Below are 56238 nucleotides of genomic sequence, written 5' to 3'. Positions count from 1 at the left end.
GCCAGCGCGTCGGCGATATAGGCACGACCGTCGGCCAGATCGCCGGGATAGGCCAGGAACACGTCGCCCGGACGCACTTGCCGGCTGTCGTCGGCAATGCCGGTCGGCTCGATGCCGAGACTTTCCAGACGATCGAGAATTTCACGCGGCGTCATCACATCCGCCCCTTGTCTTCATTCAATGCAGCCACCTGGACCGGCGCATCGGGCGCGACGCCGAGCGTACGCAAGGCCCCACCCATCACGCTGGAAAACACCGGACCAGCGATCTGGCCACCGTAGTACTGCCCCGCCGACGGCTCGTCGATCATCACGGCGACCACCAGGCGGGGATTGGAAATCGGCGCGATGCCGACAAACGAGGCGATGTACTTGTTGGCGTACACGCCACCTTCGAGCTTGTGCGCGGTGCCGGTCTTGCCACCGACCCGGTAGCCCGGCACAGCAGCCTTCAGCGCGGTACCGCCCGGCATCACGACCAGTTCCAGCATGGCCCGCAATTCCCGTGCGGTCTGCGCGGAAAACACCGGCTGACCGCGAACCACCGGCGCATCGACGCGCAGCAACGAGGCCGGCACGATGTCGCCGTCACGCGCAAACACGGTATAAGCGCGCGCCAACTGGATCAGGCTCATCGAAATGCCATGACCGTAGGACATGGTCGCCTGCTCGATCGGCCGCCAGTTCTTCCACGCCCGCAGACGACCGCCGACCTCGCCCGGGAAACCCAGTTGCGGCGACTTGCCGAAGCCAAGATTGTCGAACATCTCCCACATCGCCTCGGGCGGCATGCTCAGGGCCATCTTGGTGGTGCCGACGTTCGAGGACTTCTGGACGATCTGCGCCACCGTCAATTCCTTGTGCGGATGGATGTCGCTGATCACCGCACGGCCGACGGTAATCCGCCCCGGCGACACATCGACCACGCTGTCGTAGCGGTATTTGCCCTTTTCCAGACCGAGGGCCACGGTGAACGGCTTCAACGTCGACCCCGGCTCGAAGGTATCGGTCACCGCGCGGTTGCGCAGTTGTTCGCCGGACAGGCGGGCACGGTTGTTCGGGTTGTAGGTCGGCCAGTTGACCAGCGCCAGGATTTCGCCGGTGCGAGTATCGAGCACCACGACCCCGCCGCCCTTGGCCTTGCTCTCGGTCACCGTCGCCTTCAGGTGGCTGTAGGCCAGATACTGGATCTTGGAATCGATGGCCAGCACGACATCGCTGCCGTCGCGCGGCGGGCGAGTCGCGCCGACATCCTCGATGATGTTGCCGCGCCGGTCACGGATCACCGTGCGCGCCCCGGCACGGCCCAGCAAGGCTTGCTGGAAGGCCAGCTCGACGCCTTCCAGACCCTTGTCGTCCACGCCGGTAAAGCCGACCAGATGGGCGGTCATCTCGCCGGCCGGATAGAAGCGGCGGTATTCCTTTTCCTGGTGGACGCCGGGCAGCTTGAGCGCCGCGATCTGCTCGGCGACCTGCGGCGGCACCTGGCGTTTGACGAAGACGAAATTCTTTTCCGACGCTAGGCGCGCATCGAGTTCGCGCGGTTTCAGTTCGACCAGTTCGGCTAACTGGCGCTTCTGCTCGCCGCTCATGGTCCGCGCGTCGGACGGAATCGCCCAGATCGAGCGCATCGGCGTGGACACCGCGAGCATGTCGCCATTGCGGTCAGTCACCTTGCCGCGCGAAGCGGAAATCTCGATGTCGCGCAGATAGCGGGAATCGCCTTTTTCCTGGAGGAAATCGTTGTTGATTACCTGCAGATAGAAGGCGCGCATCAGCAGTACCAGGAAGGCTGCCATCAGCAACAGGCCGACCATGCGCGAACGCCAGCCCTGCAGGGCCAGCGCCAGGATCGGGCTTTCCGTGTAACGATGCCCGCGCTGCGGACGGCGGCGCACGACCATCAGCGCACCTCCCCGACCGGCACTGGCCGCGACACCTGGTGCAGCGGCGGCACCACCATGCGCAGCCGCTCGCGGGCAATCTTCTCGACCCGCGGGTGCGTCGCCCAGGTGGACATCTCGATCTGCAGCTGGCCAAACTCGATATCGAGCTGGCGCACTTTCTCCTGTTCCGCCTCGAGGGCCTGGAACAGCTTGCGACCGCGATGCTGCGAGGTGACCACGGCCAGCGCACAGAACACGACGATCAACAGGAGAAAGAGATTGAGACGGAACATCAGACCTTCTCCGCGACCCGCATCACCGCGCTACGCGCGCGCGGGTTTGCCGCGACCTCGGCGGCACCCGGCTTGATTGCCTTGCCGATCAGGCGCAGCTTGGGCTGCGGCAACTGGTCGGCGCGCAACGGCAGCCCCTTGGGCAGGGAATCTGCAGTCGACTGGGCGCGCATGAAGTTTTTCACGATGCGGTCTTCGAGCGAATGGAAGGAAATGATGACCAGCCGGCCACCGGGCTTGAGCAGTTCAAGCGCCTGCGGCAGGACTACCTCCAGCTGGCGGAGCTCTTGATTGATATGAATCCGTAGAGCTTGAAAGCTGCGCGTCGCCGGGTCCTGCCCTGGCTCACGGGTGCGCACGGTCTCGCGTACGAGGGCCGCGAACTGAGCTGTTGTGACAATTGGTTGTTCGCCCCGAGCAGCCACAACCTTCTTTGCAATCTGGAAAGCAAACCGTTCTTCGCCATAATTTTTGATGACCTCCGTAATTTCCCTCAATTCGGCCCGCGCCAGCCATTCGGCCGCCGTCTCGCCCTGCGTCGTATCCATACGCATGTCGAGCGGCGCGTCATAGCGGAAGCTGAAACCGCGCTCCCCGTCGTCGATTTGCGGCGACGACACCCCTACGTCCAACAGAATTCCATCGACCGACGCCACGCCGGCCTCGACCGCCGCCTCGGCCAGTTCGCCGAAAGCTCGGTGCACCAGTTGAAAACGCCGGTCAGCCACGGCTGCACCGGCAGCAATCGCCTGCGGGTCACGATCAAGCGCAACCAGACGACCGTTGTCGCCAAGCGCCGACAGAATGCGCCGGCTGTGGCCGCCCCGCCCGAAGGTGGCGTCCACGTAAACACCGTCTTGTTTGATTGCCAGGGAATCCACCGCCTCGTCGAGCAGCACCGTGACATGGGCGCCGCCGGAACTCACAGCACAAGATCCCCGAGACCGGCCGGCAGGTCGCCCGTCAGCGCCTCGGCCGCGAGATCGTTCTGTTGCTGCCAGCCCGTCTCGCTCCAGATTTCGAAATGACTGCCCATACCGACCAGGTACACGGTCTTCTCGAACTGGGCATAAGTGCGCAACTCCGGCGCAATCAGCAGACGACCGGCGGAATCAGGCGCTTCGGTACGAGCATTACCGACCATCACGCGCTTGATCGCTGCCGCCCGCGGATCGAGGCTGGACGCCTTCAGGATCTGGTCGCGGATCGGCTGCCAGGCGGGCGCGGGGTAGAGCAACAGGCAGCGATGCGGGTGCGCGGTCAGTACCAGCGAGCCCTCACCGGCCGCGAGCAGGACGTCACGATGCCTTGCCGGTATGGCAAGCCGTCCTTTCGCATCCAGATTGAGTGCCGCAGCCCCCTCGAACATCCCCGTTTACCCACTTTTCAACACGTTTACCCACTTTAGAACAACAAAGCAGGCGCGTCAATAGAAAAACCGGGAATTTTTTCTTACACAACAATGACTTAGCGGGGTTTCCGGAGAGATTTTTGTAATCAAAAAACCCTTAAAAATCAATACAAGGAAAACACTAGTTAAAGTGAAACATCAGGAGTTTTGCACAGCCGACCGCAACCCGCATGACATGGCGGCCAGTGGTTTTTTGTGGGGAAAAAGAAACGGCATGCGCCGTTCCCGAGGAACGGACACATGCCGTCGATGCGAACCCCGAAGGGTCGGAAAAAACTTACTTCTGCTGCTTCAGCTTCTGCTCCAGCACATTGAGCGGTACCGCACCGGGCACCCGCTCGCCGTCGGCGAAGAACAGGGTTGGCGTACCGGTGATGTTCAGACGCCGCGCGTACTCCTGATTGCGCGTGATCGCCGTGGTATCGCAATTATCCCGGCCGCCCGGTGTCTTGCCGTCGAGAATCCAGTCATTCCAGGCCTTGAGACGATCGGCAGAACACCAGATCTGACGCGACTTCTTCAGCGAATCCTCGGACAGGATGGGCAGCAGGAAGGTGTAAATGGTCACGTTCTCGAGCTTCTGCAGATCCTTGGCCAGACGCTTGCAGTAACCACAATTGGGGTCCTCGAAGGTGGCCAGCACGCGCTTGCCGTCGCCCTTGACCTGCTTGATCGCCTGCTCCAGCGGCAGATCGGAGAACTTGATCGCGGTCAGTTGACGCAAACGTTCATCGGTCACATTGCGATTGTTCTTCAGATCGATCAGGTTCATCGCATGCGGCGAACGGATCACATCGCCACCGATCAGCATCGCCGTCACCTTGTCGTCGGTATAGAACAGGTTACCGTCGGCGTAGATCTCGTACAGGCCGAAATAGCCGGAACGGGTGACGCTTTCAACCTTGATTCCCAGCTTGGCTTCCACCGCCTTGCGGATCTCGGCTTCGTTGGCATTGGCCGAGCAGCCGATGGCCAGCAGCGACAAGAGGAAGGCAGACAGGGTTTTGACCAGCATTCGATTCTCCTAAATGGCCCCAAGGGCATAACGGACCAGAAAACTCTTGGCCACGGGCAGACGGTCAGTCAATCCCAGGCCCAGGTTGCGCAAGGGGCGCAGTACCGGCGACCGACTGGCGAACAGCCGGCGCAACGTGTCGGTTGTCGTCTGCAACAGATGGATTTCCTCGCGCCGGGCGCGCTGATATCCCTGCAGGAAACGCAACTGACCGATATCTTCCCAGGGCCCCGCAGCCAGCAAGCGATCAGCCAACTCGCGGGCATCCTGGAAACCCAGGTTGATGCCGTGGCCGGACAAGGGATGAATTCCGTGCCCGGCGTCGCCGACCAGGGCCAGCCTCGGCGCGACGATTTCCGGCACCCGCATCAGGCGTAACGGGAAAGCTGCCGGCGGCGTGATCAGTTCCAGCGCCCCGAGCACATGACCGCCGGCTTCGGCAACACGCTGCGCAAAAGCCTCGGCAGGCAGGGCACACAAGGCATCCGCCGCTTCGTCCGGGGTAGACCAGACGATGGAAATACGGTTCCCGGGCAGCGGCAGCCAGGCCAGCACGCCGTCGTCCCGGAACCACTGCCAGGCGATGTTTCGGTGCATTTTTTCGGTCGAAAAATTGGCGACCACGCCTTTTTCGCCGTAATGACTATTGATCGCCGACAACCCGGCGCTTTCACGCACCCAGGAGTCGCGACCATCGGCGCCGACGAGCAGCGGCGCGGCAAGAACCTGGCCGTCCTCAAGGCGCAGCAGCGCCGCTTCCTCGCGAAACTCGAGCGCCGCCGGACGCTGCCCGACGAACAATTGCAGATTGGCCTGGCGCTTGAGGTTCTCCCACAGCTCACAAGCCATCAACGACGACTCGAGGATGGTGCCGAGATCGGGAACTCCGGTCTGGAATGCCGAAAACTCGAGCGAGCCCCCGGCATCGCCGCGTATCTGCATGGCGCTGATCGGCGCCACGCGTGCCGGATCGAGGTGTTTCCAGACGCCGATTCCATCCAGGAATTCGGCATTGGCCGGGCTGATCGCGTAGATGCGCGCATCCCAGCCCTCTGGACGCTGCGGCGGCCGCGTCTCGACCAGGGCAATGCGCAAGCGACTGTTGCGCAAGGCAACGGCGAGGCTGGCACCGGCCAGACCACCGCCGACGATGATCAGATCAAAGTGTTGCATGCCGTACCCGGCCGAGGCGTATTCGCGGCTCAGGCCGCTTCGCCGGCACCACCGCCGGGCTTGCCACCCTGACGCGGACGACGATTGTTCTTGGTCCGCGGACGATGCTTCTTCTGCTGCGCGCCGGCTGCCGGACCGGCATTGCCGCCACCGACGTGGCCACCACCGGGCTTGTTGCCATGCCGCGGCTGGTTGTGACGCGGCTGCCCACCGCCGCCAGACTGCGATTCACCGCCGGAAATGCGGTTCCCCGGGGCCAGCTGGATTTCCAGCTCGATGATTTCGTCCCACACTTCGTCGCTGCGGTCCCGTTCCGGAACCGAAAGCAGTTCGCGGAGCCGGCGGCGCATGTCCAGCGGCTGGAATTCCGGCTGCTGCACCTCGACGGGCGGGTTTTCGGTCGACTCGGCCTCAGCCGGCGTGTCTTCGATCTGGATGTCGCTGTTCGGATTGTTCATTGCAAAGTAAAAAGCGGAGTCCGTCGATGACGGCCCCCGCATTGGTTAAAACTGCGATTATTTCTTCTTGGCAGCGCTTTTCTTGGGTGCGACGGCTGCTTTGAATGCCGTCCCTGCCGTGAACTTCGGCACTGTCGTGGCCGGAATCTTCAACGTTGCCCCCGTCTTCGGGTTCTTGCCGGTGCGGGCAGCGCGCGGTGCGGACTTGAAAGTACCGAAACCGACGAGCGTCACCGACTCGCCCTTGGACACGGCCTTGACGACCGCGCCGATGATGGCCGACAGCGCTTTGTCTGCGGCGGCCTTGGTAATACCAGCTTCTTGTGCAGCAACTTCGACCAGCTCGGATTTATTCATCTAAGTGCCTCCTGTTACTTCAATCAAGTTAAGAAAACTGGCCGTTCTAACGGCAGCGGGATAAAAGTAGCACACCTTTTCGGGTTCGTGTTGGCCCTTCTGCCCCTATCCACGCCATTCAGCGGGTTTTTTTGCGTCCCGGACAATCCGCAGTTGCCTTAACGATTGACAAAAATAGCCCTCAACTATGTACCATATTTAAGCAATCAATTGGATCAATAAGGTTTGCCATCCTAATATTGCTTCCGTTGCAAAACCCAACCCACACAGGAGAAACCGAATGTCGCTCATCAACACGCAAGTTCAACCGTTCAAGGCCCAGGCTTTCCACAATGGCAAGTTCATCGAAGTGACCGAAGCCAGCCTGCAGGGCAAGTGGTCCGTCCTGATTTTCATGCCGGCAGCCTTCACCTTCAACTGCCCGACCGAAATCGAAGACGCTGCCAACAACTACGCCGAGTTCCAGAAGGCCGGCGCTGAAGTCTACATCGTCACCACCGATACGCATTTCTCGCACAAGGTCTGGCACGAAACCTCGCCGGCCGTCGGCAAGGCCCAGTTCCCGCTCGTCGGCGACCCGACGCACCAGCTGACCAACGCTTTCGGCGTGCACATCCCGGAAGCCGGCCTGGCCCTGCGCGGCACCTTCGTGATCAACCCGGACGGCGTGATCAAGACCATGGAAGTGCACGACAACGCCATCGCTCGCGATGTTGCCGAAACCCTGCGCAAGCTGAAGGCTGCCCAGTACGTCGCCGCCCACCCGGCTGAAGTCTGCCCGGCCAAGTGGAAGGAAGGCGAGAAGACCCTGGCTCCGTCCCTGGACCTGGTCGGCAAGATCTAAGCCAAGCCCCACGAAAACCCGCCGCGCCTCCGGGCGCGGCGCGGATTTCACCGCAAAGCAGCCACCCGGCTGCTTTCCAGTGCAGTCCATAAAATACGAATCAGGGAGAACACCATGCTCGACGCCGCCATCAAGGGCCAGTTGAAGGCCTACCTCGAACGCCTGCAACGCCCGATCGAGCTGGTCGCCACGCTGGACGACAGCGCCAAGAGCGCCGAAATGCGCGCCCTGCTCAACGACATCCTCGACTGCTCGGCCAAGGTCAGCCTGCGCGAAGACAACGGCAGTCAGCTGTGCCCGTCCTTCGCCGTCGGCATTCCCGGCGAAGCGCCGCGGATCCGCTTCGCCGGCCTGCCGATGGGCCACGAATTCACCTCGCTGGTGCTGGCCCTGCTGCAGACCGGCGGTCATCCGCCCAAGGTCGAGCAGGCGGTCATCGACCAGATCAAGGGCCTGGAAGGCCATTTCAATTTCGAGACCTTCATCTCGCTGTCCTGCCACAACTGCCCGGACGTCGTTCAGGCGCTCAACCTGATGGCCGTGCTCAACCCGAACGTCACCAGCACGATGATCGATGGCGCACTGTTCCAGGACCGGGTCAATGAACTGCAAATCATGGCCGTGCCGACGACCTACCTGAACGGCGAGGAGTTCGGTGCCGGGCGCATGCTGATCGAGGAAATCCTGGCCAAGGTCGATACCGGTGCCGCCGCCCGCGCCGCCGAAGAACTGGCCGCCAAGGCAGCCTTCGACGTGCTCGTCGTCGGTGGTGGTCCGGCTGGTTCGGCCGCGGCCATCTACGCCGCCCGTAAGGGCATCCGCACCGGCGTGCTGGCCGAGCGTTTCGGCGGGCAGGTGATGGATACGCTGGGCATCGAAAACTTCATCTCGGTCAAGGAAACCGAAGGACCGAAGCTGGTCGCCGCGCTGGAGCAGCACGTCAAGGCCTACGAGGTCGACGTGATGAACCTGCAGCGCGCCGCCAAGCTGATCCCGGCGGCCGAAGAAGGCGGTCTGGTCGAAGTGCAACTGGAGAACGGCGCGTCGCTCAAGTCGAAGTCGGTGATCCTGGCCACCGGCGCCCGCTGGCGCGAAATGAACGTGCCCGGCGAGAAGGAATACAAGGCCAAGGGCGTATGCTTCTGCCCGCACTGCGACGGCCCGTTGTTCAAGGGCAAGCGTGTGGCGGTGATCGGCGGCGGCAACTCCGGCGTTGAAGCGGCGATCGATCTGGCCGGCATCGTCGGCCACGTCACCCTGCTCGAATTCGGCGACGCGCTGCGCGCCGACGCCGTGCTGCAGAAGAAGCTGTACAGCCTGGCCAACGTCACCGTGATCAAGTCGGCGCAAACCACCGAAGTCACCGGCGACGGCCAGAAGGTCAACGGGCTGGTGTACAAGGATCGCGTCAGCGGTGAGGAAAAGCGCGTCGAACTCGAAGGCATCTTCGTCCAGATCGGCCTGTTGCCGAATACTGACTGGCTCAAGGAGACGGTCGAGTTGTCGAAGTTCGGCGAGATCGTCATCGACGCCAAGGGTCACACCTCGGTCCCCGGCGTATTCGCCGCCGGCGACTGCACGACGGTGCCGTACAAGCAGATCATCATCGCCATGGGCGCGGGGGCGACGGCTTCGCTCAGCGCCTTCGATCACCTGATCCGTAGCTGACCGGCTGCCTGCCCGAAGCGAACGGCCGACTGCTCAGTCGGCCGTTTTTCATTGCGCGGCGAGCCGCCACAGGGAAGTGATTTCCCGCGCCCGCGCGGCGTGCAGCGGATCGCTGCGGTCCTGCGCCTTACCATGCGTCGGCCGGGTATCGATGCGGCCGAGCACGCACAGGCCGGCCTGATCGATCCAGTGCAGCAAGTCCTCGCGACTGCGCAGACCGAGGTGTTCGGCAAGATCCGACATGATCAGCCAGCCCTCGCCGCCTGGCGCCAGGTGTGCCGGCAGTCCGTCGAGGAAGCCGCGCAGCATGTGCGAATCGGGATCGTAGACCGCGTATTCAACCGGCGAGCTCGGCTGTGCCGGCAACCACGGCGGATTGCAGACAACCAGCGGCGCCCGGCCATCGGGAAAGAGATCGGCTTCGACGACGCTGACTTTCTCAGTCAGGCCGAGTCTTTCGATATTTTCCGTGGCGCAGACCAGCGCCCGCGGCGCCATGTCGGTGGCGACGACATTGAGGCCACGACGGGCGAGCACGGCGGCGAGGACGCCGGAACCCGTGCCGATGTCAAAAGCCAGATCGCAACCCGGCGGCAGCGGCGCCTGCGCAACCAGATCAACGTACTCGCCGCGCACCGGCGAGAAAACCCCGTAATGCGGGTGGATGCTGCCGCCGACGGCGGCCACTGGCACGCCTTTCTTGCGCCATTCATGGGCGCTGATCACCGCCAGCAGTTCGCGCAGCGCAAGCACGCTGTTGCTGCCGTCGGGCTTGCCCCAGGCTTCGCGGCAGGCCGGCCGAACATCCTGGGCACGACGCAGCGGCAGCTTGTAATCGGGGCCAAGCGGCACCAGCAGACGGGCGAGCAAAGCGGCACGCTGCCCCTGACGCTGGCGGTGCGCAGCAAAACTGCGCTCGTCACCCGCCTTGAAAGCGAAATGGCGGTCGGCGCGGCGAGTCAGTTCCTGTATCAGTCGCCGGCCATTCATCCAGTCGCCGCGCCAGAGCAAGGCACAACCGTCACGCAGGGCAGCAAACGCCGCATCGGCGGTCAGGCTGTCGTCGACAACTTCCAGCAACTGCGGCGGCGCCAGGCCGGCTTCTGAGCGCCAGCGGGCGCGGCGGGTCTGGCCGTTCTCCGGCCATTCGATGAGGGGATTCATGGACAGCATTGTAAGTGGTGGAAAGCCGGCCGATAAGCCGGGTTCTGTTCCCCTCTTGCGAGGTTCGGCAATCATTCCTCTAGGCCTGCCGTCACCGACAGGCTCAAGCAACCTACCCGGAAGCAGCGCGGGCCACGCCTCAGCTTCCCTATTTGGTCTTGCTCCGGATGGGGTTTACCAAGCCGCTGAACGTTACCGTCAGCGCGGTGAGCTCTTACCTCGCCGTTTCACCCTTACCTGTGCCCATGGTGCGGGTTTCCCCGCCCCATTTAAGGACTTTGCCGCCGCAAGCGGCGTCAAAGCCCAGGGGCCATCGGCGGTCTGTTCTCTGTTGCACTTTCCGTTGCCTTCGTCTTGCGACTTATAGCACCCAGCCGTTAGCTGGCATCCTGCCCAATGGAGCCCGGACTTTCCTCCCGACACTTGCGTGTCCAGCGATTGCCTGGCCGACTTTCCGGGGCGGATTATACGCGCCGCAGAGCGTTCAATACGGCAGCAGGCGATAAAGGCGTAATTCTATGCATTGCGGTGGATTGCCGTCGGCCTCGCGCCGGGTTTCCAGGCGGCGCTCCGAATGCGCCAGATCAATGGCAAAGCGGGCGCGGTACAACTGGGTGATCTCGCTGGAGATTTCAGGAAAGCGGTCGTCGGTTTCGCCTTCTTCCGGGTCTTCTGCGGTCAGCAGGAAAACCGGGCAATTTTCCGGCGTCAGCCGGCGCAGGTGTTCGACATAGTCGCAGCGCGCGCTTTCCGGCAGCGCAGTCAGTGCGGCGCGGTCGTAGACGGCGGCGATGGTACCGAGATGTTCTGGCGTCAGCGCAAAAAAATCGCCGCAGTAGATGCGGATGGCGCCGTGCTGCCACAGCGTCAGCGGCCCGAGCGCTGTCTGCGTCGGCGTCAGGCCCAGTTGGCCGAAGAAATCTCTGACGGCAACCGGGCTCAATTCGCAGCCGATCACCTGGTGCCCCTGTTCGGCCAGCCAGACCAGATCGAGACTGCGCCCGCACAGTGGCACGAAAACCGTACCCCCTGGCGGCAGGCCGAGGCTGGACCAGTAATGCGCGAGCAGCGGATTGACTGCCGCCTGGTGAAAAGCCATCCGGCCATCGCGCCAGGATTGCTGCCAGAGTTCGTTGTCGGGGCTGCTCATGGCGGTCCTTGGCGGGAAACCCTGAGACTAACACCGTTTCACGGGTCACCCGACCCGATCAGGCGAAGTCGAGCGGCAGCGCGGTGCGGTCGACCACCTTGCGCAGCACGAAACTGGTGTGCACGCCGGTGACGCCCTGGATGCGGGTGATCTTGTTGAGCAGCAGATCCTGGTAGGCGTCCATGTCGCGAACCACCACCTTCAACTGGTAGTCCGACTGCTGGCCGGTGATCAGCAGGCATTCGAGCACTTCCGGGATTTCACTGATCGCCGCTTCGAGGTTGGCGAAGCGCTCCGGCGTGTGCTGGTCCATCGAGATGCCGATCAGCGCCATCAGCGTCAGGCCGAGCTTCTTTGCGTCGAGCAGGGCGCGGTAGCCGGCGATCAACCCGGCCTCTTCCAGCGTACGCACCCGGCGCAGGCAGGGCGACGGCGACAGGCCGATGCGGTCGGCCAATTCCTGGTTGCTGATCCGCCCATCCTGCTGCAGGACGGCGAGAATTTGCCGGTCGTAACGATCGATCGTTAATTGATTGCCCATGATTTTTGATTCGCGCAATTTTCTGCCAATTTGGTTGCAAATCATGCCACAAAACGCAAGCACCTGCCGGGCGCTTTTGCTTAATATTTCGCCATCGCAACAGTTTTCCGGAGCCGCTCCATGTCGCAGCAGAAATCGTCCAAATACACGTCCTTCCCGCCGGTCGGCCTCATCGACCGCCAGTGGCCGAGCCGTGTCATTGACCAAGCACCAATCTGGATGAGCACCGATCTGCGCGACGGCAACCAGGCCTTGTTCGAGCCGATGAACGCCGACAAAAAGATGCAGATGTTCAAGACGCTCTGCCAGATCGGCTTCAAGCAGATCGAGATCGCCTTCCCGTCGGCCTCGGAAACCGAGTTCGGTTTCGTCCGCCGGCTCATCGAGGAAAAGCACATCCCGGACGACGTCACCATCGAAGTCCTCACCCAGGCGCGCGAACACCTCATCCGCCGCACCTTCGAATCCTTGAAAGGCGCCAAGCAGGCCATCGTCCATGTCTACAACGCGACCTGCCCGAGCTTCCGCGACTTCGTCTTCGGCATGAGCAAGGCCGAGGTGGTGACCATGGCGGTCGATGCGGTCAAGTTGATCAAGTCGCTCGCCGAGCAGATGCCGGAAACCAAGATCACCCTCGAATACAGCCCGGAATTGTTCACCGCCACCGAACTCGACTTCGCCAAGGAAGTCTGCGACGCGGTCACCGCCGCCTGGGGCGCGACGCCGGACAACAAGGTCATCCTCAACCTCCCGACCACGGTCGAGATCGCCACGCCCAACATCTACGCCGACCAGATCGAGTGGATGCACCGCAACCTCGAACGCCGCGACAGCGTGATCATCAGCCTGCATCCGCACAACGACCGCGGCACCGCCGTCGCCGCCGCCGAATTGGGGCTCATGGCCGGCGCCGACCGCGTCGAGGGCTGCCTCTTCGGCAATGGCGAGCGCACCGGCAACGTCGATCTCGTGACGCTCGCACTCAACATGCACACCCAGGGCGTCGATCCGCAGCTCGACTTTTCCGACATCAACGCCGTCGCCCGCACTTACGAACACTGCACCCAGCTCCCGATCCATCCGCGCCACCCATACGTCGGGGATCTCGTTTTCACGGCCTTCTCCGGCTCCCACCAGGATGCCATCAAGAAGGGGTTTGCCGCTCAAAAGGCGGATGAGACCTGGTCAGTGCCCTATCTCCCGATCGACCCGGCCGACGTCGGCCGTTCCTACGACTCGGTCATCCGCGTCAACAGCCAGTCGGGCAAGGGCGGCATCGCCTACCTGATGGAAACCGAGCACGGCATCGTCATGCCGCGCCGCCTCCAGGTCGAGTTCTCCGGCGTCGTCCAGAAGCACACCGACACGCATGGCGGCGAAGTGAGCGCCGACGACATCTGGAATCTTTTCAGCCAGGCCTACCTCGACGCCGGCGACAGCATCCGCTACCGCGAGCACCACCTGTTCGAGCACGGCCCGCAACAGGGCATCCGCCTCACTGTCGACATCGGCGGCACCACGCACGTGCTCAGCGGCGAGGGCAACGGCCCGATCAACGCGGCGATGCACGCCCTGGCAAGCGCTGGCATCCAGGCCCAGGTGCGCAGCTACGAGGAGCGCTCGATGGTGCCGATGGGCGAGGACGGCAACGCCCGCGCCTGCGCCTTCATCGAAATGGCCGCCAGCGGCCGCGGCGAATGCTACGGTGCCGGCATCGACGGCAACATCGTCACCGCGTCGATCAAGGCCTTGATCAGCGGCATCAACCGGCTTGGCGTCAGCGCCCTCGACGCCGCCGCCTGAAGCCCCCGGGCGCTTGCCGAGGCTTCGGCAAGCGCCTGAATTACCGGGTTTTTCTTGCCAAAGCCCGGCTCAGCGCGTAAGATACGGCCACTTTACGACGCCACGCTGGCGTCAACGTCATCGTTCTGCTGCGCCAAATGCTGTCCCCCTGCCGCCCTCGCCTAGCGCGATCCCGGTAAGCCGAACCGCCCATTTCTCCGTTGCATAGCGCCGTCCCACCGCCCGTTTCCGTAGCCTGACCCGGCCTGCGCGACGCGCTGCACATTCTGGAATTGCATGGTTCGCATACAGTTTGCGATCGACCTCAACTACGCACTGAACTCCCCCGGCGCCGATTTCGTTTTCAACATCCACGCCGCCCAGACCGCCAGTCAGCACATCGTCAGCGAAGACCTGCAGATCAATCCGCAGCTCATCCCGGCGATCCAGACCGAGCCGCAGACCTGCGCCCGCTTTCTGCGCCTCAACGTCGCCACCGGCCCGCTCCATGTCGCCTACCGGGCCATCCTCGACATTGACCAACACATCGGCAACCCCGACGAAATTCCCGAAACGCCGGTCGACCGCCTGCCACTGTCGGCGCTGACCTACATTTACCCCAGCCGCTACTGCCAGTCGGACCGCCTGGCGACGCTGGCCATGACCGAATTCGGCCACCTGCCCAAGGGCTATCGTCGGGTCGAAGCCATCTGTGCCTGGGTCAATCGCCAGGTTGCCTTCCGCCCCGCCAGCACCAGTTCGACGACGTCGGCGATCGACACGATGGTCGACCGCGTCGGCGTCTGCCGCGACTTCGCCCATCTGATGATCGCCATCTGCCGCGCGCTCAGCATCCCGGCGCGGTTCACCACCGGCATCGACTACGGCGCCGACCCGGCGCTCGGACCGACCGACTTTCACGCCTACGTTGAAGTCTTTCTCGATGGCCACTGGTACATCTTCGACCCGTCGGGCACCGCGATTCCGATGGGTTTCGTGCGTATCGGCACCGGCCGCGATGCCGCCGACGTGTCCTACGCCACCATTTTTGGCAGCGTCAGCTCGCCGCCGCCGCTGATCTCGATCAGCGCCATCACCGAAAACGGACGTCCGTGGGAAATACCGCGCCGCCGCCCCGAAGCCCTATCCACCGATGCCACGGTCGACCGGCAAGCGAAATCCCCAATCAATCTCTGAAGGAGCAGCACACATGGCCAAAGAAGAACTACTCGAAATGATGGGCGTCGTCGAAGACGTCCTGCCCGATGGACGCTTTCGCGTCACGCTGGAAAATGGACACCAGATGATCGCTTACACCGCCGGCAAGATGAAGAAGCACCACATCCGCATCCTGCTCGGCGACAAGGTCAGCCTGGAGCTGTCGCCTTACGATCTGACCAAGGGCCGGATCACCTTCCGTCACCTGGAAACGCGCAGCGGCAGCACGCCGCCCCCGCCGCGCCGCCGTCACTGAGCGACATCACTCGTCCTTGTCGGCCGACGCTTCGGGCGTTTCGGCAGCAAAGACGAGTTCGCCGTTGCGCACGCGGAAAACGCCGCGCAATTCGCCCATGCCCTCTGCCGGTTCCTCGTCCAGCCGGGCCCAGGCGGTACAGGTCTGCGATTCGGTCGCGTACATGCGCTTGCCGACCTTGGCGATGAACGCCCCCGACGGCACCTGCCAGATTTCCACGCGCGTGTTCTCGGTCCCGGCCCCCAGGCTGTGCCGGCGCAGGCAGGCCGGCATGCGCGAGACGACCAGCCAGAGATTGACCTTCTTGTCCCAGAACAGCGGCTGCTCGCGAACCAGCGCCAGGTAATGCTCACGCGTGCCGTCGATGTCCATCGCCGCGCGGTCATCCACACAGGCATTCAGCAGGGGGATGGCCAGCAGCAGGGTGAGCAGGGCACGCAGACGCATGATCTTTTTCCTCAGCGCATTTTCCAGGTCAGCGACTCGCCCGCACGCAGCGGGACGATGTCGTCGGTCGAAACATAAGGATAGCTCGCCGGCACCGTCCATGTCTCCTTGATCAAGGTGATCGTGTCGGTATTGCGCGGCAGGCCGTACCAGTCCGGACCGTTGAAGCTGGCAAAAGCTTCCAGCTTGTCGAGCGCCCCGGCATTCTCGAAGGCTTCGGCATACAACTCGATCGCCGCATAGGCCGTGTAGCAGCCGGCACAACCGCAGGCAGCTTCCTTGGCGCCCTTGGCGTGAGGTGCCGAATCGGTGCCGAGGAAGAATTTCGGATTGCCGGAAATCGCCGCCGCCACCAGTGCCTCGCGGTGCGTCTCACGCTTGAGTACCGGCAGGCAGTACCAGTGCGGGCGCACGCCGCCCTGGAAGATGGCGTTGCGGTTGTAGAGCAGGTGGTGGGCGGTGATCGTCGCCGCAACGTTGGCGGCGGACGACGCCACGAACTCGGCGGCGTCCTTGGTGGTGATGTGCTCCATCACCACCTTCAGCTTCGGGAAACGCTGCGTCAGCGGCAGCAGCACGGTGTCGATGAAGACCTTCTCGCGGTCGAACAGGTCGACCGCCGGATCGGTGACTTCGCCATGCACCAGCAGCGGCAGGCCGACCCGCTCCATTTCGGCGAGCGTTGCGTCGGCTTTGCGGATATCGGTCAGACCGGCATCGGAATTGGTCGTCGCACCGGCCGGATACAGCTTGACCGCCTTGACGAAGCCGGACGCCGCCGCCTTGGTGATCTCCGCCGGCTGCATGTTGTCGGTGAGGTAGAGCGTCATCAGCGGTTCGAAAGCCATGCCGGCCGGCAGTGCGGCCAGGATGCGGTCACGGTAGGCGGCGGCCAGCTCGACCGTGGTCACCGGCGGCTTGAGGTTGGGCATGACGATGGCCCGGCCGAACTGGCGGGCGGTATGTGGCAGCACGGCGGCCAGCGCTTCGCCGTCGCGCAGGTGGAGGTGCCAGTCGTCGGGGCGGGTCAGGGTCAGTTGTTGCATGGAGGTCTCTCTCGTGAATTTCCGTAATTCTAGCTTTTCAGCGCCAGGGCACGCTCGTACAGCGCATTCTTCGCTTCGCCGCTGATCGCCGCCGCCAGCTTGGCCGCCTGTTTGGTGCCCAGGCCTTCGTCGAGCAGCAGCTTGAGTACGCGCTCACCTTCGCCGCTGGCGGCATCGGCGGGCGCGCCGGAAACAATCAGGACGAACTCGCCGCGCTGGCGGTTGGGGTCGGCCTTGAACCATTCGAGCGCGCCGTTCAGCGGCAGGGCGTCGATGTTTTCAAACAGTTTGGTCAGTTCGCGGGCGACCACCAGCGTGCGTTCGCCAAACACTTCCGCCATCTCGGCGACAGTGTCGAGCACGCGGTGCGGCGCCTCGTAGAAGACCAGCGCGTAGGCATGCCCGACCAGCGCTTCGAGCGCCTGCCGGCGCTGCCCGGCCTTGCTCGGCAGGAAACCGTAGAACAGGAAGTGCTCGTCGGTGAGGCCGGCGGCGGACAGCGCAGTGGTCGCCGCGCAGGCGCCGGGCAGCGGCACGACCTGGCAACCGGCAGCACGGACGGCGGCGACGATGCGCGCGCCGGGGTCGGAGATCCCCGGCGTACCGGCGTCGGAAATCAGCGCAACGGCTTCGCCGGCCTGCAGCTTGTCGACGATGCGGGCAGCCGCTTCGTGTTCGTTGTGCTGGTGCGCCGGCAAGGTTCTGGCGCGGGCGCCGAGCTGCTTGAGCAGTGGCGCACTGTGTCGGGTGTCCTCGCAGGCGACCCAGGGCACGGCGCGCAGGACGTCCTCAGCCCGGCGGGTCAGATCGGCGAGGTTCCCCAGCGGCGTCGGCACGACGTACAATGCCGCAATCAATTCATTTGTCATTTTTGGCGATGCGGACAAAAACCAACGATACCACCGTGGCGCGCGGTCGCGAAGCCGAAACACTGGCCGCGACGTATCTCGAAGGCTGCGGCCTGCGCCTCGTTGCGCGCAATTTCCGGGTGCGCGGCGGCGAGATCGACCTGATCATGCGCGACCGCACTACGCTGGTCTTCGTCGAAGTCCGCCAGCGCAGCCGCAGCGATTTCGGCGGCGCCGGCGCCAGCATCACCGCCGCCAAGCGGCGCCGCATCGTGCTCGCCGCCCGCCACTGGCTGGCCTGGCGGGGCGATTGCGCCTGCCGCTTCGACTGCGTGCTGATCGACGGCGAACGTCTGGAATGGCTACGCGATGCGTTTACTGGCGACGCTTAGTCTCGCGCTCTGGCTAACTGTCGCCGAAGCGCAGTCCATCCGCCTGCTGATCCAGGCCTCGCCGCTGGCCGGCAGCCAGTACTATGCGCTCGGCACCTTCTGGTCGCAGATCCGCGTCGGTGACGAACTGGACCTGGTCCGCGAAGCCGACAACCGTCACGATGCCCGCGCCATCCGCGTCGACTGGCAGGGCCACCAGCTTGGCTATCTGCCCCGGGTCCAGAACCGGGCGCTGTCGGCAGCGATGGACAAGGGCGAGCGCCTGCGCGGGCGTGTCGCCACCCTGACCGAACATCCCGACCCGTGGCGGCGCGTCATCGTCGAGGTCTATCTCGAGCTGTGATGTAGAATCATGCACTCCCCATCACGAAGACCCCGTTCCATGGATTTGATTGCCCGCGTCGCCCAGCATTTCGAAGACAGCGCCCAGACCAAGCTCAATGCCGTCGATGCGATGTCGGCACCGATTGCCGCCGCCATCGAGACGATGACCGCCTGCCTGCTCAACGGCAGCAAGATCCTGGCTTGCGGCAATGGCGGCTCGGCCGCCGACGCCCAGCATTTCGCCGCTGAACTGGTCGGCCGTTTCGAGGCCGAGCGCCAGGAACTGGCGGCCATCGCCCTGACCACCGACTCGTCCATCCTGACCGCAGTCGGCAACGATTACGGCTTCGCCCACGTCTTTTCCCGCCAGGTCCGCGCCCTCGGCCACGCCGGCGACGTGCTGCTGGCCATCTCGACCTCCGGCAATTCCGGCAACGTCATCGAAGCGATCAAGGCCGCCCACGAACACGACATGCGCATCATCGCGCTGACCGGCAAGGGCGGCGGCGAGATCGGCGACATGCTGCGCGACGACGACATCCATCTGTGCGTCCCCGCCGACCGCACCGCGCGCATCCAGGAAACGCATCTTCTGATCATCCACTGCCTGTGCGACGGTATCGACGCACTGCTACTTGGAGTCGAATGACATGAAAAACCGCCTCAGCCTTTCCCTGATCCTCCTTGCCCTGGCCGTCCCGACCCTGCAGGGCTGCTTCCCGGCCGTCGTCGCCGGCGCCGCCGTGGGCGTGATGAGCATCCATGATCGCCGCTCGACCGGCACCCAGGCCGACGACGAAACCACCGAATGGCGGGCCCGTGCACGTATTCCCGCGCAATACAAAGAGACATCACGGGTCAATTTCACCTCCTACAACCGTCGGCTGCTGATCACCGGCGAAGTTCCCAACGAGGACGCAAAATCGACCATCGAAGCAGAAGCGCGCAGGCTCGAGGGCGTCCGCGAGGTATACAACGAACTGGTGGTTGGCCCGATCTCGACCTTGGGGCAACGCAGCAACGACTCCTTCATCGACTCCAAGGTCAAGGCCCGCCTGGTCGACAGCAACCAGATTTCGGCCAATCACATCAAGGTTGTCACCGAGCGTGGCGCTACCTACCTGATGGGCGTGGTCAACGAGCGTGAGGCCAAGGTGGCGATTTCCGTCGCCCGCACCACAGCCGGCGTGCGCAAGGTGGTCAACATCCTGGAAGTACTGTCGGACGAAGACATTCGCCGCCTCGACGAACAGGCACTCGGCGCCCGCAAGACGGCCCCGCTGACTGCACCAGTCGAAGCCCGCTGATCTGGAGCGATCGCCAGCATGAATCTGGAAAAAGTCGTTTTCGGTTTCTTCATCGTCCTCGCGGCGACCCTGAACTTCGGCTTTTTCCTTGGCGACATCGACCGCCCGGAACTGCACCATGTCTATGAGCTGGCGGCGGCACTGGTCGTCAGCCTGATTGCCACCGCGCTCAAGTTTGGCGACCGCACCCAGATCGGCGCCATCCACCTGGCCACCAGCCTGGTCGCCGACCTGCAGCTGATCGCCGCCGCCGTCACCTGGGGCGTTGCCGTGCATATCACCGGCGAGGGCATGACCGCCTCGGTCACCTCCAGCGTCGTTTCGCTGTCCGGCGGCGCGCTGTTCGCCAATGTCGTGTCGGTCATCATCCTGATCGTCGAAACCGTGATGCTGCGCCGCTGACGCGGAGCCGACGGTGGTCAACAGCACCTTCTTCCTGGTCCTGCGGCGCATGCGAGCGCCGATCATCCTGCTGATCGTTCTCTATGCGATCTCGGTCTTCGGCCTGACGCTGGTCCCCGGCATCGACGCCGACGGCAATCCGGCGCCACCGCTGTCCTTCTTCCACGCTTTCTACTTCATCAGCTACACGGCGACGACCATCGGCTTCGGTGAAATCCCGAATGCCTTCTCCGACGCCCAGCGACTGTGGGTCATCGTCTGCATCTACCTGTCTGTGGTCGGCTGGTCGTATTCGGTGATCACGCTGATCGCCCTGCTCCAGGACAAAGGTTTCCAGAACACGCTGACCGCTAGCCGCTTCCAGCGCCGCGTGCGCCGGCTCAAGGAGCCGTTCTACCTGGTCTGTGGTTGCGGCGAAACCGGCGGCCTGATCTGCCGCAACTTCGACCGCCTCGGCCAGGCTTTCGTGGTGCTGGAAAAGGACGAACTACGTGTCGAGGAACTCGACCTGCTCGACTTCAAGACCGACACCCCGGCGCTGGCCGCCGATGCCAGCCTACCCGACAACCTGCTGCTGGCCGGGCTGCAACACCCGAAATGCCGTGGCGTACTGGCCGTCACCAATGACGAACACGCCAACCTGGCAATTGCCATCGCCGTCCACCTGCTCGCGCCCAAGCTGCCGATCATCGCCCGCGCGCGCAGCCCGTCGGTGACCGCCAACATGGCCTCGTTCAACACCGACCACATCATCAACCCCTTCGAGCGTTTCGCCGAGCACCTGGCGCTGGCGGTCACCGCGCCCGAACGTTTCCGCCTGATCGAACTGCTGACCAGCCTGCCCGACTCGCCGATCCCGGCCCCGCACCGGCCGCCGCACGGCCACTGGATACTCTGTGGCTACGGGCGCTTCGGCCAGGCCGTCGGCGAGCGCCTGCAGGCCGCCGGCATCCGCCTGAGCATCATCGATCCGACCGCGCCCGGCGGCGACGAACGCATCGTCGGCGACGGCACCGAAGCCAGAACCCTGATCGCCGCCGGCATTGCCGACGCCTCCGGCATCATCGCCGGCAGCGACAACGACGTGAACAACCTGTCGATCGCCGTCACCGCCACCGAACTCAAGCCTGACCTGTTCGTCGTCACGCGCCAGAACCAGGCCGCCAACAGCGCGCTGTTCCAGGCCTACGGCCCGGAATTCGCGATGGTGCCGAGCCACATCGTCGCCCATGAGTGCATTGCCATCCTGACCACCCCGCTGCTCGCCCGCTTCCTAAGTGAACTGGGCGCGCGCGACGAAGCCTGGTGCCACGCCCTGGTCGAACGCCTGCAAACCCTGTGCGACGGACTGACACCGACGGTCTGGAGCATCCGCCTGAACGCCTCGGAAGCCCCGGCCGCCCGGCTCTCATTGATGCGCGGCCGGGCCTTCAGCCTGGCCGAAATCCTGCGCGACGACAGCGACCGCAGCCGGCAATTGCCGGCGATCCCGCTACTGGTCGAGCGCAGCGACCGGATTCATCTACTGCCGGACAGTGATTTTGAACTGGCCGCCGGCGACCAGTTGCTGTTCGCCAGTTCGCTGAATACCCTAGACCGCCTCAAGCTGACGCTGCAAAATGCCAACGAAATCGACTACGTGCTCGACGGCAAGACCCATTCAGGCAGCTGGCTATGGGAGAAGGTCGAGTCCTGGCTTGCGCCTCAGAAGCCGGCCACCGAAGGTAGCCAGGTCGCCAGGAAAGGCAGCAGCGAGATGGTCAACACCCCAAGGAAAATCGCCAGCGCTGCCGGCAGCACCGACACCGCCACCTCGCGCAGCGACTTGCCGAACATCGCCGACGAGAAGTAGAGGTTCATGCCCGACGGCGGCGTCAGGTAGGCGAGTTCCAGATTGGCCAGGAAGATGATGCCGAAATGCACCGGGTCGATGCCGTAAGCCAGCGCAATCGGCAGCAGCAGCGGCACCAGGACGACGATGGCCGCGTAGATTTCCATCAGCGCACCGGCCAGCAGCAGAAAGAGGTTGAGCGCGATCAGGAAGGTCCATTTATTGGGCAGTACCGACTGCACCCAGTCGATGGCGCGGTCCGGGATGCCGGCGTCGACCAGGAAATTGGTCAGCCCCAGCGCCATGCCGAGGATCAGCATGATCCCACCGATCACCTGGGCGCAATCGACCAGCGCGCGCAGCACGCCGCGAAAATCGATCTCGCGGTGCAGCAGCGATTGGGTCAGCAAGGCATAGGCCGCCGTCAGCGCCGCGCTCTCGGTCGGCGTGGCAAAGCCGCCGACCAGCGAACCCACCGCCACCACCGGCGCCAGGATTTCCCACTTGGCCGCCCAGGCGGCGCGACGGGCGGCGGCGAAATCGGGGCGCGAGGGCGGCGCCACCACCGTCTGTTCGCCACGTCGCAGGAAACCACCGACGACCAGCAGGAAGAAGATCATCACCAGCGCCGGCAGGATGCCGGCCAGGAACATGGTATTGATCGGCACGCGGGCGATGATCGCGTACATGATCAGCGGCACCGACGGCGCCAGCAGCACGCCCAGCGCGCTGGCGCTGGTCACCAGGCCGATGCCACGGCGCTCCGGAAAGCCGGCTTTCATCAGCAACGGCAGCAACAGGCCGCCGAGCGCCAGGATGGTCACGCCGCTGCCACCGGTCAGCGCGGTGAAGCAGGAACAGAGTACGGCAGCGGCCAGCGCCGTACCGAGCACGCCACCGCCGAACAGCGCGGTGAACAGCGTGCCGAGGCGGGCGGCGGCACCGGTGCGGGCAAACACCAGGCCGGCCAGGGTGAACAGCGGCAAGGCCGGCAGCGAGGGATTCACCGTGATCTGGTAATGGCTGAGCGGCACCGCCGCCAGCGGCTGGCCCTCGCTCCAGAACAGGGCCAGCGCCAGCCCGCCGAGCACGGTGAACACCGGCGCGCCGCACAGCAACAGGAGCAGCAGACCGACGGCGAATGGCCACAGCGCCAACATCTGGCCGTCGTACTGCTGGGCAAACAGCCAGCCGAGGGCTGGCAGCGCCAGCAAGGCGGCGATCCGCCACGGCAGGCCAGCTTCCAGCCGCCAGCCGAAGCGCGCACCGAGCAGCAGAAAACCCAGCGGCATGGCGAGCATGAACCACCAGCCGGCAATACCGTGAGCGATGTCGCGCGGCATTTCCATCTCGGCGACGACGAAGGTCGCGCTGGCCTGCGCCAGCATGCCGCAGAGCACGGCCGAGCCGGCGCGGGCGTAACGCCCGGCCCAGCGGCGCAGGCGGGGGTCGTGGGCGGCGGCGAAACCGGCGCCGAGCGAAGTCAGGTGATTGCCGCGCTCGGCGACCAGGGCACCGAACATGGCCAGCACCAAGCCGGCGTGCTGGACGAAGGACGGCGCGTTGGCGATGCCGACGCCGAACAACGGCCGCAGGACGATCTCGATCAGCGGCAGGAGCAGCATCAGCGCCAGCGCGGTGGCCGCGAGAACGGCGTCAAACGACGCCAGACGAGCGAGCGCCTTCATCGCTCAGCGCTTGCCGGCACGGAAATCCTTGAGATGACCGACGACTTCGTCGAAGGTCGCTGCCGGCACCAGGCGACCGCGAATCTGCGGGTAGAGGCGTTCGGCCAGCGCGTTCCAGGCCTGCATCTGGGCGGCGTCGGGCGTATTCACGGTCAGCCCGCGTTTCTGCATCGCCGCCACCGCCTCGTCGACTTCCTTGCGCGCCTGGGCGCGGATTTCGGCACCGGCCTTGGCGCCGGCTTCGCGCACCGCCTGCTGGGTGGCCGGGCTCATCGCGTCCCACGACTTCTTGGTGACGATCAGGGCGCCGACGATGGGCGCCCAGTTGAGGTCGAGCATGTTGTCGGCGGTGTTGTAGATCTGTGTCGCCAGCGCGAAATAGGGCGTGGACGGGACGGCGTCGATCATCCCGGTCTGGATCGCCGGCAGGATGTCGGCGGTTTCCAGCGGCACCGGCGTGTAGCCGAGGCGCTTCATGATTTCCTGCTGTTCGGATTCACCGCCCCAGGCGAAGAACTTCATCGACTTGTAGTCGTCGGGATGGCGCGCCGGCTTCTTCGAGAAGAAGCGCACCCAGCCGGCGTCGCCCCAGGCGAGCACGACGAAGCCCTGATCGAGGAATTTCTTCTCCATTGCCGGGCGCATCTTCTCGCGCACGTAATCGACCTCTTCCCAGCTGCGGAACATCAACGGCATCGCCTGCAGTGCGGCAATCGACGGCTCGATCTCGCGCAGGCCGACCACCGACATCAGCGCTCCCTGCAACTGGCCGATGCGCATGCGCCGCACCATGTCAGTCTCGCCGCCCTGGCTGCCGTCGGGATAGACCAGGTAGCGACCACCGCCCTGGGCCTTGCGCCAGGCTTCGCCCAGGCCCATCAACTGGCGGTGGTAGAGCGAATTCTTCGGCGCCAGCGTGCCGATGCGCAGTTGCTGTTCCTGGGCGGAAGCGACAGGCGCCAGCAGCGACAACAGGCTCCCCAGGCAGAGGACGGAAAACAGTTTCTTCATGATTTCTCCGGATCAGAACAGGTCGGGCGCCTGTTCGAGCAGCCAGGCCGCGCGGCGGCGCATGACTTCGTTTTGTAGCGTCAGCGGGCTGCCGGCGGTGTCGCGTACGGCCAGCGCCTGGCGCAATAGCTGTTCAAAGCTTTCGCGCTGGCCCGCCGGCAGGGCAATGCTCTCCGCCTTGGCGACGAACACGGCGGCGCTGCCACCGGCCGCCCGCGCGATGGCGGCGTCGAACCAGCGCGCCGCCAGCACGCGGTCGCCGCCGGGGCGCGCCGCTTCCAGCGTCGCCCGCAGGCTGATCAGGGCGCCGTTGCCCCAGTCGGGATCGGCGGTCTCGGCCACGGCGGCGAGACGGACGACCAGCGGCAGGTCGGCAACGATTTCGGGATTGTCCTTGGCCAGGGCGATCCAGCTGCCCCAGGCGGCAGCAGCCCAGTAGGCGAGACCGGCATCGCTGGCCGGCAGCAGCACGTTAGCCGACGGATCGGCCAGCGCTACAGCGAAACCGGGATGGCGAATTTCCAGCGCGCGCAACGCGTGCCGACTGGCCCGCTGGTAGAGGCCGGCAGCCCGGCGGCGCAGATGCTCGGCAGCAGCCAGGTCGTCGCGCTCGACGCGGTCGGCCTCGAAAGCGACGAAGGCGTAGGCGTATTCGGTCATGCGCGCGGCCAGGCCTTCGGCCAGTGCGGCATGGCCGGGCTGTTGCGCGAGTACGGCTTCGGACAGCTTGAGGTAGAAGGGTGCGGCATCGCGCGCCAGTTCGGGATCGTTTTCCGCCCCCTGGCTTTGCCCGGCGAGTTCGTCGGCCAGACTGTTGATGACCAGCGCGCGCGGCGAACAGGCGCTCAGGGCAATCGCCGCCAGCAGGCACAGGCAGGTCAGCGGCAGGGAACGGGCGGCGATGATCATCCCGGCAGCTTAGCCGGGCGATGTTACGGCGCCGTTACCACTGTAACAATGCGTACCCATCCGGCAATTCGCTGCCGATCCGGGGCACAATGAAGGCCTTGCCTCACCCCCGGCCGCGATGACCCAGATTCTCCCCCTCACCGCCCTGCTCCTCGGTGTCGCCCTGCTGCTGCTCGGCAGCGGCCTGCTCGGCACGCTGCTCGCCGTGCGCGGCGGCATCGAAGGTTTCGACAGCCAGACGCTGGGCAGCATCGGTGCCATGTACTTCGTCGGCTTCCTGGCCGGCACTTATCTCGGGCCGATGATGATCCGCCGCGTCGGCCATGTCCGCGCCTTCGCCTTCTTCACCGCCGCCATCGCCTGCGCCGCGCTGCTCCACGAACTGGTTGCCAATCCCTGGGTGTGGGGGCTGCTGCGCCTGATCACCGGGATGGGCATGGTCGGCCTGTACACGACCATCGAAAGCTGGCTCAACAGCCACGCGGCACCGGCCCAGCGCAGCCGCATCTTCGCCACCTACATGGCGGTCAATCTCGGTTCGCTGGCGCTGGCGCAGCAGTTGCTGCACTGGAGCGACCCGGCCGGGCACGTGCTGTTCGCGCTGGCGGCGCTGTCGATCTGCGCCGCCGTGATGCCGGTCGCGGCAACGCGACTGGCCCAGCCGGTGGTCGAGGAAGTTCATGGTATCGCCCTGCGCACACTCTTTCAACGGGCGCCGGTCGCCTGCGCCGCCGGCCTGCTCTCCGGTTTCGCCCAGGGCGCCTTCTGGGGCCTGGCGCCGGTCTGGGCCGATACCAGCGGCCTCGGCCACAACGGCGTGGCCTGGTTCATGACCGTCGCCATCATCGGCGGCGCGGCTTTCCAATGGCCGATCGGCATCGTCACCAACCACCTGGATCGCGGCCACGTGATCAGCATCATCGCGCTGATCGCCGCCCTGCTCGCCGGTGGCCTCCTGCTGGCGTCGCCCCACGGCCTGGGCTGGATACTGCTGGCGGTTTTTGTCTACGGCGGCTTCGCCTTTGCCATGTACCCGCTGGCCGTCGCCCGCATGATGGACCGTCTGGAAAAACCCGAGATCATCGCCGGCTGCGCCAGCCTGTTGCTGCTGCACGGCGTCGGCGCCAGCATCAGCCCCTTCCTCGCCGGGACGCTGATGCATCACTTCGGCCCGTCGGCGCTGCCGGCCTGGTTCATCGCCACCCAGTGCCTGCTGGCCGGCACCGCCTGGTGGCTATCGGCCAGGGCCCCGGCCGATGTCGAACATCAGACGCCGATGACGCCGATGGTGCGAACCACGCCGGCCGTCATCGAGATGCTGGAACCGGAAGCTCACTGAACGCTGCCGACCGCCTCAAGGAACTCCCGCCCCCAGCGGTCGATGTCGTTGTGGCAGACGATTTCGTTCAGACCGCGCAGGCGCGAATCGCGTTCGACCGGGTCCATTTCGATGGCCTGGCGCAGGCGCTCGCGCAAGTCGGCCGGGTCGTGCGGATTGGTCAGCAGAGCGCCGTGCAGTTCGGCGGCGGCCCCGGCGAACTCCGACAGTACAAGCACACCGCGCCCGTCGGTCTGGCCCTGGGTGGCGACATATTCCTTGCACACCAGGTTGAGGCCGTCGCGTAGCGGGGTGATCCACATCACGTCGCTTTCCGCGTACCAGGCGACCACTTCCTCGAAGGGCAGCGGCCGGAAGAAGAAACGGATCGGCGACCAGCCGACTTCAGCGTACTGGCCGTTGACGCGGCCGACCGCCTGTTCGATCTGCACCTGTAGTTCGTCGTAGATCGTCATTTCCTTGGCCGCCGGCACGCAGACCACGACCAGCGAGACCTTGCCACGCATTTCCGGATTGCGTTCGAGCAGGTCGCCGAACGCCCGGATCTTCTCCAGCGTGCCCTTGGTGTAGTCAAGCCGCTCGACCGACAGCACCAGACGCTTGCCGGCGAATTCGTTGCGGATCGCCGCCCGCCGCCCCGGCGTCTTGGGATGTTGCAGCGACTGCCGGATGCGATTGAGATCAAGCCCGACCGGATGCGCGCCCAGGCCAATCTGCCGGCCATGCACCTCGATCCGCGTGGTCATCGTCTCCAGCCCGACGGCGCAGCCGTAGGTCAGGTAGCGCGGCGCGCAGGCGCGGCGTTCGATGATCTGCAGCGAGGCGACGCCGGATGCGACATCGACGAAGTTTTCCGCCTGACGCGGAATGTGGAAACCGATGTAGTCGCACTGCAGCAAGCTGCCGACGATTTCGCGGCGCCAGGGCAGGACGTTGAAGGCATCGGCCGACGGGAAATAGGTGTGGTGGAAGAAGGCGATTTTCACATCCGGGCGCAGCTCGCGCAGTACCGCCGGCACCATCCACAGGTTGTAGTCGTGCAGCCAGATGGTCGCGCCCTCGGCCGCTTCGGCCGCCGCCCGCTCGGCAAACTTGCGGTTCACGGCGAGGAAGACCTGCCAGTCTTCCTCGCGGAACACGGCCCGCTCCCAGAAGGTATGCAGCGTCGGCCAGAAGGCTTCCTTGGAAAAACGCTTGTAGAAGACGTCGACCTCATCCTTGCTCAAGGCCACCCGCGCCGCCAGCAGGCCCGGGTAGGCTTTGGCGTCGACGGTGGTATGCACCTCGAACGGCGGATCGTTTGCCTCGTCGTGGATGCTCCAGGCAACCCAGGAGCCGCGCCGGCCCGCCCCGAAAAAGGACAGCAGGGTGGGAATGATGCCGTTCGGCGATTTCGGCCGGCGCTGCACGATGCGCCCGTTGATCCGGTGCTCCTCGTAGGGCAGGCGGTGATAGACCATGACCAGTTCGGCCGGACCGCGCTCGGCGCTGACCGTCGCCGCGTCGAGATAGCCCGGCTGGAGCAGCGAGAAATGGACAATCGCTTCCAGGATGCCGCCACACCCCGGCTCGCTGGCGTGCAGCGTCTTCGGCAGATCGGCGGTAGCCGCCAGCAGGGCCGGCTCCGAATCACCGACACAGACACCCTGGAACCCGGCTTCGTACATTGCCAGATCGTTGAGCGTGTCACCGGCCACCAGCACCTGATCATCGGCAACGCCGAGCTGGGCGACCAGCGCGCGCAGGCTGCTGCCCTTGTTCACGCCGGCCGGCAACAGGTCGAGATAGCGGCTGGCCGAATAGAGGACTTCGCAATCGAGCACGCGCGCCGCTTCGACCAGTTGCGGCGTCACCGCATCCTGGTGACAGAAATAGGAACAGCGCCGCTGCTGCGGTACTTCCTGGCGCTCCAGCTCGGGAAACCGCGCCATCGCCTCGGCGACCGCCCGTTCACCGGGCCAGCGCAGATCGATATCGGCCTGCAACGGCTGCACCGGCTGCAGCGAAGCGCCTTCGACAATGGTGCCGCCGACATCGCAGATGATGTAGTCGGGTGTCGGCACCAGCGGGTCGGCGAGCAGCGGCATCACCGCCTCCAGCCCGCGTCCGGTGACAAACACCAGCTGGATATCCTGGCTGCCGGCAATCAGTTGATAAAGGGTCTGGCGGTGTTCCGCCGAACCGCCGAGAAAGGTTCCGTCAAGGTCGGTGGCCAATAGCATTGCGTCACTCCCGGACGCCCCCCGGAGCGGCGAAACCACAGGACATCAACAGCAAAAAAACCGTCGCACCCCAGGGTACGACACGAACAAATTACATTGACAATCAATGCAATTTGCCGCCGCGTCAAACATTGTAACAAGCCATCTATATGATTCCAAATATAATTTAAACAACAGCCTATTTATACAACGCAAACTTGATTTGAAAATCAACCAATAAACCAAGCAAACTGGAGAACAACATGCTGCCAAGCGACCCGGGGTCACTACACAATCTGCTCCAGCAATTCGCCACCCCGCTGCGGATTGCCACCATCTTCACGCTGGCCCTGTTCTTTCAATATCTGATCAATCGCACAGCGCCAAAATTCCGCGAACTGATCGCCAGCCGCCAGGAAAATTTCGAGGGCGCACAACGGGTTCGTACGTTATCGCGCGTACTCCGTTACGCCCTGACGGTGATCCTGACCGTGGTCACCGGTCTGCTGATGCTCGGCGAACTCGGCATCTCGGTCGCGCCGCTGCTTGGTGCCGCCGGGGTCGCCGGCATTGCCGTCGGTTTCGGCGCGCAAAGCCTGGTCAAGGACTACTTCACCGGCTTCTTCCTGCTACTGGAAAACCAGATCCGCATCGGCGACGTCATCGAAGCCGGCGGCAAGATCGGCGCCGTCGAGGAATTGACCCTGCGTTACCTGCGCCTGCGCGACTACGGCGGCAACGTGCATTTCATCCCCAACGGACAAATCACCGTTGTCACCAACATGTGCCAGGGCTTCGCCCATGCGGTGATCGATCTTGGCGTCGGCTACGGTGAAGATGTGGATCAGGTCATCTCTGCCATGCGAGAGATTGGCGAGGAATTGAGCAACGACCCGGATTACACCAGCAAGATACTGGCGCCACTGGAAATCGCCGGCGTCGACCAATGGGCTGCTTCGTCCATCGTCATCCGCGGCCGCTTCCGGGTCGCCCCCGGCGAGCAATGGGGGGTGCGCCGCGAATACCTGCGCCGGGCCAAACTGGCTTTCGACCGACTGGGCATCGAGATACCCTTCCCGCACGTCAAGGTGGTCGACGGCGGCAAACCTGCCGTCGCCTGAATCAGGCCGCCAACATCCGGCGCAGCCCGCGCCACAGGCCGCCCATCAGCGGCAGCTTCATGTACAACTCCTCGCCGGTGTCCCAGTAATCGCGATGGTGGCTGACCTTGCCGGCGGCGTCGAACTTAAGGTGGGAGACGCCGCGCATCAGTTGCGTCTCGCCTTTGCCCCAGAGCCGCACGCGGAAACTGAATTCCCACACCAGCATGGCACCACCGGCATCGCTGACAGTTTCAGTGACGACGAAGCGCGGCTCGCCGACCTGGGTGAACATGTGGCGGAAGATGCGCTCGATGGCCGGCAGGCCGCGCACCTCGTTGAACGGGTCCTTGAACCAGGCGTCGTCGGCGTAGAACTCGGCGAAGCGGCCGACGGTCTCCGGGGTCAGCGTATGGTAGAAGTCGATCAGGGCATCCAGCTTCATGTCAGCCTCCGGTGAAACGACGGATGAGGGGAAAATACCAGCGGTCGGGCAGCAGCGAGAGCAGCTTGAGGACGCGGGTGAAGCGCTTCGGGTAGTGAATTTCGAAAGCGCCGCCAGCCAGGCCATCAAGCGTTGCCCGCGCCGCCGCCTCCGGCGTCAGCAGCGCCGGCATGGCGAAATCGTTCTGCGCCGTCAGGCGGGTGGCGACGAAGCCCGGGTTGATCGCCCAGACGCCGATGCCGCGCGGCGCCAGGTCGAGGTACAGGCATTCGGCGAAGTGGATCAGCGCCGCCTTGCCCGGACCGTAAGCCAGCGCCTTGGGCAGGCCGCGGTAGCCAGCGACGCTGGCGACGAAGGCGATACCACCGCCCGGGCGCAGCTCGGGCAGGACGGCGGCGGTCAGGCGCATGGCACCGCTGAAATTGACCGCGAGCAGGCGCTCGGCGGCGGCCAGGTCGAAGTTGTCAGCGCCCATAGGCACGTAGTCGCCGGCCAGATACACGACCAGGTCGATTCCGCCCCACTCGCTGCGCAGCTCGGCGGAGGCGGCGACCAGGGCGGCGGAGTCGGTGACGTCGCAAGGCAGGCAGCGGGCACCGGGAATGGCCAACGCTGCCAGTGCCTCGGCGCGCCGGCCGCTGAGCGCCAGGCGGGCGCCGCGCGCCGCCAGCAACTTCGCCAGCGCGGCACCAATGCCGGTCGAGGCGCCGAGCAACCAGACCCGCTTGCCCTGCCAGTCGCGAATACGCGGATTGAGCGCCATGCTGCCGCTCAGCGCTTGGTGAAACTCAGGGTGACTTCGCCGAGGTGGAAGCCCCACTTCGACATGCGCGAGCGGTTGAGCATCACCTTGTCGTCGATCAGGAACATCCAGTCGTCGAAATCGACGTGGTACACCTTGCCGTCGACCGGCAATGCCAACACGTAGCGCCAGCGCAGCGCATTGCCCGAGACTTCGCCGATGGCCTCGCCGACGACATCGTCGGCGGTGCCGATGTAGCGGCCGTCGGGCTGCCGGCGCAGCGTCCACACCCGGCGCGAAGTGCTGCCGTCGGACCAGGTGAAATGCTCGTCGAGCACACCGGTATCACCCTGCCAGCTGGCGTCGATGACGACATGCAAATGCTTCTGCACGGCGCCGTCGCGGCCCTGGAACATGCCCCAGGCGTCGAGCTTGCCGGAGAAATACTGTTCGAGGACCAGGCGCGGTTGCTCGGCCCGGTAGTGTTCGACGCCGGGCGTGGCGCAGGCGGCCAGTCCGAGCGACAACAAGGCAGCAGCCAGTAGTTTCATGATTCGACCTCCAGTGAATTGCGCCAGCGCCACAACAGGATGGCGGCCAGCGCTTTGAACAGCAGCGGCAGCAAGGCATAGGCCAAGACCAGGGCGGTTTGCCCCTGATCGCTGCCCGGCCGGTAATCGAAGACACCGAGCAGCGGCAGGGCGATGCCGGCGGCCAGCGCCAGGTTGAGCTTGGCGAAGAAGTTCCACACCCCGAAACAGGCACCCGAACGTCCCTGGCGCTCGCCGAGGTCGGCCGCCAGCGCCGCCGGCAGGGCCAGGTCGGCGCCGAGCGCCAGCCCCGACGCCAAACAGACGACGGCGAACAGCGCGATATCGCCCGGCCCGAGCAGGCCGGCGCCGGCAAAGGCGAGCATGGCCACGCCCATCGCCAGCAACCAGGCGCGCGGCCGGCCGATGCGCACGGACAGCTTCAGCCACAGTGGCAGCGACGCCGCCCCGGCCAGGAAGTAGGCAGCGAGCAGCGGCCCGCTTGCAGCTTCCGCCTGCAGGATGTCGGCGACGAAGAACAGGAACAGCGTCGCCGGAATCGCCGCAGCGAAGCCGTTGCAGATGAAGACCAGCAACAGCCGGCGGAAGGCGGTATCGCGCAGCACCGCGCGCAGTGCCGGCAGCAAGGCGCTGCTGACCGCCACCCGAGCATCACCCTCACCAACCCGGGCCAGGGTGACGCCACCGGCGAGCACCAGCAGCACCGGCAGGACCCAGGCCAGACGGGCGATGCCGTCGTTGAGCGCGACCGCCAGCAGGGCCGGCAGGGCGGCGGCGACGAGCACGCCGAGCAGGCCGAAAGCCTCGCGTGAAGCGACCAGCCGGGTGCGCTCCGGCGCGTCATTACCGACTGCCGCGCCCCAGGCCTGATAGGCGACGGTGGCGGCGGAGAAACCGGCGTAAGTCAGCAGCAGGCTGGCCAGCAGCCAGGGCGCGGCGTGTTCTACCGGCGGGTTGAGCAGGGCAACGAAACCGACAGCGAAGGGCAACAGCGAGACGGCCACCATGCGCCGGCGCGACACCCGGTCGGCCAGCCAGCCCAGCCAGGGATCGATGCCGGCGTCGAGCAGGCGGGCGAGCAGCAGGATGGCGCCAAGCAGACCGAGGTCGAGACCGGTGACGTTGGCGTAGAAGGCCGGCACATGGACATACAGCGGCAACGCGGCGAATGCCAGGGGCAGTGCCAGCAGACCGTAGGCCAGGGTCGGCAGCGGACGCATCTCAGCCCCGGCCGAGCAAGGCGGCACGCAGGGCCGGCGCGCTGCTGCGCGGATCGAGCCAGATGCCGAAGAAGGCTCGGGCGAAGGCCGGATCGCGCACGGCGCCGATCAGGGCATCGTTCTGATAGAAATAGGCGCCATCGTCGCGCCACACGCCGAGCAGGTGATCACCATCGCGCACATCGGGAAAGATGCGGCGCATGGCCTGGTCCCAGGCAGCCAGTTGCGCCACGTCGCCGACCAGGCGGCGCATCTCGGTCGTACTGGCGTCGGCGATGGCCTGGCCGGACAGCTTGCGCCGGTAATCCAGGCGCAGTGCCAGCGGCGGGCCGTCGGGAACCTCGCCGGTCCACAAGGTGGCGTCGTAGACGTGAAAACCGAAGCGGCGGAAGCTGCCCTGACCGCGCGGACGCAGCCCCTGCATCGGGCTGGCAGTGCCGAGCAGCGGCCAGCACAGTGCTGCCAGCCCGGCCAACAGCAGGCTACGCCGGCGCATGAGCGAGCTCGAACTGGACCACGTCGATGTTGCCGGCCAGGAAACCGGCCTCGCAATAGGCCAGGTAGAAACGCCACAGACGACGGAAACGTTCGTCGAAACCCTGCTGGCGGATGGCCGGCCAGTTATGCTCAAAAGCCTGCCGCCACTCGGCCAGGGTACGCGCATAGTCGCGACCGAAGGCAAATTCGTCGTTCACCAACAGGCCCTGCCGCGCTGCGGCGGCACGGAAGGCGGTGCGCGACGGCAGCATGCCGCCGGGGAAGATGTACTGCTGGATGAAGTCCGTCCCCTTGCGGTAGTCGGCGAACAGGTCGTCGGCAATGGTGATGCTCTGGACCACCGCCTTGCCGCCGGGCTTGAGTGCGCCGGCCACTTTGACGAAATAGGTCGGCCACCAGCGCTCGCCGACCGCCTCGAACATCTCGATCGAGACGACGTGATCGAAGCGCTCGTTCAGATCGCGGTAATCCTGCAGGCGCAGGTCGGCTTCCGGCACCCGGTTCTGCGCCCAGGCCAGTTGCGCCGGCGACAAGGTCAAGCCGGTGAGTGCCAGCCCGTCGTCGCAGGCCATGCGGGCGAAGCCGCCCCAGCCGCAGCCGATTTCCAGAATCTGCTGGCCCGGTTGCGCCTGCAGGCGGTCGAGGATGCGCCGGTACTTGGCCTGCTGGGCACTTTCCAGGCTGCCGTCGTCGGCGTCGCGATAAATTGCCGACGAATAGCTCATCGTGCGATCCAGCCACAGGCGGTAGAAGTCGTTGCCCAGGTCGTAGTGGGCGAGGATGTTGCGCCGGCTGCCGCTGCGGCTGTTGCGGTTGAGCAGGTGGCGAAGGCGCGCCAGCAGCAAGGCACCCCAGGAGCCGTACACGGCCTGGCGCAGCGTCTCCCGGTTGCCGGCCAGCAATGCCAGCACGCCGCTCAGGTCGGGGCTGTCCCAGTGGCCGTCGAGGTAGGCTTCGGCCAGGCCGATGTCGCCCCGGGCGAGTACCCGGCTGAACATCGCTTCGTCGTGCACCTGCAGGCTGACGCCGCTGTCGCCTTCGCCGAACAGGGTATTGCTGCCGTCCGGCAGGCGGATCTCGAGCAGGCCGCCGCGCAGACCGGCGAGCAGTTCGAACAGTGTCCGCGTGTCGCGGGCCGGCCGGCGGCCGCCCCGCAGGGTCAGGGTTTCGTTCATTTGCTTGTCTCCTGAAGTAGCGGGCCCTTGTTGCCCGGGTTGGCGCCGACGAAGGGCACGCCCTTCAGCCACAATTTGAGCGCCTGCCAGTGAATGCGGAAAATGACGCCAGCCGTGAGCAGCGGCATGCGCAGGAAGTTGCGCAACAGGCTGCCCACTCGCCAGCCCTGCGGGCGGCCGGAAATCGAGGTGAGCAGCAGGTCGCCGTCGGCGTCGGCGTAGTCGATGCGGGCCACCTGGGTATCCCGCTCCAGGCGGAAGCGGAAGCGGTAGCCACCTTCCACCTCGCAGAACGGCGAGACGTGGAATATCTTGGCGGCTTGGAGTTCGGCACCGTCAGCCAGCGGCCGGCCGTGGTCGTGCAGCAGGTAGCTGTGATGACCGCCGAAGGTGTTGTTCACTTCGGCGAGGACGGCGATCAGCGCGCCGGCGCGGTCGCGGCAGTACCAGAAGCTGACCGGATTGAAGACGTAACCGAAAACGCGCGGGAAGGTCTGCAGCACGATCTCGCCGTCGTCGGGCAGGCCGTGCTCGCGTAACACGCCGGTGATCCACGGCAACAGCGGCGAACCGTCGCGGGGACCGTAGTCCGCGCTGCGCAGCGAGAGGATGTTGCGGCGGTCGACCGAGAAGATGCCGCAGTCGCACTCGCCCAGTCGGCGCACCGGCAGCTGGAGGTAGAACACCGGATAGACGAAGGCGTTCACCGCCGGCCGCAGGCGCCGGTGCATGACGTGGCCGAGGAAAAGTTCGGGCGTGCCGCGCATGATGACCTCAGGCCGTCTCCGTTTCGGCCAGCAGTTCGGCGACGCTACCCTGCCAGGGCGCCTGGACGCCGAGCGCATTGGCCACGCGCAAGGCCGACTTGAGGCCGTCCTCGTGGAAGCCGTAGCTGCCCCAGGCACCGGCCAGCCAGATGCCGTTCTCGCCCTGGACCTCAGGCAGCCTTTCCTGGGCGGCGATGGCGGCGGCGTCGAACACCGGGTGGGCATAGTCGAACTCGGCCAGAATCTTGTCCGGCGCCGGCTCGCTGACCGGGTTGAGGGTCACCACCACCGGCGTCGAGAAAGGCAGCGGCTGCAGCTTGTTGATCAGGTAGGAAACGCCGACCGGCTGCTCGCCCGGCGCGCCTTCGCCGGCAAAGTAGTTCCACGCCGACCACAGCGAACGCTGGCGTGGCAGCAGGGCCGGATCGGTATGCAGGATGGCCCGGTTCGGCTGGTAGCGGATCGCCGCCAGCACCTCGCGCTGGGCGTCGCTGGCGGTGTAGCCGAGAATGGCCAGCGACTGGTCGCTGTGGCAGGCCATCACCACCTGGTCGTAGTGGTCGCTACCGTGCTCATGCGTCACCCTCAGGCCGGCGGCTTCTCGCGTCACGGCGCTGACCGGGCAGGCGACACGGACGTCGGCGAGCTGTTCGGCGAGCTTGCGCACATAGGTCCGGGCGCCGCCGCTGACGGTGCGCCAGGCCGGCCGGTCGAAAATCTGCAGCAGGCCGTGGTTGTTGCAGAAACGGACGAAGGGCCCGAGCGGCATGGCGCGCATCTGGCCGGTCGGACAGGACCAGATGGCGGCCGCCATCGGCAGCAGGTACCAGTCGGCGAATTCGCGCGAATAGCCGCCGGCGTCGAGAAACTCGCCCAGGCTGCGCGAATCGCCGGGATGCGACAACAGCCAGGCGGTGCTCTCGCGGTTGAAGCGCAGGATGTCGCCGAGCATGCGCCAGAAGGCCGGGCGCAGCAGATTGCGCTTCTGGCCGAAGACCGTGGCCAGGTTGCTGCCCGCCCATTCGAGTTCGGGCTTGCGCAGGCTGACCGCGAACGACATCTCGGTCGCCACCGAATCGACCCCGAGCAGGGCAAACATGGCGATCAGGTTGGGATAGGTAAGCTCGTTGAAAACCAGGAAACCGGTATCGACCGGATGCGTGAAACCATCCACGGTGACGTCTACGGTATTGGTGTGACCGCCGAGGTAATCACCCGCCTCGAACAGGGTCACGTCGTAGCGGCGCGACAGCAGCCAGGCACTGGCCAGACCCGAGATGCCGGCGCCGACGACGGCGATACGCTGACGGTTCATCCTGTCCATGATCGCTCCTCAGGCATTGCTGCCGTGCAGTTCCGCGTAAGCGGAGTGGTTGTGGATCGACTCGAAATTCTCGGAAATCACGCGCCAGGATGCGACCCGCGGTTCCTTCATCAGGCGCAGGGCGATGTCGCGCACCAGATCCTCGACGAACTTCGGATTGTCGTAGGCGCGTTCGGTCACCCACTTCTCGTCCGGCCGCTTGAGCAGACCGAACACCTCGCAGGACGCCTCTTCCTCGGCGATGCGCACCAGTTCGTCCAGCGACATCAGGGCGCGTAAATTGACCGACAGGGTGATGTGCGAGCGCTGGTTGTGCGCACCGTAATCGGAAATCTTCTTCGAGCAGGGGCAGAGGCTGGTCACCGGCGCGGTGATTTCCATGCTCAGGGTCGGGTAACGCCCTTCCTGCTTGTCGACGATGAAAGTCGCGTCGTAGTCGAGCAGGCTCTCGGCGCCGGAAACCGGTGCCGCCTTGCGGATGAACCAGGGGAAACGCATTTCGATGCGGCCGCTGCTGGCCTCCAGGCGCATCAGCATTTCTTCGAGCATGCGGAACAGGCCGTCCTGGCTGACCACGCCACGCCCGGCTTCGAGCAGCTCGACGAAGCGCGACATGTGGGTTCCCTTGACGTCGGCAGCCAGACCGACGGTCATGGCTATGGTCGCCACGGTGGCCAGCACCGAACCATCGGCCGACTGGAACTGGATCGGATAGCGCAAGCCCTTGACGCCGACGTTCTGGATCGCCAGAAAACGGGTATCCGGGCTGGACTGGACATCGGGCAGGAAGATTTTTTCCGGGGCGTTCATGCGTTTTCTCCAAGTGGGTCGCAAGGGTGAACAAAAACTGGGGCTGGCCGCTATTTTGTCCTGGACAAAAATTATCTTTGTTCGTAAGATAGTCAGCAAATCGATCAATGTCAACTGTTTGTCTAACATTTGTTCAGGACAAAACAATGAGCTCCCCGAATTTCAATATTGCCGCCGTCGAACGCGAAACCGGTCTTTCCAAGGATGTCCTGCGCGTCTGGGAACGCCGTTACGGGTTTCCGTCACCCGAACGCGACAGCACCGGCGAACGCCAGTACAGCGCCGAGCAGGTGGACCGCCTGTGCCAGATAAAACGCCTGATGGACCGCGGCCACCGGCCCGGCAAGCTGATTGCGCTGCCGACCGAGGAACTCGCCGTCCTCGCCCCGCGCCACGCGAATGTTGCCGGCGAACCGGCGGAGAACGCCGACGCCGACGACCTGGCCGCGCTGATTGAGCTGATCCGCCGCCACGACGCGACCGGCTTCACCCAGGCCATGCAACAGCGCGTAGCCCGCCAGGGCCTGCAGCGTTTTGTCCAGGACACCATTGCCCCGCTGTCCTGGCAGATCGGCCAGGCCTGGGAAAGCGGTCGCATCGAAGTTTTCGAGGAACACCTGTTCACCGAACTGAGCAAGCGCCTGCTGCGCCAGAACATCGCCGCGCTGCCGGCCGGCCGGGGCCATCCCCGCATCCTGCTGACCACGGTGCCCGAGGAACAGCATGTGCTCGGCCTGCTGATGGCCGAGGCCCTGTTCTGCCTCGAAGGCGCGGAATGCATCCCGCTGGGCACGCAGATGCCGCTGATGGAGATCGTCCGCGCCAGCGAGGCGCACGCCGCCGACATCGTTGCCCTGTCCTTCTCCAGCGCCTTCCCCGCCCGCCAGGTCGCTCCGTTGCTGCAACAACTGCGTGCCCTGCTGCCCAGCGAAATCTGTTTGTGGGCCGGCGGCGCCGGGGTACAACGGACCGCCGCCATCCCCGGCGTCAGTCTGCTGCTCAGCCTGGAAGACGCGCTGCAAGCCCTGCACAGCCGACAGCAAATGGGCGTTTGAAACCCGACATCGTGTCGCATCGCCCACGGAGAAAATCCGACAAATAGACTGCCACAGTCGCCGAATCCCGCACCCGGCAAGGCATTGAATTATCGGTACATTCTTTGCTTATTCATGCTTCCGTAAAAAAATGCGCCCAGCCCGGGCGCAAAAAACGAGGAGGCAATCCGGATGGCGCTTTACAAGGGAATCGAGATCGACCCGTCGCTAAGTGGCTGCGTGCGTCACATGCAGGGGGTCGAGGACTATCGCGAAGTACTCGGTGGCCTGCAGGCGACCTGGGACACGCTTGGCCTGCTCGGCCAGCTGACCGGCGCCGCCACCGAAATGGCCGGCACCCGCGAAGCCTTCCAGCAATTGACCGGTGACCTGCTCAACCACCTCGGCCGCGAGACCCTGCGCAAATCGGTGGCCGAACTGCGGGCCAAGGCCCAGACCAGCATCGACATCCTGGTCCGCAACCTGTTCGAGCGCACCGCCGACATCGGCTTCCTGTCAGCCGACGACGACATCCGCAATTTCCTGCTCGGCGAAGACGCCAGCCCCGCCCTGCTGCAGGCGCGCTTTCGCGAATATGTCGAGAAATACTCGGTCTATGCCGACATTGTCCTGTTCGCCCCCGATGGCCGCATCCGCGCCCGGCTCCACGAACATCCGGGCGAAACTTCCTGCCATCCGCTGATCAGCGAAGCACGATCGACACCGGCCAGTTATGTCGAATATTTCGGCGAGACCGATTTCCTGCCGGCCGGCAAGCAACTAATCTACGCCTACCGGGTCGAGGACGACGGCGGCAACTGCCTCGGCGTGCTGGCGCTTGCCTTCCGGCTCGCCGACGAAATGCAGGGTATTTTTGCCAACCTGCTCGACGACGGCGACCTGAGCCTGCTGGCGACGGTGGACACCAGTGGCGAAGTGGTCGCCAGTTCATCGCCGATCCAGTTGCCGCCGGGCACCCGCCTCGAACAACGTCTGCTCGACGCCGGAGGCGAAATCATCCGCCTGGCTGGCCGCGAATACCTGGCCTTCGCCCGCCCGGCGCACGCCTACCAGGGCTACCCCGGCCCGGGCTGGCTAGGCCTGGCGCTGATTCCGCTGGAGTTCGCCTTCGAGCGCAATGAAACCAAATTGCTGCAGCACATTGACAGCCAGACGCTGGCCAACGTCACCCGCCACCCCAGCCTGTTTTCCGAAGCCTTGCAGACCATACCGGCCCGCGCCGAGCGCATCCAGGAAGACCTCAACCGCTCGGTCTGGAACGGTTCGGTCCGCCAGGTCGACGCCAGCCAGGGCAATGCCGCTTTCGCCAAGACCCTGCTCTGGGAAATTTCCAATACCGGGCGCAAAACCCAGTCCATCTTCGAGCAATCGATCGGCAACCTGCACCAGACGGTGGTTGCCGCGCTGCTGCAGAACGGCGTGTCGCGGGCGGCGTTTGCCATCGACGTGATGGACCGCAATCTCTACGAGCGCGCCAACGACTGTCGCTGGTGGGCGCTCAACGCCAGCTTCCGCCAGATGCTGTCCGAACCCGCACTGAGCCCGGCGCAGAGTGCGCAATGCGCGGAGATACTGCGTTACATCAATGGCTTGTACACCGTGTACACCAACCTCATCCTGTTCAACACGCAGGGCCAGGTGGTTGCCAGTTCGGCCGACGACAGCGAGTCCCTGGTCGGCAGCCGGCTGCACGAGGAATGGGTCGGCCGCTGCCTGGCCATCGACAACTCGCGCGCCTACGTCTTCTCGCATTTCGCGCCGAGCGCGCTTTACGCCAACCGGCCGACCTACATCTACGCCGCTGCCATCCGCGATCCCGGCAACAGCAAGGTGGTCGGCGGCATCGGCATCGTTTTCGACGGCGCCCCGCAGTTTTCCGCGATGCTCCACGATGCCCTGCCCCGCGACGCCAGCGGCCAGATCGTCGACGGGGCCTTCTCGGCCTTCGTCCGCGAGGATGGGCGCGTGATTTCCTGCACCGATCCGCGTTACCCGGCGAACAGCCTGTTCCCGCTCTCCCCGATGCAGCGCAAGCTCGGCCGGGGCGGCCGCTGCGCCGACATCGTCAACATCGACGCGCAGTATTACGCCGTCGGCACCGCCCAATCGGCCGGCTACCGCGAGTACAAGACCAGCGACGGGCAGGTGGACGACATCCTGGCCATTTCGGCTTTCCCGCTCGGCAGCGTCGCTGTCGGTGAGGCCGCCCCCACCCGGAGCAGTCGCAACAGTACCCAGGGCCGCACACGGCGCGTCGGCAACGGCAACGACCTGCTCGAAATCGCCACTTTCTACATCGGCAAGCAATGGCTCGGCATCCCGACCAACGATGTGGTCGAGGCCATCGACACCGAGGAACTGACACCGGTCTTCGGCGGCAAGAGCGACCTGGTCGCTGGCGTCCGCATGTACCGCGGCAACCTGATCTCGGTGCTACACCTCGAACGCCTGCTGACACCCGGCGCCGACATCCCCGAGCGGGCGCGCCAGATCATCGTGGTCCGTACCCATGGCAAGAGCTGCCTCGGCCTGCTGGTCGACGAACTGGGCGAAATTCCCGAAGTGGCCCGCGAGGAAATCCAGCCGGTCAGCCACATGGCAGCCGCCGGAGACACCCTGACCATCGGCGTGGTCGAAGGCATGCGCCGGGCCGGCGACCGTCACGGCATGCTGTCGATCATCGGCGTCGACCGACTCTGTCGGCGCATCGGCTGCCACTGCCCGGAACAGGAACCGGCCCGCCTGGTTGCGCTGCCGGGCGGCTGAGCGGGGGTACAATGCCGGCCTCAGCCGAACATTGTCCGCCATGAACTACTCGTCCCCCGCCTTCGAAAACAAGATCTGCCCGCCCGATGAACTGGCGCAGCGCTGCGCCGGGCTGGCCCGGCCGCTGGTATTCACCAACGGCTGCTTCGACATCCTGCACCGCGGCCACGTCACTTACCTGGCGCAGGCCGCAGCCTTGGGAACGAGCATGGTGGTGGCGCTCAATACCGACGCCTCGGTCAAGCGACTGGGCAAAGGCGACGACCGCCCGGTGAATGCGCTGGCCGACCGGCTGGCAGTCATGGCGGCGCTCGAATGTGTCAGCCTGGTCACCTGGTTCGACGAGGACACGCCCTTGCAGCGCATCCTCGACTGTCGCCCCGACATCCTGGTCAAGGGCGGCGACTGGCCGGTGGACAAGATCGTTGGCTGCAACGAAGTGCGCGACTGGGGCGGGACGGTGCATTCCATCCCGTTCATCCATCAGAAATCGACGACGGCGCTGCTCGAGAAGATCCGCCGCCTGTAGCCGGCGTCTTACTGAACGACCTGGCCGCCACGGCCAAGCATGGCGAAGTCGACGTAGGTCGAGCCAGTGCGGTCGCTGGCCGAAAAATCGAGGCTGTAACCGCCGAGATCAAGCTTGCGGATCGCCGCCACCGCCTTGCCGGCTTCGGCTCCGCTGGCGGCCCCCTTGCGCAACGCAGCAACCAGCACCTTGGCGGCGATGAAGCCCTCCATCGAACGGGCGCCGAGGTCGGCGTGCTTGCCCTGCCCCTTCAGCTTGGCATACTCGCGCACCAGCGGCAGTACCGACTTGCTTTCCGGCGGCACCACCTGCGAGAAGGCAAAGCCGCGAGCAACTTCTGGCCCGAGCTTGTCGAGCAGGACTTTCGAATCGATGATGGAAAGACCGTAGATCGTCGCAATACCACCGCGCTCGCGGTACTGACGCACAAATTCGACCGCCGCCAGCGTCGTCGCCCCGAGGAAAATCGACGCCGGATTGGCCTTCAGCATCGACTCGACAGCGCCCTCGACCTGGGTCGTATTGCGCTCGTAACCGGCACGCGCAACCAGTTCGATGCCCCACTTGCCCGCCTCGGCTTCGGCGCCAGCGAGCACGTCGTCACCCAGTGCATCCTTCTGGAAAACCAGACCGACACGCTTCTGGCCGACCTGGCCAAGCTGCTGGAAGAGACGTGAAATCTCGGCCCGATAACCGGCCTTAACGATGAAAATTGACGGTTTCCCGGTCACCGAGCTGGCGCCGGACACCGCACCGACCAGGGGCGTGCCACTACGTGCCAGCGCGCCGTCACGTACCAGGGCTTCAACGTTATTGGTACCGACACTGCCGATGAAGGCGACCGGCGCCTCGCGCTCCAGACTTTCGCGGACCAGGCGAACCGTGGTTTCGGGATTCTGGCCATCATCGCGGCTGACAAAGCGCAGCTTGGCGCCGTTGATACCGCCAGTGGCATTGACGTGATCGAAATAGAGCCGGGCGCCAGCGCCAATGGCGCGGCCGGTGACCCCCTGTGGGCCGCTCAGCGGCGCAACCTGGACCACCAGAAGATCCTTGGCGGCTGCAACCTGAGCACCTGACAGCAGAAAGAATTGTGCAGCGACAAGCCGCACGAGGAAGACGAAGGCACGCATGGAGTTTTCTCGGGCAACTCACCGCGATTGCGGCGAGCTATCCCGATGACGGGAAAAATGACCCGGTGATTATCCACGCCAAGAGTTACCAGCCAATTACGGAAACCACCTAGGACGCCCAGCCATTGCGCGTAGGCTTGAACAGTTTCCCAACGGCGACCGGCTGCAGACTTATGCGCCCAACGCCTTCTTCAGCGAAGCGACTTCCTCTTCGGATTCCTCGACGATGGAAGCCAGCGTCTCGGCATCGAACAGGGTATCGAGCATCGAGGTGTCGACCGGCGCGTCGTAGGCCGGATCGCGCCAGCAGGATGTCCGGTTGGCGATCTTGTTGGCCACGTAGAGGACGTCGGACAAGGTCCGGATGTCCTTGATCTCGCGATCGTTTTCGTGCTCCTGCACGGCCAGCAGTACCGACTCCGGCGAGCCTAGCGCCGACAGCAGGGCATGGCCGATGTTGTCGTGCCAGCCGACCAGCAGGGCGTGCAGTTCGGCCTTGTCGGCGATCAGTTCCGGGAAGCCGGCGGCGCGCGACATCAGGTAGAAGACACCGATGTCGTGCACCAGGCCGGTGAACATCGCCTCGTCGCCGTTGATCTTGGCCATCTTGCGAGCCAGCACCCGGGACAGCGCGGCCACATGCGCGGTGTGTTCCCACAGGCGCTTCGAGATTTCCTCGAACGGCTGCATCTGCTTGGACTTGAGCAACTGCTCCATGGCCACGGCAAACGACACCGTACGCACCGCCTCCATGCCGACCCGGATGATGCCGTTCTTGACGTCGGCGATCTCGCGTCCGGACGGATTGAGCGCCACCGAATTGGCCATGCGGATGATCTTGGTACTCATCAGCGGCTCGGCACCGACCAGCTTGGCCAGCTGGTCGACGTTCAGGTTCGGATCCTTCAGTGCGGTACGCACCTGGAAGGTGATGTCGAGGAAGGTCGGGAAGGTGATCTCGTCGCCAGACAAATCCTTGGCGATGTCTTCGAGAACCTTGAAGGTGATGGCTTTGCTCATGGAGAGGCCTCGTTACTGGGGCTCAGAACGGGATGTCGTCACCCAGATCGTCGAAGGAGGGTTTCGGCTTGTTCTTCGGCGGCGCCGGGGAATAATCGGTCGGCTCGTCGTAACCGCCGCCACCGCCCTGCGAAGCCGGCGCGCCCATGCCCTGGCGCGAGCCCAGCATCTGCATTTCGGTACATTCGATTTCGGTGGTGTAACGGTCCTGGCCGTCCTTGTCCTGCCACTTGCGGGTCTTGATGCGGCCTTCCAGATACACCTGCGAGCCCTTGCGCAGGTACTGACCGGCGATTTCGGCGAGCTTGCGGTAGAAGACCACGCGATGCCATTCAGTGATTTCGCGCTTCTCGCCGCTGTTCTTGTCCTTCCAGCTTTCCGTCGTCGCCAGGCGGATGTTGCAGACGGCGTCGCCGCTGGCCGTGTAGCGGGTTTCGGGATCGGCACCGAGATTGCCGACGAGAATCACCTTGTTGACCGAGGCCATGTTCCTGTCTCCTAAGCAGTTTGTCCCGCCGGCGCCGGGCGCCGCTGCGGAAAATTCATCGTACCGGCAACGACCAGCCAGATCAGGGCGAGGACGGTGCAGGCGGAAAACACCGCATTATCACCGAAATGCTGCGCAATGGTGCCCCCGGCTGCTCCGCCGATGAACAGGCCGATCGCCTGGGTGGTGTTGTACACGCCCAGCGCCGCGCCTTTGGCGGCCGGCGGCGCGGTACGCGAGACCAGCGACGGCAGCGTGGCTTCGAGGATGTTGAAGGCGACGAAGAACAGCAGCAGCCACAGGCCCAGCGTCCACAAGCTGGCGCTGAACAGGAACAGGCCGAGCTGGACGCAGGCGGTCAGGGCAATGGCGGCGAGGAAGATCGGCCGCATCTTGTCCTTCTTTTCGGCGGCGATGATCGCCGGCACCATGATCGCGAACGAGGCCAGCACGGCCGGCAGGTAAACCTTCCAGTGTTCCGGCGCCGCCAGGCCGCCCCGGCTGAGCAGCGCGTGCGGCAGGACGACGAACATGGCCATCTGGATCATGTGCAGCGTGCCGATGCCGAGATTGAGCTTGAGCAGGTCCGGATTGGTCAGCACGGTGCGCAGCGGCAGCTTCTGCTGGCCGACCGGTTTCGCGACCGCCGGCACGGCCTTGAGCAGCAGGACGATGGCGGCCAGCGCCAGCACGCCGGTCAGCGTGAACAACCCGCCCATGCCGACCCAGCCGTAGAGCAGCGGCGCGCCGACCAGTGACAGCGCGAAGACCAGGCCGATCGACGAACCGATCATCGCCATCACCTTGGTCCGGTGTTCCTCGCGCGTCAGATCGGCGGCCAGCGCCGTCACCGCCGCCGAGATCGCGCCCATGCCCTGCAGCACGCGGCCGGCGATCATCCAGTGCATGTCCGGCGCCCAGGCGGCAATGAAGCTGCCCAGGGCGAATATCAGCAGACCGGCGATGATCACCGGCTTGCGCCCGACGCGATCCGAGGCCATGCCGAAGGGAATCTGGAATACCGCCTGGGTCAGGCCGTAGGCGCCGAGCGCCAGACCGACCAGCATCAGGTTTTCGCCGCCGGGCATGGTCGCCGCGTGCACGGAAAACACCGGCAGGATGAGGAACAGGCCGAGCATGCGCAAGGCGAAGATGGAAGCCAGCGAGGCGCCGACACGGCGTTCCTGCGGACTCATGCGATCGGAAGGGGAAGACATCGTTATAGGTGTTGTTGCATCGCAGCGAAGCGGCAATATTAGCAGGTTTGCCGAAGCCACCCCGAGCGGCAGCCGGGTTATAGTTGCGCCTATCGTTTCGTCATTTCCCCGTTTTGAACAAGGAGTGCATATGGCAGACAACAACGACGCCTTCCGTCAGGGCATGGCCGCCGGCCTGGTCGCCCTGAGTCTGGGCACCGCCGGCTGCAGCCACACGATGTCGGCGATTTTCGATGCCCCGGAACCGCCGCCGATGGTCGAGGAAGCAAGCGCACCGGCAGCGCCGGCACCTTCCGTCGCCCCGTCACCAGTGGAAGCGACGCCCGCCGCCCCAGCCCCCGCGCCGGTCGCAGAGCCGGCGCCACCGCCCGACAACAGCCTGGCGCTTTTCCTCACCGGCTGGCGCGATGCCTGGGCCGGCCGCGATGTCGCCGCCTACCTGGCGTACTACCACCCCGATTTCAAAGGCAACATGGTCAGCCCGGCGCAGTGGCGCAGCGCCCGCCAGCGCATCATCGGCCGCGCCGGCCAGATCGAACTCGAACTCGGCCAGCCGGAAATCCGCCGCGAGGGCGCCGACCGTGCCTGGCTGACCTTCGACCAGCGCTATCGCTCGCAGGCGCTGAGCGACCAGGGAATCAAGCAGTTGCAACTGCGTCGGATCGACGGTCGCTGGCTGATCGAGCAGGAAGTGTTCACCCCACGCCAGCGCTGAGCCCAACGGAAGGCTGTACATCCATACAGCCTTCCGTGCAAAACACGCCGCTTTTGCGTATAGTTGGCGCTCCCCAACCCACGCAAAAAAGACGGCGATGGAAACCCTGCGCATCCGCGGCGCCCGCACCCACAATCTCAAGAACATCAACCTCGACCTGCCGCGCGATCAACTGATCGTGATCACCGGCCTGTCCGGTTCCGGCAAGTCCTCGCTGGCTTTCGACACGCTTTACGCCGAAGGCCAGCGGCGCTATGTCGAATCGCTGTCGGCCTACGCCCGGCAGTTCCTGCAGTTGATGGAAAAGCCCGACGTCGACCTGATCGAAGGCTTGAGCCCGGCGATCTCCATCGAGCAGAAGGCGACCAGCCACAACCCGCGCTCGACCGTCGGCACGGTCACCGAAATCCACGACTATCTGCGCCTGCTCTACGCGCGCGCCGGCACGCCCTACTGCCCGGACCACGACAAGCCGCTGGAAGCGCAGACGGTGTCGCAGATGGTCGATCACGTGCTGGCGCTAACGGCCGAGACCAAGTTGATGATCCTGGCGCCGGTCGTTGCCAACCGCAAGGGCGAGCAGCTCGACCTGTTCGCCGAACTGCGCGCCCAGGGCTTTGCCCGCGTCCGCGTCGACGGCACCGTGTACGAACTCGACGCCGTGCCCAAGCTGGCCAAGTCGCAGAAGCACAACGTCGATGTCGTCGTCGACCGCCTGAAGGTGCGCGACGACATGCGCCAGCGCCTGGCCGAATCCTTCGAGACCGCGCTGCGCCACGCCGAAGGCCGGGCCATCGCGCTGGAGATGGATTCCGGCCAGGAACACCTGTTCTCGGCCAAGTTCGCTTGCCCGGTCTGCTCATACGCGCTGCAGGAACTGGAACCGCGCCTGTTCTCGTTCAACAACCCGATGGGCGCCTGCCCGAAGTGCGACGGTCTCGGTGTCATCCAGTTCTTCGACCCCAAGCGCGTGGTCACGGCGCCGCACCTGTCGCTGGCCGCCGGCGCGATTCGCGGCTGGGACAAGAAGAACCAGTTCTACTTCCAGATCATCGAATCGCTGGCCGAGCACTACGATTTCACGGTCGACACGCCGTTCGAGCAACTTTCCGACGACGTCCGCCAGATCATCCTCTACGGTTCCGGCAGTACCGCGATCAACTTCCGTTACGCCAACGAAAAGGGCACGCGCTTCGATCGCAGCCACAGCTTCGAGGGCATCATCCCCAACCTCGAACGGCGTTACCGGGCGAGCGACTCCAACGCCGTGCGCGAGGAGTTGTCGAAGTACATCAGCAACTCAACCTGCCCGACCTGCAACGGCACCCGCCTGCGCGTCGAGGCCCGCCACGTGCGCGTCGGCGACAAGACGCTGCACGAGATCAGCCGCCTGCCGCTGGGCGAGGCGCGCAATTACTTCAACTGCCTGCAGCTGCCCGGCCATAAAGCGCAGATCGCCGACAAGATCCTCAAGGAAATCACTGCCCGGCTGACTTTCCTGATCGACGTCGGCCTCGACTACCTGTGCCTCGAACGCTCGGCCGAAACCCTGTCCGGCGGCGAAGCGCAGCGCATCCGCCTGGCCTCGCAGATCGGTTCCGGCCTGACCGGCGTCATGTACGTGCTCGACGAGCCGTCGATCGGCCTGCACCAGCGCGACAACGACCGCCTGCTGCAGACGCTGCGCAACCTGCGCGACATGGGCAACACCGTGCTCGTCGTCGAGCACGACGAGGACGCCATCCGCACTGCCGACTACGTCATCGACATCGGCCCCGGCGCCGGCGTGCACGGCGGCTCGGTGGTCGCCGAAGGCACACCGGCCCAGGTCGCCGCCAACCCCGCCTCGCTGACCGGCGCCTACCTGTCCGGCGTGCGCGAAATCGCCGTGCCGCAGAAACGCCGGCCACCAAACCCGGACAAGCAACTGCAGGTGGTCGGCGCCTACGGCCACAACCTGCGCGACGTCACGCTGGAGATTCCCGGCGGGCTGTTTACCTGCGTCACCGGCGTCTCCGGCTCGGGCAAATCGACGCTGATCAACGACACGCTCTACGCCGCTGCTGCCAGGCACCTCTACGGCTCGACCACCGAACCCGCACCGCACAAGGAAATCCTCGGTCTCGACCTGTTCGACAAGGTGATCAACGTCGACCAGTCGCCGATCGGCCGCACGCCGCGCTCCAACCCGGCCACCTACACCGGCCTGCTGACGCCGATCCGCGAACTGTTCTCGCAAGTACCGGAGTCGCGCGCCCGCGGCTACGGCCCCGGCCGCTTCAGCTTCAACGTCAAGGGTGGCCGCTGCGAAGCCTGCCAGGGCGACGGCATGATCAAGGTCGAGATGCACTTCCTGCCCGACATCTACGTCCCCTGTGACGTCTGCCACGGCAAGCGCTACAACCGCGAGACGCTGGAAATCCAGTACAAGGGCAAGAACATCCACGACATCCTCGGCATGACCGTCGAGCAGGCGCGCGAATTCTTCGACCCGGTGCCGGTCGTCGCCCGCAAGCTGCAAACGCTGGTCGATGTCGGCCTCTCCTACATCACCCTCGGCCAGGCGGCGACCACGCTGTCCGGCGGCGAAGCGCAGCGGGTGAAACTGGCGCTCGAACTCTCGAAGCGCGACACCGGGCGGACGCTGTACATCCTCGATGAACCGACCACCGGCCTGCATTTCGCCGACATCGAACTGTTGTTGAAAGTGCTGCACCGCCTGGCCGACCACGGCAACACCATCGTCGTCATCGAACACAACCTCGACGTGATCAAGACCGCCGACTGGATCGTCGACCTCGGCCCCGAAGGCGGCGGCGGCGGCGGTCGCATCCTGGTCGCCGGCACGCCGGAACAGGTCGCGAAGTGCAAGGCCAGCCATACCGGGCGCTTCCTAAAACCCCTGCTGGAAAAGAAAAAGTGAGCGAATACAAGGAATTCAAAGGCAAGCAGGGCCTCGTCCGCCTGTTCAACGCGCTGGGCTACTCGCGCGACGGCCTGACCGCCGCCTGGAAGAACGAAGCCGCCTTCCGCGAGGAAGTCCTGCTCGCCATCGTCGCCATCCCGCTCGCCATTTTTCTCGGCGAAACCGGCGTCGACCGGGCGCTGATGATCGGCAGCGTCCTGCTCATCCTGATCGTCGAAATCCTCAACTCCGGCCTCGAAGCCGTGGTCGACAAGGCCTCGCCGGAAAAGCACGAACTCGCCAAGCGCGCCAAGGACATGGGCAGCGCTGCGGTGCTGCTGTCGCTGGTCAATGCAGCGACAGTCTGGGCCTGTGTGCTGTGGCCTTAACCCTCACCTGACGCCGCGTCGTCGCCTGGCTCGGCAGCGGCAAGCAGCCGGGCCACGACGACTTTTGCGTCGGCGTAGATGTCCTGCGGGCCGAAGCGTTTTTCCAACCGCTCGATTCCCCGGCTCAGCGACGGCGCCAGTCGAACGCCAATCTCTTCCAGGCTCAAGCCGGAGCGATCCAGCGACAACAGCAGATCGCGGGACGAAACGTCCCGGACGCCATTTTCCAGCAGCGCGTAAAAGACACTGCGCGAGATGCCGAAATGCGCCGCCACCCGGTTGCCGACGGCGTGACCCGACGTCGGTCCAAATTGCCGCCAGAAGAAGACGATCAAGCCAATCACGGCCACTAGGCCAAGCACACCGGGAAAGTAACCCAAAGTCAGACTCCTTGTGAATCACGCAGATTGGCAATCTGCTGCTGGGGAAAGTATATGTCAGGAGATGCGGCGCGCCTAAGCGGTGGGAGACAGCACCACCAACCGCCCCTGCAGCACGAACCACACCGCCAGCTTGAGCGGCTGCGGCTCGTCGGCGAACAGCGCGGCGTAACGTTCGAGCTGCGGGCGGAAGCTTTCGGCACGGTCAGCGAGTTCTTCCGGCGCGGCGCGCACGGTCTTGTAGTCGACGATCCAGCGCACGCCGTCAGCGATGAATACGCGGTCGATCACGTGCTTGACGGTCAGTTCGCCATCGCGGCTGGTCCATGCCTGTTCGGCGGCGCCGCCGGGATGGTCGGCGAGCAGCCAGCGGCCGGTGGCGGAGGTCAGCGTCGTTTGCAGCGCGCTCAGCGCTTCGTCGGCGCCGGCTTTGGCCTGGCTGGCGTCCAGGCCCTGGGCGCTTAGCCAGCGCTGCCAGCCGTCGACCAATCCGGGCAAACGCTCGGGGGGCCAGGCGGCGAGGCCTTGGCGGACGATCAGTTCGAGGCAGCGATGCACCAGCGTGCCGACTGCTGCTTCCGGCGTGGCGGCGGTTGCGGCGTCGGCCGTGTCGATGCGGTTGGCAGCCGGGCGTGACGGGGGTCGCGCCAGTTCGGCCGGTATCGCCGGCTCGGCCAGGCGCAACAGCGGCGGAACGAAGGTCGAGCCATCCTCGGCCGGGACGATGTCGGCCGGCGCATCGCCGGCCAGCGCTGCGGCGAAAACGGCCTGGCCGACGACCGGCCAGAGCAGGCGCAAGAAGCTGCCGGACGGCGGCTGACGCAGGCCGTCGTCGCTCTTGTCGCTGAGTTCGGCGACGCCAACCAGATGCAGGCGGCGGATCGCCCGGGTGGCGGCGACGTAGAGCAGGCGCTCGGTTTCGTGCGCGGCGCGGGCGTTTTCCAGGCGGCGCAGGGTGTCGTAGACGGTCGGCTCGTCGGCGCGTTCGCCGCGCGCGCGCAGCGGCGCGACCAGCAGGCGCTCGCGGCCGTCGGCGCCGAGCACTTCGTCCCAGAGCAGCAGCGGGCTGTCGTTGTTGCCGGTGTCGCGATGCAGGCCGGGCACGATCACCGTTTCGAACTCCAGCCCCTTGGCCTTGTGGATGGTCATCATCTGCACCGCGTCGCCGAGCGGGTCGGCCGGCGCGTAGAGTTCGCCGACACGCGCGGCGAGCGTCTCGGGGTCAAGGCGGTGGGCGGCGGCAAGCTGTTCGACCAGGGCGAAGAAGGCCTCCACATCGGCCAGCGCCGCCGGCGCTTCCAGGCAGCGCGGGCCGCCGAGCATCAGCCAGACGCCTTCGAGCCAGCGCCGCGGCGGCTGGCGGTCACGCTCGGCCAACGCCAGGCCGACGACCTCGCGCAGATGCTGCAGGCGTTGGCGACCGTCGGCGCTGAGCGCGGCCAGCCGCGCCTCGTCGTTGATCAATTGCCAGACGGTGCGCTGTCGGTCGTTGCCGGCGAGCGCGTGCAGGTCGGCCAGGGTCAGCCCACACCACGGCGCGCGCAGGATCGCCAGCCAGTGCACGCGGTCGGCGCGGTGGCTGAGCGCACGGTAGAGGCTGAGCAGGTCCTGGATGTGCTGGCGCTCGGCCAGGCCTTCAATCTCGACCGCCTGGAAGCGCAGTTCCGGCGACTGACGGCGGATCGCCTCGACCAGGCCGTCGAGGTGGCGGCGGGCGCGCACCAGCACGGCGATGCGGCCCTGCGGGTCGGCCGCCCGGGCGGCGCGGATCAGTTCGAGCGTCAGCGCCGCCTCGGCGGCAGCGCCGTCGCCGCGCTCGAACACCGGGTGCAGGACGACGCCGCTGTCGGCAACCGCCGTCTTGGTCGCCGTCGATTCGGCGTAGCAGACGGCGCCGGCGGCCGGGTCGTCGGCCGGCGGAAAAATCGCCGGGAAGGCGCCATTGACCCAATCGACGATGGCCGGGTGGGAGCGGTTGTTGCGGTACAGGCGCAGGTGTTCGAGGCGCAGGTCGCCGATGCCGCGGGCGCGGACGTTGAGGAAGAGCCCGACGTCGGCCTTGCGGAAACGGTAGATCGACTGCATCGGGTCGCCGACGACGAACAGCGTGCGTCCGTCGTCCGGCGTCCAGCCGCGCATCAGCCGGGCGATCAGGGCGACCTGGCCGGGGCTGGTGTCCTGGAACTCGTCGACCAGCAGGTGACGGATGCGGTAGTCGAGCGCCTGGGCGAGGTCGGTCGGCGCCTCGTCGTCGCCAAGCGCCAGCCCGGCGCGGGCGGCAATCTCGATGAAATCGACTTCGCCGGCTTCCTGGAAGGCCAGCCACAACTGGCCGGCGGCGAGCCGGAGCAGGCGCGAGAAGTCTTCGACGGTCGACCACTCGGCGTCGCTCAGCACCGGTGCCGGCAGCCCGCCGATACCAGCGAGCGCGGCTTCCAGCCCGGGCACGTCGGCCAGTTCGGCGAGCAGGCCGGCCATCGCCGTTTTCTGCTCGGCGAATTCCTTGCCGGCCGGGAAACCGACGTTCTTGTTCAACGCCTTGCGGAAACCGCCGTCGGCGGTCAGCAGCAGGCCGGCCAGCGCGCGCCAGGCGGCGAGGTCGGCACTGTGCGGGCATAAAGGCTGCTGCCAGTCGAGCAGCGGCGCCAGCACTTCCGGCGCGTTGGCGGCGGCGAAGCGGGCCAGCGGCGCCAGCCGCGCCTGCCAGGCGGCGTCGAGCAAGGCGGCGGCGCGCGCCAGCTCGCGCTCGACCAGCGCGGCGAAACCAGCTTCGACCTCGTCGCGCAGGACGCCGCCGTCGACGCGGGCGGCGTGCTGCAGCCACTGGTCACGCCGGCCGAGCATGCTCACCAGCAGGCGTTCGAGACGACCGGCGTCGTTGTCCATGAAGGCCAGCGCTGCGGCGACGACGGCGGCGTCGGGCGTGTCGGCCTCGACCATGGCCAGCGTCCGCCGCGCCGCCGTCGCGTAGTGCGCCTCGGCATCGTCGGTAACCGCCGGCTGAGCGCCGAAGCGGGAGAGGAAAGGCATCTGCCGGGCCAGCCCGGCGCACAGCGCGTCGAGCGTGGTGACGCGCAGCCGACCGGGATGCGCGAGCAGGTTCCAGCCCAGCTCGCGGTCGCGGGCCAGGACAGCGAGCGCCCACTTGCGTGTTTCGAGCTTGTGCGGCGCCAGTTCGCCGGCGTCGCGGGTGGCCGCTTCGAGGCTGCCGAGGATGCGGTCGCGCATCTCGGTCGCCGCCTTGTTGGTGAAGGTCAGCGCCAGCACCTCTTCCGGCGCATCGACGATGGCCAGCAGGCGCAGCGTGCGCTGGGTCAGCAACTCGGTCTTGCCGGCGCCGGCCGGCGCTTCGACGATGAAGGAAGCAAGCTCGAGCGCGCGCCGGCGGGCTGCGGCGTCCTCTTGCAGGCGATCAGCGATCAGGTCGCTGCTCATCTCAGCGCTTTCCCGGCAGCGCCTGCAGCGTCATCTGCGTTTGCGCACGAACGTCGCCGAGCCGGCGCGACCAGGGTTTGCCGGCGCGCAGGGCCGCCGGCAATTCCGGCATCGCCCGGCGGGCCGCAGCGACATCGGCAAAGCGCCCGTAAAGCAGCGCGTACCAGCGCTGACCGTCGCGTTCGAAGCTCAGCAAGGCCAGCTCACGCTGCCAGGGATGACGCCGAGCGACAGCCCGCGTTTCGGCCTGGCTGATCGAGGCAAAAACCTGGATCGTTGCCGCGTCGACGGGTGCTGCCAACCAGGCGGCGGTGGCCGGATCGCCGGCCGATGGCACCGACTGGGCCGAGATCCGTTCGGGTTCGGGCAGTGGGGTCACCGGTGCTTCGACGATAGGCGGAGGCGCGCTGACTACTGCCCTTGTCGGTTCTGCCGGCGGCACCTTGAGCTCGGCAACCGGCGCCGGCGCGTCGGCGACAAACCCCAACGCGGTCGCCCGTTGGTAGTAAGCTGCCGCACTTTCACCGGCCTGCGCCGGAACCAGTTCGGCGGCCAGCAGTTCGGCGAGGTTGAACAGGGCCGCCGGATGATCCTGGCGACCGGCCAGTCGCCACCAGTGGGCAGCGCCGGCGTAATCGGCCTGGAACATGTTGAGGTAGTTGCCCAGGTTGAACTGCGCCTCGGCATGGCCGGCCTCGGCCGCCTTGCGCAGGTATTCGAGTCCGCGCGCATTGTCGGGCGCAACGCCCTCGCCGGCAAAATATCGCAAGGCCATCCGGTAATCCGCGCCCGGGTCGGCGACCACGCTGAGACGCGGCGTCTCGGCCCCGGCGGGCAAAGCCAGCCCCTGCGCCAGCGCGAAAGCCGGCAACAGGCCGACGAAGAAAAACAGGGTGCGGATGATGGCCATCGAAACTCTCCGTGGATTCGGCCGGTATTCTAAAGCCCGTTGGCGCCAGCGGCGCGCTTTTGCATGCCTTTGTCTTTTCTCGGGGAAGCGGGCACGGCGGCAAAACCCGGTGCTACAATCTGCTGCACCGCACCAAACCCTTGCCCCGAGACGGTCATGCACCCGCGCCTGATACTCGCCGAACTGGAAGAACACCCGCTCCGCCAGCGCCTGAACAACGAGTTCCACGCTCGTCCATCGACCGCGCTGAGCGGCGCCGTACTCGTCTCGCACCTGGTCTTCAAGCACGCGGCGACGACCGCCGAGGCGGAACGGGCCAACCTGTCGAAGCTGTGCCAGGGCCACGTCTGCAACTCGATCGACAGCTCTGACTCGCACCTGATGATCGAAACCGGCGCCTTCCGCATGCGCTGGGAGTTGCACACCGAGTTCTCAACCTACACCTTCTATCGCGAACTGACCCCGGGCGAGACGCTGCACCCCGACGTCACCGCTTTTGACGCGGTACATCCGGAATGGCTGAGCGGCATTCCCGGCAAGCTGATGGTGGCAACCCATGTCGAACTGCGGTCGACCGCCGAAATCAGCCCGGAATCGGTCCTCGCCGGACTCTCGCCGAGCGGCCGGGCGCTCGGTGGCGCCCGCGTCGCCGACGACGCGGCCTGGGTGTTCACCGATTTCAAGATCGACAACGGCTTTTCGCGCTTCCTCGTCCTCAACGACGGCATGACCCAGCGCCAGGCCGGCCGCACCGTGCAACGCTTGGTCGAGATCGAGACCTACCGGATGATGGCGCTGCTCGGCCTGCCGGTGGCCAAGGAAGTCGGCGCCTGGCTGTACACCGGCGAGAAGAAGCTGGCCGAGCTGATGGAACGCATCGGCGAGGCCAAGAATCCGGAGGACGAGCGCAGCGTTCTCGCCGCACTGTCGGCGCTGGCTGCCGACGTCGAGAACTCGGTCGCCCGCACCACCTTCCGCTTCGGCGCCTCGCGCGCCTACCACGGGCTGGTCGCGCAACGCATCGAGGAACTGCGCGAGACGCGCATCCCCGGCCTGCCGACGCTCTACGAATTCATGCAGCGCCGCCTGCTGCCGGCGATGAAGACCTGCGAGGCGATCAGCCGCCGCCAGGAAGAACTGTCAGCGCGCGTCGCCCGCAACAGCCAGTTGCTGCGCACCCGCGTGGACATCGAACTCGAGCGCCAGAACCAGGAGCTGCTGACCCAGATGAACAGCCGCGCCAAGCTGCAGCTACGCCTGCAGGAAACGGTCGAAGGCCTGTCAGTGGTCGTGCTTACCTACTACGGCTCGCAACTGGTGCAATACCTGACCAAGGGCAGCAAGGACCTGCACCACCTCAACCCGGACATCGTCACCGCGATCTCGATCCCGGTGATTGCCGGCCTGGTCGCCTGGGGCACGCGGCGCATGCGCCGCAAGCTCGCCGCCGAGGAAACCGGCGGCCACTGAGTCGACTCAGCCCGCCGGTCTGGCTGCTGCCATCGCGGCCGGCAGGTCGGCCAGGGTCAAGGCCACCAAATCCGCATCGACCCGTCCCTGGTCCACCAGTTCCTGCATGAATGCCGCAACTTTTTCCGCCGGCAGGCCGGTGCGATACGGACGATCCTGCGCCATCGCCTGAAAGATGTCGGCGACGCGCAGTATCCTGGCTTCCAGGCACAGGCGCTCGGCGCTCACCCGGAAG

The 56238-nt window shown here is 65.5% G+C and carries 55 protein-coding genes, 1 other RNA gene and 1 pseudogene (2 of these 57 running past the window's edge); 20 read left to right on the top strand and 37 right to left on the bottom strand.

Going from position 1 to position 56238, the window contains the following annotated elements:
- From G471_RS0104835 to G471_RS0104795, 9 genes are all read right to left on the bottom strand, one after another.
- Nucleotides 1–155 carry the 5' portion of a UDP-N-acetylmuramoyl-L-alanyl-D-glutamate--2,6-diaminopimelate ligase gene (locus G471_RS0104835; RefSeq protein ID WP_043420895.1) on the bottom strand. Its footprint begins 1321 nt before the window's first position, so 155 of the gene's 1476 nt are visible here — the first part of the coding sequence; its start codon is at nt 153–155; its stop codon lies beyond the left edge, outside the window.
- Nucleotides 155–1903 (bottom strand): peptidoglycan D,D-transpeptidase FtsI family protein, encoded by a 1749-nt coding sequence (locus tag G471_RS0104830; RefSeq protein ID WP_028994333.1) that lies wholly within the window; start codon nt 1901–1903, stop codon nt 155–157. Before G471_RS0104830 ends, G471_RS0104835 begins: the two co-directional genes overlap by 1 nt.
- Nucleotides 1903–2178 (bottom strand): cell division protein FtsL, encoded by a 276-nt coding sequence (ftsL, locus tag G471_RS0104825; protein ID WP_028994332.1) that lies wholly within the window; start codon nt 2176–2178, stop codon nt 1903–1905. The genes G471_RS0104830 and ftsL overlap by 1 nt, the downstream gene beginning before the upstream one ends.
- A complete protein-coding gene (rsmH, locus tag G471_RS0104820) occupies nt 2178–3104 on the bottom strand; it encodes a 16S rRNA (cytosine(1402)-N(4))-methyltransferase RsmH (protein ID WP_028994331.1) in 927 nt (308 codons plus the stop codon). Before rsmH ends, ftsL begins: the two co-directional genes overlap by 1 nt.
- Nucleotides 3101–3547 (bottom strand): division/cell wall cluster transcriptional repressor MraZ, encoded by a 447-nt coding sequence (gene mraZ, locus G471_RS0104815; protein ID WP_028994330.1) that lies wholly within the window; start codon nt 3545–3547, stop codon nt 3101–3103. Before mraZ ends, rsmH begins: the two co-directional genes overlap by 4 nt.
- A gap of 319 nt (nt 3548–3866) precedes the next feature.
- Nucleotides 3867–4604 (bottom strand): DsbC family protein, encoded by a 738-nt coding sequence (locus G471_RS0104810; RefSeq protein ID WP_028994329.1) that lies wholly within the window; start codon nt 4602–4604, stop codon nt 3867–3869.
- Between the two features lie 9 nt (nt 4605–4613).
- Nucleotides 4614–5777: a UbiH/UbiF family hydroxylase gene (locus tag G471_RS0104805; RefSeq protein WP_028994328.1), complete on the bottom strand. Its 1164-nt coding sequence runs from the start codon at nt 5775–5777 to the stop codon at nt 4614–4616.
- Between the two features lie 29 nt (nt 5778–5806).
- Nucleotides 5807–6235, bottom strand: a complete 429-nt coding sequence (locus G471_RS16745; RefSeq protein WP_043420891.1) for a hypothetical protein — start codon at nt 6233–6235, stop codon at nt 5807–5809.
- Between the two features lie 57 nt (nt 6236–6292).
- Nucleotides 6293–6592, bottom strand: a complete 300-nt coding sequence (locus G471_RS0104795) for an HU family DNA-binding protein (RefSeq protein ID WP_028994327.1) — start codon at nt 6590–6592, stop codon at nt 6293–6295.
- A 280-nt stretch (nt 6593–6872) separates the two neighbouring features.
- On the opposite strand from G471_RS0104795, the gene ahpC reads away from it, so the two are divergent.
- On the top strand, nt 6873–7436 hold the full coding sequence (gene ahpC, locus G471_RS0104790; RefSeq protein ID WP_028994326.1) for an alkyl hydroperoxide reductase subunit C: 564 nt from the start codon (nt 6873–6875) through the stop codon (nt 7434–7436).
- A 114-nt stretch (nt 7437–7550) separates the two neighbouring features.
- Nucleotides 7551–9104, top strand: a complete 1554-nt coding sequence (gene ahpF, locus G471_RS0104785; protein ID WP_028994325.1) for an alkyl hydroperoxide reductase subunit F — start codon at nt 7551–7553, stop codon at nt 9102–9104.
- Between the two features lie 48 nt (nt 9105–9152).
- Here ahpF and G471_RS0104780 read toward each other — a convergent pair whose 3' ends face one another.
- From G471_RS0104780 to G471_RS0104770, 4 genes are all read right to left on the bottom strand, one after another.
- On the bottom strand, nt 9153–10268 hold the full coding sequence (locus G471_RS0104780; protein ID WP_043421021.1) for a methyltransferase: 1116 nt from the start codon (nt 10266–10268) through the stop codon (nt 9153–9155).
- 17 nt (nt 10269–10285) lie between these two features.
- Nucleotides 10286–10722: RNase P RNA component class A (gene rnpB, locus G471_RS18290), an RNA gene on the bottom strand.
- A 30-nt stretch (nt 10723–10752) separates the two neighbouring features.
- Nucleotides 10753–11418, bottom strand: coding sequence for a thiopurine S-methyltransferase (locus G471_RS0104775; RefSeq protein ID WP_028994323.1), 666 nt, complete (start codon nt 11416–11418; stop codon nt 10753–10755).
- Nucleotides 11419–11476: 58 nt separating this feature from the next.
- Nucleotides 11477–11959 carry an Lrp/AsnC family transcriptional regulator gene (locus tag G471_RS0104770; RefSeq protein ID WP_028994322.1) on the bottom strand — a complete coding sequence of 161 codons (483 nt, stop codon included), beginning with the start codon at nt 11957–11959 and terminating at the stop codon, nt 11477–11479.
- A 120-nt stretch (nt 11960–12079) separates the two neighbouring features.
- On the opposite strand from G471_RS0104770, the gene leuA reads away from it, so the two are divergent.
- The 3 genes from leuA to infA all read left to right on the top strand — a co-directional run bounded on the left by leuA (nt 12080) and on the right by infA (nt 15215).
- Nucleotides 12080–13762, top strand: coding sequence for a 2-isopropylmalate synthase (gene leuA / locus G471_RS0104765; RefSeq protein ID WP_028994321.1), 1683 nt, complete (start codon nt 12080–12082; stop codon nt 13760–13762).
- 276 nt (nt 13763–14038) lie between these two features.
- Nucleotides 14039–14938, top strand: coding sequence for a transglutaminase-like domain-containing protein (locus tag G471_RS0104760; RefSeq protein ID WP_028994320.1), 900 nt, complete (start codon nt 14039–14041; stop codon nt 14936–14938).
- A 13-nt stretch (nt 14939–14951) separates the two neighbouring features.
- On the top strand, nt 14952–15215 hold the full coding sequence (infA, locus tag G471_RS0104755) for a translation initiation factor IF-1 (RefSeq protein ID WP_028994319.1): 264 nt from the start codon (nt 14952–14954) through the stop codon (nt 15213–15215).
- 6 nt (nt 15216–15221) lie between these two features.
- Here infA and G471_RS18255 read toward each other — a convergent pair whose 3' ends face one another.
- From G471_RS18255 to rsmI, 3 genes are read right to left on the bottom strand one after another with little or no spacing between them, the layout of a single operon-like run.
- Nucleotides 15222–15662, bottom strand: a complete 441-nt coding sequence (locus G471_RS18255) for a hypothetical protein (protein WP_051295293.1) — start codon at nt 15660–15662, stop codon at nt 15222–15224.
- Between the two features lie 11 nt (nt 15663–15673).
- Nucleotides 15674–16708 (bottom strand): dihydroorotase, encoded by a 1035-nt coding sequence (gene pyrC / locus G471_RS0104745; RefSeq protein WP_028994318.1) that lies wholly within the window; start codon nt 16706–16708, stop codon nt 15674–15676.
- A gap of 29 nt (nt 16709–16737) precedes the next feature.
- Nucleotides 16738–17577, bottom strand: a complete 840-nt coding sequence (gene rsmI / locus G471_RS0104740) for a 16S rRNA (cytidine(1402)-2'-O)-methyltransferase (RefSeq protein WP_051295292.1) — start codon at nt 17575–17577, stop codon at nt 16738–16740.
- A gap of 35 nt (nt 17578–17612) precedes the next feature.
- Between rsmI and G471_RS0104735 the strand changes: the two genes are divergently transcribed.
- From G471_RS0104735 to G471_RS18615, 6 genes are read left to right on the top strand one after another with little or no spacing between them, the layout of a single operon-like run.
- Nucleotides 17613–17948, top strand: a complete 336-nt coding sequence (locus G471_RS0104735; RefSeq protein ID WP_342663993.1) for a YraN family protein — start codon at nt 17613–17615, stop codon at nt 17946–17948.
- On the top strand, nt 17926–18291 hold the full coding sequence (locus G471_RS0104730; RefSeq protein ID WP_028994316.1) for an HIRAN domain-containing protein: 366 nt from the start codon (nt 17926–17928) through the stop codon (nt 18289–18291). The genes G471_RS0104735 and G471_RS0104730 overlap by 23 nt, the downstream gene beginning before the upstream one ends.
- A 39-nt stretch (nt 18292–18330) precedes the next feature.
- On the top strand, nt 18331–18921 hold the full coding sequence (locus tag G471_RS0104725) for a phosphoheptose isomerase (protein ID WP_028994315.1): 591 nt from the start codon (nt 18331–18333) through the stop codon (nt 18919–18921).
- 1 nt (nt 18922) lies between these two features.
- A complete protein-coding gene (locus G471_RS0104720; protein WP_028994314.1) occupies nt 18923–19579 on the top strand; it encodes a BON domain-containing protein in 657 nt (218 codons plus the stop codon).
- Between the two features lie 18 nt (nt 19580–19597).
- Nucleotides 19598–19981 (top strand): DUF6394 family protein, encoded by a 384-nt coding sequence (locus G471_RS0104715; protein WP_028994313.1) that lies wholly within the window; start codon nt 19598–19600, stop codon nt 19979–19981.
- Nucleotides 19982–19994: 13 nt separating this feature from the next.
- Nucleotides 19995–21833 (top strand): potassium channel family protein, encoded by a 1839-nt coding sequence (locus tag G471_RS18615; RefSeq protein WP_245580506.1) that lies wholly within the window; start codon nt 19995–19997, stop codon nt 21831–21833.
- On the opposite strand, the pseudogene G471_RS0104705 reads toward G471_RS18615, so the two are convergent.
- From G471_RS0104705 to G471_RS0104695, 3 genes and pseudogenes are all read right to left on the bottom strand, one after another.
- Nucleotides 21764–23437, bottom strand: a pseudogene (locus tag G471_RS0104705) (TRAP transporter large permease subunit); the annotation flags it as partial. The gene G471_RS18615 and the pseudogene G471_RS0104705 overlap by 70 nt on opposite strands.
- A 66-nt stretch (nt 23438–23503) precedes the next feature.
- Complete coding sequence (locus tag G471_RS0104700) at nt 23504–24511, bottom strand: TRAP transporter substrate-binding protein (protein ID WP_028994310.1); 1008 nt, start codon at nt 24509–24511, stop codon at nt 23504–23506.
- 12 nt (nt 24512–24523) lie between these two features.
- Nucleotides 24524–25420 (bottom strand): TRAP transporter TatT component family protein, encoded by an 897-nt coding sequence (locus G471_RS0104695; RefSeq protein WP_028994309.1) that lies wholly within the window; start codon nt 25418–25420, stop codon nt 24524–24526.
- Nucleotides 25421–25538: 118 nt separating this feature from the next.
- On the opposite strand from G471_RS0104695, the gene G471_RS0104690 reads away from it, so the two are divergent.
- Nucleotides 25539–26759 (top strand): MFS transporter, encoded by a 1221-nt coding sequence (locus G471_RS0104690; protein WP_088177954.1) that lies wholly within the window; start codon nt 25539–25541, stop codon nt 26757–26759.
- Here the strand turns inward: G471_RS0104690 and ggpS are convergent.
- Nucleotides 26753–28981, bottom strand: a complete 2229-nt coding sequence (gene ggpS / locus G471_RS0104685; protein ID WP_028994307.1) for a glucosylglycerol-phosphate synthase — start codon at nt 28979–28981, stop codon at nt 26753–26755. The two genes, G471_RS0104690 and ggpS, sit on opposite strands and share 7 nt — an antisense overlap.
- A gap of 242 nt (nt 28982–29223) precedes the next feature.
- Between ggpS and G471_RS16735 the strand changes: the two genes are divergently transcribed.
- Nucleotides 29224–30081 carry a mechanosensitive ion channel family protein gene (locus G471_RS16735; RefSeq protein WP_051295291.1) on the top strand — a complete coding sequence of 286 codons (858 nt, stop codon included), beginning with the start codon at nt 29224–29226 and terminating at the stop codon, nt 30079–30081.
- A gap of 1 nt (nt 30082) precedes the next feature.
- Here the strand turns inward: G471_RS16735 and G471_RS0104675 are convergent, their stop codons facing one another.
- The 9 genes from G471_RS0104675 to folE2 are packed head-to-tail and all read right to left on the bottom strand — an operon-like array spanning nt 30083 to nt 37592.
- Nucleotides 30083–30505: a nuclear transport factor 2 family protein gene (locus G471_RS0104675; protein ID WP_028994306.1), complete on the bottom strand. Its 423-nt coding sequence runs from the start codon at nt 30503–30505 to the stop codon at nt 30083–30085.
- Nucleotide 30506: 1 nt separating this feature from the next.
- On the bottom strand, nt 30507–31268 hold the full coding sequence (locus G471_RS0104670; RefSeq protein WP_028994305.1) for an SDR family NAD(P)-dependent oxidoreductase: 762 nt from the start codon (nt 31266–31268) through the stop codon (nt 30507–30509).
- Nucleotides 31269–31276: 8 nt separating this feature from the next.
- Nucleotides 31277–31798 carry a DUF3833 domain-containing protein gene (locus tag G471_RS0104665; RefSeq protein ID WP_028994304.1) on the bottom strand — a complete coding sequence of 174 codons (522 nt, stop codon included), beginning with the start codon at nt 31796–31798 and terminating at the stop codon, nt 31277–31279.
- Nucleotides 31795–33018 (bottom strand): MFS transporter, encoded by a 1224-nt coding sequence (locus G471_RS0104660; protein WP_028994303.1) that lies wholly within the window; start codon nt 33016–33018, stop codon nt 31795–31797. The genes G471_RS0104665 and G471_RS0104660 overlap by 4 nt, the downstream gene beginning before the upstream one ends.
- Before the next feature lies 1 nt (nt 33019).
- Complete coding sequence (locus G471_RS0104655; protein WP_028994302.1) at nt 33020–33514, bottom strand: chalcone isomerase family protein; 495 nt, start codon at nt 33512–33514, stop codon at nt 33020–33022.
- A complete protein-coding gene (locus G471_RS0104650) occupies nt 33501–34691 on the bottom strand; it encodes an SAM-dependent methyltransferase (RefSeq protein ID WP_028994301.1) in 1191 nt (396 codons plus the stop codon). Before G471_RS0104650 ends, G471_RS0104655 begins: the two co-directional genes overlap by 14 nt.
- Nucleotides 34688–35458: a DUF1365 domain-containing protein gene (locus tag G471_RS0104645; RefSeq protein ID WP_028994300.1), complete on the bottom strand. Its 771-nt coding sequence runs from the start codon at nt 35456–35458 to the stop codon at nt 34688–34690. Before G471_RS0104645 ends, G471_RS0104650 begins: the two co-directional genes overlap by 4 nt.
- A 7-nt stretch (nt 35459–35465) precedes the next feature.
- Nucleotides 35466–36782 (bottom strand): FAD-dependent oxidoreductase, encoded by a 1317-nt coding sequence (locus G471_RS0104640; RefSeq protein WP_043420888.1) that lies wholly within the window; start codon nt 36780–36782, stop codon nt 35466–35468.
- A 9-nt stretch (nt 36783–36791) separates the two neighbouring features.
- On the bottom strand, nt 36792–37592 hold the full coding sequence (folE2, locus tag G471_RS0104635) for a GTP cyclohydrolase FolE2 (RefSeq protein WP_028994298.1): 801 nt from the start codon (nt 37590–37592) through the stop codon (nt 36792–36794).
- Between the two features lie 146 nt (nt 37593–37738).
- Between folE2 and G471_RS0104630 the strand changes: the two genes are divergently transcribed.
- The 3 genes from G471_RS0104630 (at nt 37739) to rfaE2 (ending at nt 41942) form a co-directional block, all read left to right on the top strand.
- A complete protein-coding gene (locus tag G471_RS0104630) occupies nt 37739–38647 on the top strand; it encodes a MerR family transcriptional regulator (RefSeq protein ID WP_028994297.1) in 909 nt (302 codons plus the stop codon).
- Between the two features lie 171 nt (nt 38648–38818).
- Nucleotides 38819–41413, top strand: a complete 2595-nt coding sequence (locus G471_RS0104625) for a chemotaxis protein CheW (protein WP_028994296.1) — start codon at nt 38819–38821, stop codon at nt 41411–41413.
- Between the two features lie 40 nt (nt 41414–41453).
- Nucleotides 41454–41942 (top strand): D-glycero-beta-D-manno-heptose 1-phosphate adenylyltransferase, encoded by a 489-nt coding sequence (gene rfaE2, locus G471_RS0104620; protein WP_028994295.1) that lies wholly within the window; start codon nt 41454–41456, stop codon nt 41940–41942.
- 8 nt (nt 41943–41950) lie between these two features.
- Here the strand turns inward: rfaE2 and G471_RS0104615 are convergent, their stop codons facing one another.
- The 4 genes from G471_RS0104615 to G471_RS0104600 all read right to left on the bottom strand — a co-directional run bounded on the left by G471_RS0104615 (nt 41951) and on the right by G471_RS0104600 (nt 45778).
- Nucleotides 41951–43075, bottom strand: a complete 1125-nt coding sequence (locus G471_RS0104615) for an ABC transporter substrate-binding protein (protein ID WP_051295290.1) — start codon at nt 43073–43075, stop codon at nt 41951–41953.
- 171 nt (nt 43076–43246) lie between these two features.
- A complete protein-coding gene (locus G471_RS0104610) occupies nt 43247–44095 on the bottom strand; it encodes an HDOD domain-containing protein (protein WP_028994293.1) in 849 nt (282 codons plus the stop codon).
- Between the two features lie 22 nt (nt 44096–44117).
- The gene (gene ssb, locus G471_RS0104605; RefSeq protein ID WP_028994292.1) at nt 44118–44582 is read right to left on the bottom strand and encodes a single-stranded DNA-binding protein; all 465 of its coding nucleotides are present in this window, start codon (nt 44580–44582) and stop codon (nt 44118–44120) included.
- Nucleotides 44583–44593: 11 nt separating this feature from the next.
- Complete coding sequence (locus G471_RS0104600; RefSeq protein ID WP_028994291.1) at nt 44594–45778, bottom strand: MFS transporter; 1185 nt, start codon at nt 45776–45778, stop codon at nt 44594–44596.
- A gap of 151 nt (nt 45779–45929) precedes the next feature.
- Between G471_RS0104600 and G471_RS19360 the strand changes: the two genes are divergently transcribed.
- From G471_RS19360 to G471_RS0104585, 3 genes are all read left to right on the top strand, one after another.
- A complete protein-coding gene (locus G471_RS19360; RefSeq protein WP_028994290.1) occupies nt 45930–46514 on the top strand; it encodes a L,D-transpeptidase Cds6 family protein in 585 nt (194 codons plus the stop codon).
- A gap of 97 nt (nt 46515–46611) precedes the next feature.
- Entirely contained in the window at nt 46612–49437 is a 2826-nt protein-coding gene (uvrA, locus tag G471_RS0104590) for an excinuclease ABC subunit UvrA (RefSeq protein WP_028994289.1), read from the top strand.
- Nucleotides 49434–49808, top strand: a complete 375-nt coding sequence (locus G471_RS0104585) for a diacylglycerol kinase (protein WP_028994288.1) — start codon at nt 49434–49436, stop codon at nt 49806–49808. Before uvrA ends, G471_RS0104585 begins: the two co-directional genes overlap by 4 nt.
- Here G471_RS0104585 and G471_RS0104580 read toward each other — a convergent pair.
- The 3 genes from G471_RS0104580 to G471_RS0104570 form a co-directional block, all read right to left on the bottom strand.
- The gene (locus G471_RS0104580) at nt 49805–50188 is read right to left on the bottom strand and encodes a hypothetical protein (protein ID WP_211226387.1); all 384 of its coding nucleotides are present in this window, start codon (nt 50186–50188) and stop codon (nt 49805–49807) included. The two genes, G471_RS0104585 and G471_RS0104580, sit on opposite strands and share 4 nt — an antisense overlap.
- A gap of 75 nt (nt 50189–50263) precedes the next feature.
- Complete coding sequence (locus tag G471_RS0104575) at nt 50264–53623, bottom strand: UvrD-helicase domain-containing protein (RefSeq protein WP_043420886.1); 3360 nt, start codon at nt 53621–53623, stop codon at nt 50264–50266.
- Nucleotide 53624: 1 nt separating this feature from the next.
- Nucleotides 53625–54533 carry an SPOR domain-containing protein gene (locus G471_RS0104570; protein WP_028994285.1) on the bottom strand — a complete coding sequence of 303 codons (909 nt, stop codon included), beginning with the start codon at nt 54531–54533 and terminating at the stop codon, nt 53625–53627.
- A gap of 156 nt (nt 54534–54689) precedes the next feature.
- Between G471_RS0104570 and G471_RS0104565 the strand changes: the two genes are divergently transcribed.
- Entirely contained in the window at nt 54690–56003 is a 1314-nt protein-coding gene (locus tag G471_RS0104565; RefSeq protein ID WP_028994284.1) for a DUF3422 family protein, read from the top strand.
- Nucleotides 56004–56009: 6 nt separating this feature from the next.
- Here the strand turns inward: G471_RS0104565 and G471_RS0104560 are convergent, their stop codons facing one another.
- Nucleotides 56010–56238: the final stretch of an HD-GYP domain-containing protein gene (locus tag G471_RS0104560; protein ID WP_211226385.1), read on the bottom strand. The gene runs 1019 nt beyond the window's last position; 229 of the gene's 1248 nt are visible here — the last part of the coding sequence; its start codon lies beyond the right edge, outside the window — the gene reads right to left on this strand; it ends in the stop codon at nt 56010–56012.

Source organism: Azonexus hydrophilus DSM 23864 (genome assembly GCF_000429605.1).
Lineage (GTDB): Bacteria > Pseudomonadota > Gammaproteobacteria > Burkholderiales > Rhodocyclaceae > Azonexus > Azonexus hydrophilus.
Note: the sequence above shows the minus strand (reverse complement) of the source record. Positions and strands in the feature narration are given on the sequence as shown.

Coding starts and splice junctions, on each gene's coding strand:
- G471_RS0104575 (WP_043420886.1), bottom strand. CDS start 53,623: ATGAGCAGCGACCTGATCGCTGATCGCCTGCAAGAGGACGCCGCAGCC.
- G471_RS0104565 (WP_028994284.1), top strand. CDS start 54,690: ATGCACCCGCGCCTGATACTCGCCGAACTGGAAGAACACCCGCTCCGC.
- G471_RS0104775 (WP_028994323.1), bottom strand. CDS start 11,418: ATGAGCAGCCCCGACAACGAACTCTGGCAGCAATCCTGGCGCGATGGC.
- G471_RS0104675 (WP_028994306.1), bottom strand. CDS start 30,505: ATGAAGCTGGATGCCCTGATCGACTTCTACCATACGCTGACCCCGGAG.
- infA (WP_028994319.1), top strand. CDS start 14,952: ATGGCCAAAGAAGAACTACTCGAAATGATGGGCGTCGTCGAAGACGTC.
- G471_RS0104640 (WP_043420888.1), bottom strand. CDS start 36,782: ATGGACAGGATGAACCGTCAGCGTATCGCCGTCGTCGGCGCCGGCATC.
- G471_RS0104615 (WP_051295290.1), bottom strand. CDS start 43,075: ATGCGTGCCTTCGTCTTCCTCGTGCGGCTTGTCGCTGCACAATTCTTT.
- G471_RS0104725 (WP_028994315.1), top strand. CDS start 18,331: ATGGATTTGATTGCCCGCGTCGCCCAGCATTTCGAAGACAGCGCCCAG.
- G471_RS0104770 (WP_028994322.1), bottom strand. CDS start 11,959: ATGGGCAATCAATTAACGATCGATCGTTACGACCGGCAAATTCTCGCC.
- G471_RS19360 (WP_028994290.1), top strand. CDS start 45,930: ATGGCAGACAACAACGACGCCTTCCGTCAGGGCATGGCCGCCGGCCTG.
- G471_RS0104610 (WP_028994293.1), bottom strand. CDS start 44,095: ATGAGCAAAGCCATCACCTTCAAGGTTCTCGAAGACATCGCCAAGGAT.
- G471_RS16735 (WP_051295291.1), top strand. CDS start 29,224: ATGCTGCCAAGCGACCCGGGGTCACTACACAATCTGCTCCAGCAATTC.
- G471_RS0104780 (WP_043421021.1), bottom strand. CDS start 10,268: ATGAATCCCCTCATCGAATGGCCGGAGAACGGCCAGACCCGCCGCGCC.
- G471_RS18255 (WP_051295293.1), bottom strand. CDS start 15,662: ATGCGTCTGCGTGCCCTGCTCACCCTGCTGCTGGCCATCCCCCTGCTG.
- G471_RS0104700 (WP_028994310.1), bottom strand. CDS start 24,511: ATGAAGAAACTGTTTTCCGTCCTCTGCCTGGGGAGCCTGTTGTCGCTG.
- G471_RS0104665 (WP_028994304.1), bottom strand. CDS start 31,798: ATGAAACTACTGGCTGCTGCCTTGTTGTCGCTCGGACTGGCCGCCTGC.
- folE2 (WP_028994298.1), bottom strand. CDS start 37,592: ATGAACGCCCCGGAAAAAATCTTCCTGCCCGATGTCCAGTCCAGCCCG.
- G471_RS0104810 (WP_028994329.1), bottom strand. CDS start 4,604: ATGCTGGTCAAAACCCTGTCTGCCTTCCTCTTGTCGCTGCTGGCCATC.
- G471_RS0104760 (WP_028994320.1), top strand. CDS start 14,039: ATGGTTCGCATACAGTTTGCGATCGACCTCAACTACGCACTGAACTCC.
- G471_RS0104645 (WP_028994300.1), bottom strand. CDS start 35,458: ATGCGCGGCACGCCCGAACTTTTCCTCGGCCACGTCATGCACCGGCGC.
- G471_RS0104630 (WP_028994297.1), top strand. CDS start 37,739: ATGAGCTCCCCGAATTTCAATATTGCCGCCGTCGAACGCGAAACCGGT.
- mraZ (WP_028994330.1), bottom strand. CDS start 3,547: ATGTTCGAGGGGGCTGCGGCACTCAATCTGGATGCGAAAGGACGGCTT.
- ftsL (WP_028994332.1), bottom strand. CDS start 2,178: ATGTTCCGTCTCAATCTCTTTCTCCTGTTGATCGTCGTGTTCTGTGCG.
- ssb (WP_028994292.1), bottom strand. CDS start 44,582: ATGGCCTCGGTCAACAAGGTGATTCTCGTCGGCAATCTCGGTGCCGAT.
- ahpF (WP_028994325.1), top strand. CDS start 7,551: ATGCTCGACGCCGCCATCAAGGGCCAGTTGAAGGCCTACCTCGAACGC.
- G471_RS0104670 (WP_028994305.1), bottom strand. CDS start 31,268: ATGGCGCTCAATCCGCGTATTCGCGACTGGCAGGGCAAGCGGGTCTGG.
- G471_RS0104690 (WP_088177954.1), top strand. CDS start 25,539: ATGACCCAGATTCTCCCCCTCACCGCCCTGCTCCTCGGTGTCGCCCTG.
- pyrC (WP_028994318.1), bottom strand. CDS start 16,708: ATGCAACAACTGACCCTGACCCGCCCCGACGACTGGCACCTCCACCTG.
- rsmI (WP_051295292.1), bottom strand. CDS start 17,577: ATGACAAATGAATTGATTGCGGCATTGTACGTCGTGCCGACGCCGCTG.
- G471_RS0104720 (WP_028994314.1), top strand. CDS start 18,923: ATGAAAAACCGCCTCAGCCTTTCCCTGATCCTCCTTGCCCTGGCCGTC.
- ahpC (WP_028994326.1), top strand. CDS start 6,873: ATGTCGCTCATCAACACGCAAGTTCAACCGTTCAAGGCCCAGGCTTTC.
- G471_RS0104830 (WP_028994333.1), bottom strand. CDS start 1,903: ATGGTCGTGCGCCGCCGTCCGCAGCGCGGGCATCGTTACACGGAAAGC.
- G471_RS0104650 (WP_028994301.1), bottom strand. CDS start 34,691: ATGAACGAAACCCTGACCCTGCGGGGCGGCCGCCGGCCGGCCCGCGAC.
- rfaE2 (WP_028994295.1), top strand. CDS start 41,454: ATGAACTACTCGTCCCCCGCCTTCGAAAACAAGATCTGCCCGCCCGAT.
- leuA (WP_028994321.1), top strand. CDS start 12,080: ATGTCGCAGCAGAAATCGTCCAAATACACGTCCTTCCCGCCGGTCGGC.
- G471_RS0104660 (WP_028994303.1), bottom strand. CDS start 33,018: ATGCGTCCGCTGCCGACCCTGGCCTACGGTCTGCTGGCACTGCCCCTG.
- uvrA (WP_028994289.1), top strand. CDS start 46,612: ATGGAAACCCTGCGCATCCGCGGCGCCCGCACCCACAATCTCAAGAAC.
- ggpS (WP_028994307.1), bottom strand. CDS start 28,981: ATGCTATTGGCCACCGACCTTGACGGAACCTTTCTCGGCGGTTCGGCG.
- G471_RS16745 (WP_043420891.1), bottom strand. CDS start 6,235: ATGAACAATCCGAACAGCGACATCCAGATCGAAGACACGCCGGCTGAG.
- G471_RS0104795 (WP_028994327.1), bottom strand. CDS start 6,592: ATGAATAAATCCGAGCTGGTCGAAGTTGCTGCACAAGAAGCTGGTATT.
- G471_RS0104695 (WP_028994309.1), bottom strand. CDS start 25,420: ATGATCATCGCCGCCCGTTCCCTGCCGCTGACCTGCCTGTGCCTGCTG.
- G471_RS0104730 (WP_028994316.1), top strand. CDS start 17,926: ATGCGTTTACTGGCGACGCTTAGTCTCGCGCTCTGGCTAACTGTCGCC.
- G471_RS0104625 (WP_028994296.1), top strand. CDS start 38,819: ATGGCGCTTTACAAGGGAATCGAGATCGACCCGTCGCTAAGTGGCTGC.
- G471_RS0104805 (WP_028994328.1), bottom strand. CDS start 5,777: ATGCAACACTTTGATCTGATCATCGTCGGCGGTGGTCTGGCCGGTGCC.
- G471_RS0104715 (WP_028994313.1), top strand. CDS start 19,598: ATGAATCTGGAAAAAGTCGTTTTCGGTTTCTTCATCGTCCTCGCGGCG.
- G471_RS0104570 (WP_028994285.1), bottom strand. CDS start 54,533: ATGGCCATCATCCGCACCCTGTTTTTCTTCGTCGGCCTGTTGCCGGCT.
- G471_RS0104655 (WP_028994302.1), bottom strand. CDS start 33,514: ATGCGCCGGCGTAGCCTGCTGTTGGCCGGGCTGGCAGCACTGTGCTGG.
- G471_RS0104600 (WP_028994291.1), bottom strand. CDS start 45,778: ATGAGTCCGCAGGAACGCCGTGTCGGCGCCTCGCTGGCTTCCATCTTC.